We start from the raw sequence: 57,671 nt of genomic DNA, 5'->3' as shown, positions 1-57,671 counted from the left end.
TCCCGTTCCGCCACCTCCCCCCGGGGAGCCTCGTCCTGGGGACCGCTGTCGTCCGCCGGGGCACCGGTCTCGGGGGTCTCCGGGCTCTCGGGCTGCTCCGTCTCCCGTGCAGCGCCCTGGTCGGGGCGTGCGGGAACGAGCCCGGGGATGAACGCCGGGTCGACTCCGGCCGCGTGCGTCGGCGGGGTGCTCTGACCTATGTGCTGCTGCTCCACGGCGAGCAGTATGGCGGACAAAGCTGTGCCCGGCACCCGCCCACGCGGTGGAGTCTTTGCTTCCGCTTGTCGCCCGGAGGGTGCGGGAGGGAGGGGAGGGCACCCGGGTCGGTCAGGGAACCGGACGCTCCGCCGTGCCCTGGGCATTCACCGTTCATCCCCCATTGATTCCGATGACCGCCGCATTCTCGGCATTCCGTTTGAGCGTTCGAATTCACTGCCGGATTCATCCGTGCAGAAAGGTAACTCCGCTGTTCTGAACTCATTAATCCTATGGGAGCATTTGACGTCCACCAGAGCGTGAGGCGACCGGTTGACGGGGGCGCGCATGGATGTGGACATTCACCTTCTGGGACCTGTGCGACTCGGCCGGGGGGCCGGTGCCGTCCCCCTCGGAACGCCCAAGGAACGTCTGTTTCTCGCCGCGCTCGCCTATGACGCCGGGCGCCCGGTCTCCCGGGACGCCCTGGCCCGGCGGCTGTGGGGCGACGTGCTGCCCGACAAGCCGTACGAGAGTCTGTATCCGCACGTCGCCAGGTTGCGCAAGCGCCTGGCGGAGGCCGGGGAGTGCGCCCGGGTCAGCCGGGCGAGCCATACGTACACGCTGGAGATCCCGCCCGAGCGGGTGGACTGCCATCTCTTCCGCACCCTGACGGAACGGGCCCGCGCCCTGATCGACGAGGGGAACGACGCGGAGGCGCTGGAGCTGCTGCGGCGCGGCGAGGAACTGTGGGACGAGCCGCTGGCCGGACTCACGGGCCGCTGGGCGGAGCACATCCGCGCCCTGCTGACCGGGAAGCGGCTCGCCGCCCAGATCACCCGGGTCGACGTCGGCCTCCGGCTCGGGCACTTCACCGAACTCGTCCCCGAGCTGACGGCGCTGCTCGACGATCACCCCATGGACGAGACCCTCGTCGCGCAGTACATGATCGCGGCGTACGGCCGTGGACGGCGCGAGGAGGCGCTGCACCGCTACGACACCGTCCGCCGTCTCCTGCGCCACGAGGCGGGCACCGACCCGGGGGAGCACCTCGCCGGTGTCTACGCCCACATCCTGGGCGGCGGTCCGGTCCATGAGCTGACGCGCTCCCCGGAGCCCGCGCCCGCCGTCCCCCGGACACTGCCCCGCCACGCCGATCTGGTGGGCAGGGAGGAGGAGCTGGCGGCGATCCTCCGGGAGGCCGTTGGTGCCGTTGGTGCCGTTGGTGCCGTTGGTGTCGGCGGTGGCGGTGGCGGTGGTGGTGGCGGTGGTGGTGCCGGGTCCGGGTCCGGGTCCGCCGGGTCCTTCGATCGCGCGGCGGGTGGCGGGATCATTGCGCTCCAGGCGGTCTCCGGCATGCCCGGGGTCGGGAAGACCCTGCTGGCGTGCCATGCCGCGCGACGGCTGGAGCCGTTCTTCCCCGACGGGCAGATCCATCTGCATCTGCGGGCCCATGTCCCCGGACAGCCCCCGCTCACGGCCGAGGAGGCGCTGACCGCGCTGCTGCGCGTCCTCGGGGTCCCGCCCGCGGACATCCCCGACGACCGGGACGCCCTCGTCGGCCTCTGGCGCACGCTCCTCAGCTCCCGGCGGGCCGTGATCGTCCTCGACGACGTGGCGAGCGCCGAACAGCTCGACCCCCTGCTGCCGGGGCCCTCGCCCTCGCTGGTGATCGTGACCAGCAGGCGGCGGATCACCGGCATTCCCGGCATCAGGTCCATCCGGCTCGGGGTGCTGCCCCAGCAGGACGCCATCGCGCTCTTCCGCTCGGTGGCCGGGGAGGACCGCACTCCGCACACCGGCGAAGTCCTGGAGCTGGTACGGCTCGCGGGCTGCTTGCCGCTGGCCCTGGAGATCGCCGCCGGTCGTCTCGCCTCCCGGCCCACCTGGACGACGACCTACTTTCTGCACAAGCTCACGAACAGCGAAAGCAAGCTCAAAGAATTCCGTGACGGAGATCGCGCGGTCGCCCTCACCTTCGACGTGTCCTACCGCGATCTGAGCACCCAAGAAAAAGAATTCTTTCGTTTTCTCGGACTGCGCTTCGGTATCGATGTCGATGTCCACGTGGCCGCCGCTCTCGCCGGCCTCCCCGTCGACCGGGCGGAACGCGTCCTGGAAACGCTCCTCGACGCCCATCTTCTCCAGGAGCCGACACCGGAGCGCTTTGCCCTGCACGATCTGCTCGCGGAGTTCTCGCGTGACCTGGTGGCGGCCGAGGACCCGCCCGCGGCACGCGAGCGGGCCGTCCACCGGCTCGTCGTCTTCTATGTCCGGGCGACCCACGCGGCGGACCTGTTGATCAACCCCCGCCGGCTCCGGCCCGTCCTCTCCCGGCCCGCCTCCGCCGTCGCCCCACCCCCGTGGGACGGCCCGCACGCGGCCCGCCGCTGGATCGCGGCGGAACGCACCGGTCTCATCGCGGCGGAACGCCACTGCCGCGCCACCGGCCACGACCGCGAGGCGGCCCTCCTCGCGGACTCCCTGGCCGGCTTCCTGACGGAGGAGGGCGCCACGGTGGAGGCCCAGCAGATGCACCTGGCCGCCGCCCACCACTGGCAGCGCTCGGGCGACCGGCGGGCGGAGACCCACTCCCTGATGGAGCTGGCCACCGCGCTGTCGTCCCGGGGGGAGTACGAGGAGGCGCTCACCGCGTACGAGCGGGCGATCCAGGGGGGCCGGGAGCTGGGGGACACGGCCTTGTCCACGGAGGCGGTGCATCTCATGGCACTGGTGCTGTGGCACCTCGGGCGGCTGCGGGAGGCACTGGAGCGCCAGCTCGGCACCCTGGCGCTCGTGCTCCGCACGGGGGACACCCTCCAGATCGCCCGCTGCCGGAACAACCTCGGGATCACCCATCTCTACCTCGGTGACTTCGGGGAATCCCAGGAGTATTTCGAGGCCGCGCTCACAGGGTTCCAGACCGTCGGCGACGCCCAGAAGGCGGCCAGTGCGCTCAACAATCTCGCGGATCTCCACACGCGGGCCGGAAATATGCTCGCGGCCCGCGCGATTCTCTATCGGGTCGTGGATATCTTCACCGAACTCGGCAGCCGGTCGGATGTCACCATCGCTCGGACGAATATTGCCGACACCATGGAATCCCCTGCCGAATTGAATTCCATGATGGAGTTGTATCGGGAATCCCTCCGGACTTTCCGGCTGCTCGGGGATCGGCGCAATGCCTCCAAGACCCTCCATGGAATGGGGCGCGCTCTGCACGCGGCGGGTCGGCACCGGGCGGCCGCCGACCACCATCGGCGCGCCCTCGACGTGGCGCGCGGCATCCGGGCGGCCCACGAGGAGATGCAGGCGCTCCACGGACTGGGCCTGGCCGAGGAGGAGTTGGGCGACCTCGGCTCCGCCGTCGGACACATCGCCGCCGCCGTCGAGGTGGCCGTCCGCACCGGGGTGGGCCACGAGGCCGACCGGGCCCGGGCGAGCCTGGCCCGACTGACCGGACGGATGTCCGAGGGCTACTCGTCCGGGGAATTCTGCGCCACCGGGGAATGATGCCCGGCCGTAAGGTGCCGAAATCCGGCCGCGGCGATTTGCCACCTTGATCAGCCTGCTGTAAGCATGGACGAGGGCGGCCCATCAGGAGGCCGCATGTGCAAGTGAAACGAGTACAAGAGAAGAATGAATGCACGCTCTGGGGTGCGGCTCGAAGAGAAAGACTCGGGATCGCGGGGGCCCTATGCCCTGCTTGTGTTCGCCTTGGCGGTTGCCATATGCATTCCCACGTCCGGCGGCAGTGCTGCGGGGATGAAAACGAAGGGGAACGTTCCGGTGGCGGCTCCGCTGACGGACGCCCAGCGGAACGACCCTGTCTGACCCGGTGAACGCCCACCCCGGGCCCGGCCGGGCCCGGGGTGGACTCCGCCGCTCAGGCTTCCGCTTCCGCCGGCGGACCGTCCGCCCCCGCCAGCACGAGCTGCGACAGCGGAGCCCCGTCCCCCGAGTCGAGGCTCACGCGGTACAGCCCCTCCGACGGCACCGCGACCCGCGCCGCGAGCGCGTCACCGCTGCCGCCGCCGCTGCGGTCGTCCTCGTCGTCCCCGTACAGCGCCGCGCGGACCCGGAAGGCACCCCCCGGCGCGCTCTCCTCCGCCACCTTCTCGACCACGCAGTCGAGGCCCGCGGGCCCGTCCGCGCCGTGCACCCGGAGCGTCCAGCGCTTCCCGGGAGCGACGAAGTCCGGCACCTGGAGCCCCAGGCGGGCGGCGGCCTGCGGCGGGCCCAGATGCTCGTCCTCCTCCAGGAACGAGGTCACCGCCTCCAGCGCCGCCTCGCCCTTGGCCAGCGAACCGTGCTGGAGGGCGAACGGCACGGACGAACGCGTCAAAGCGGCGGACTCCTTGTGCACGGTCCCGTCGCCGCCGACATCGAAGCGGCGCGGCGCCCCGTTCTCGTGCCGCATCAGCCCGCCGTCGCCGTGGTGCCGGTACGACAGCTCGTGCGGGACCACCACGCCCTGGCGCAGCTCCAGCGACTGCGCGGTGGGCTGGCTGACGCCGATGACGGCGCGGTGCCCGGGCAGCGGGTGCGCGGCCAGCCGCTCGTGCAGCTCCCGGGAGCGGCGGGCCAGCTCCTCGTCCCCGCCGAGCGCGACGATGTCCGACGGGGTCGGCTTCCGGGCGTCCGCGCCCTCCCCCAGGCAGGTGAACGACGGCAGCAGGTCGTGCAGCCCCGGCATGGTCGCGGCGAGTCGGCGCAGCCTGCCGTGCGGCAGCGGAACGGGGGCGCCGCGCCCCGAGTTGAGGATGACGGCCGCCGCGACCGCGCCCCGGAAGGGCGTCCCGAGGGTGAGGACCCCCCGGGTGTCGCGGGCCAGGTCGGCGTCCGGTCCGTCGCGGAGGGCCGCGAGCGTGAGCAGCCCGCCCATCGAGTGCGCGACGAAGACGAGCCTGCCCTCCCGTTCGTCGACCCGGTGCCTGCGGGCGGCCGTGTGCGCGGGGTGCCGCCGCCACCGCTCCAGGTGCGCGCGGGCCGCCCCGGCGAGCAGGCGCGCGTTGACGGCGACGGGCAGCCGCCAGTCGTACGGGAACTCCAGGACGGCGTCGGGCGAGGCCGCACTCCTGGTGACCGTGCGGACGAGCGCGCCGTACGGCTCGACCCCGCGCAGCACGGGACTCCACGCGGGCACCCGCAGCAGCCGCCGGGCCCGGATGCGGCCGAGGCGCCCCTCCCGTTCCTCGGGGGTGACGTGGAGCCGGTCCAGGCCGCCCGGCAGCGTCCACGCCCGCAGCAGCCAGCGGCTGTCCGACAGGCCCCAGACCACGCGGTCCTGTTCTGTGTCGTACAGCTCGCTGCCCATGATCCCGGGCACCACGACCACGGCGTCCTGGGTCGCGTTGGGGGACACGGGGGGAGGGTCGGGGGAGGGGGGACGGGGACGCTGATTCGCCGTATCCGGCTGCGGGCGTTCGGGCATGGCGAGAACAATAGGAAGCATGGGACGGGGGACGGGCGGACTTGCCGGAATCGAGGAGGACGTCTTACCCGGTGGTGACGGGCGGAGCCCGGGTCGGCGGGACGGGGGCCGTGGTCCGGGCGAGGGGGGCGGCGGCCCCGGCGAGCGGGAGAGCCCGCCGCGCACGCTGCTGACCGTGGCCGTCCGTGACTACCCGGACGAGGACCCGGAGTTCGCGGAGGGCATCGACGAACAGCTCGCCCTGGTCGCGGAGTGGTGGGGCCCGCCCGGGGCGGCGGTGCGGCCGTTCCACCGCGTTCCCCCGCCGGAACTCAGAGAACGCCATGACGTGGAGCGGTTTCTGCACGAGGAAGCCGTACGGGAGATCGCCGGTGAGGCCCTGGTCCTCTTCATCACCGGCCACGGCAGACGTGGCGCCGCGGGATCGCACTTCCTGCAACTGCCCCTGACAGAATCCCCACGGCAGCTCGCGACCGCCTTCCGTACGAGCGACATCGTCGCCGCCGCGCTCGACAGCCGTGCCGAGCACGTCCTCGTCATCGTCAACACCTGCTACGCACGGGGCATCGCCGGGGAACTGAACCGGCTCCACGAGGAGATCCACGCCAACCGCAGACGCGGCGGCAGACTGGACGTCGTCGCGACCTGCGACCACGACCAGCTCGTCCAGGTCCGCCAGTTCCCCTCGGTGATGCGGCGGGTCCTGGAACGGCTGCGCACCAGCGCGCAGATCACCACCGAGTGGCTGAGCGTGGGCCAGTTGCTGACGGAGTTCGAGAACGAGCTGGGGACGGACGCGAAACGGCGCAAGCACCGGCTGCACCACGTGCTCGACGGCGGTGGCTTCACCACACCGACCCCCTGTCTGCCGAACCCGGGATTCCGGCCCGTGCGCTCCCCGGTGGGGCCCGCCCGCCGACAGGTCGCCACCCCGGTGGAGGACATCGACATCTGGCTCGCACGGGCCAGCGGACGGACCCGGGACACCGACCCCGGCTGGTACTTCAGCGGGCGCGGACGCCTCAACCGGGAGCTGACGGCGTTCCTCACCGGCCCCCGGGGAGTGCTGCTGCTGACCGGGAGCGCGGGCAGCGGCAAGTCGGCCGTCCTGGGGCGGGCCGTGACCCTCAGCGACCCGTCCTTCCGCGACCACCCCCGCTACCGCGCCGCCCTCGCGTCGGCGCCGCCGGGCACCGTCCCGCCCGAGGGCTCCGTGTCCGTGGCCGTGCCCGCCCGTCGGCGCTCGGCCGCCGAGCTGTTGCGGGAGGTGCTGCTCGGGCTGGAGATCGAGCCACGGGCCGCCGGTCCCGCGGACGACCCGGCGGAGCTGTGGGCGGCGCAGCTCGACGGCTTTCTGCGGAAGCCGGGCGACACGCTCACGGTGGTGATCGACGGACTGGACGAGGCGCTCGAACCGTTCCAGACGGTGCAGAGCGTCCTCGTCCCGCTGACGGAGCACTGCGGTGCGGGTGCGGGTGCGGGTGCGGCTGCGGGTGTGGGCTCCGGTTCCGGTTCCGTTTGCGGAGCCGGTGCGGCGCCCGGGGGCGGGAGGCCGGTGCGGCTGCTGATCGGGGTGCGCAGCAGCCGCCCGGACGAGGAACGGCCGGGCGTGCTGAGCGAACCGGGGCTGCTCGCCGCGGTACTGGAGGTCTTCCCGGGGGCGTCGGTGCTGCGGACGGACGACACCGGCAGCCGTGAGGACATCGCCGACTATGTGCGGGCGCTCATGGAGTCACCACCTGTTGACGTGGCCGCGGCCGCGGGTACAGGTACGGACGGGCCCGGCGCGGACGGGGCGGCCCCGGTCCCCCCGGGCGGCGGGCGCGATGCCCGCCGTGCGGCGCTGACCGTGGCCGCCGCGGTCTGGCCGTCGTTCCTGGACGCCCGGCTGGCGGGCGAGCAGCTACGGGCGGCGGCGGACCCGGACGCGCTGATCGCCGGTCCGGGCTGGCTGGATCTGCTGCACGAAGGCACGAAGGGGCTGCTTCGGCGGGATCTCGCGCTGGTGGCGGAGGAGGGCCTGCCGGCGGATGTGGCGCTGGCCCTGCTGCGGGCGGGGGCCTTCGCCCTGGGTGCGGGCATCCCCTGGTCGAACGTCTGGCCCGCGATGGCCGGAGCACTGCTGGGACGGCCGGTCGAGCAGCCGGACGAGGCGATCGCCACCCTGCTGAGGAGCCGTCTCGCCGGGTATCTGGCGCACGACCACGAGGACGACCGGCTGGTGTACCGGCCCGCGCACCAGAGACTGGCGGAGGTGCTCCAGGACCCCCGCCAGGATCTGCTCATGGCGGCAGCGGAGGCAGCGGAGGCAGCGGAGGCAGCGGAGGCATCGGCGGCGGGCGCGGCGGGCGCGGCGCCGGGCGCGTCGCGGACGGAGGACCCGGACGGACGGAACGCGGCCGGGCCGCGGGAACCGGAGGCGGCGGAATGAGCGGACCAGGATCGGGACCGGGCCCAGGGCCGGCACCGGGACCCGGGCCCGGCGGCCGGCCGGAAGGCGGGGCAGGCGCCTGGGACGCGCCGGACGAGGCCCACCGGCTCATCGCGAAGGCGCTGGCCGACCTCGTGGCCGAGGACCCGGCCGTCCCGCCGCACCCCTACCTCAGCCGGCACCTCGCCGCCCACGCCGCCCGGGGCGAAGTGCTCGACGACGACCACGTCCCCCCGGCCCTGCTCCCCTGGGAGACGAGCCGGAACGTACGCGCCCTGCTGCGCCGGACGGGCCCCGGGAACCAGCGGGAGTGGCTGAAGGCATGGGCCCGGATCGAGCCGTTCGTCCGGGACGCCGACCCGGAGTCCCGGCTCACGAGTCTGCATCTGGCCCACCACACCGCCACCCGGCCCCGCACCCCGTTCACCGCTCCGGCAGCGGCTCCGACGGCGGCGGCGGGCGGGGCCCCGGCGGCGGGTTCGCGCGTCACCCCGCTGTGGAGCGACTGGACCGCCCCGGACAATGTCCTGGCCGTCTGCGGAGCCCCCGTCGAGTCGCTGACCCACCTCACGTCCTCCCCCGGCCGGACCCTGCTCGTCAGCGGGGACCGCGAGGGGACCATCCGCAGATGGGAGACGCACGGCGGCACCTTCGGCGCCCCGCTGCGCGCGCACGGAGGGGCCGTTCAGCATCTGCTGCCCCTCGGTGGCGAACTGCTGGTGTCCGGCGGGGCCGACGGGGCGGTACGCGTCTGGAACGCCGTCCGCGGACAGTTGCTCACCGAGGCCGCGCACCGCCCCCGTACCTGGGTCAGCGGCCTCACCCTGTTCGCGCCGCCGCCTCCGCATCCACCGCTGTGCCTCCTCGTCGCCCACAGCGACGGGCGGCTCATGGCGCTGGACACCGTCGCTTTCCGGCCTGTCGACCTGTCCCTCCCGGAACTCGACGAGGCTCCGGCGATCGTCGTCGGCGTGGGCGGAGCCACCGGTGCCGACAGTGCCGACAGCGCCGACAGTGCCATGCGCGGGGACATGTGCCTGGTCGTCGCACAGGGACAGGGGGTCGGTCGCTGGCGGCCGGGCGAGGACGCCGTCACCCGGATCGCGGAGCACCGGGACGAGGTGCGGGCGGCGGTGGCGCTGTCCCCTGACGCCGGGGGAGATGGCCGGTTCGCGACGTGCGACGAATCCGGGGCCATCCGGTTCTGGGACGCGGCGAGCGGCCGGGAGACGGCGGCGGCCGACCCGTCCCCGGGCGTCCCGGTCACCGCCCTCGCCGCGCTGCGCGTGGACGGACGCCCCGCCGTGGTCTCCGCGGGCGTCGACCACACCCTCCGGCTGTGGGACGCCGGTACCGGCCGCCCGATCGGCGCCCCGTTCGAAGGGCACACCGCCTCCCCCGTGGCGCTGACGGCGCTGCCGGACGAGGCCCGGCACCTCGTCTCCGCCGGGATGGACGGCACACTGCGCCGCTGGCGGGCGGCGGGCCACGGCAGCCGCCCCGCGCGGCCCGCCCGCCGCCCGGTCACCGCCGCGGCCCTGCCCGGCCCGGAGGTCCCCGCGGGCCCGGGGCTGCCCGTCGCCGTGGCCGACGCCGACACGGCCGGGGTGTGGAACGCGGAGACGGGCCGGAGCCTCGCCCTGCCCGCCGACGGGACGACGGTGACCGCCTTCGCCTGGACGACGGTCGGGGGCGAACCCCTGCTGCTGAGCGCGCACAGCGACGCCGGGCTGCGGCTGTGGTCCATCGGCGGGGACGGCGCCGTGGCCCACCGGGGCGAGCTGGTGCGCCACAGCCTGCCGGTGCGGGCCATGGTCGCCTTCCGGGAACGGGGACCGACCGGGCGGGAACTGCTCGCCACCGGCGGGGCGGACGGCTCCGTATGCCTGTGGGACCTGGTGGAACGCCGTCTGCTGAGCGCGTCGGACCGGCACATGCTCAGCGTCCGGGGACTCACCGTGCTCGACACCGGCGCCCGCGAGGGCGACGGCGGCGGAGGCGGGCCGTTCGTCGTGTCGGCGGGGGCCGACGGGACCCTGCGGCTCTGGGACACGGCGGGCGATTCGGCCGATCTGCTCGCGCGACCGCCGGTCCACTGCGGCCAGCGCGGTGTCCATGCTGTGGCGGCCGTGGCGACCGGCGACGGCGGTGCCCCCCTCGTCGCCTCCGGCGGCGAGGACGGCACCGTACGCCTGTGGGACTCCGCGACCCTGTCGCCCGTGGGCGCGCCCCTGGACGCCGCCGACGGCCCCGTGACGGCGCTCGCGTCCTTCCGCACCCCCTCCGGCCACCCCTGTCTCGCGGCGGCGGGCCCCGGCGGCACCGTGCATCTGTGGGACGTCCCCGGCCGGACCCGGCTGCTGCGGCTGGTGACCGGCGCCCCGCTGAACACGCTCGCGGTACGGGAGCCGAACGCGCCGGGGCCGGGGGCGGGCGGCGGCAGCCCCGTCCTCCTCGTGGCGGGGAAGGCGGGCGTCTGTGTCTTCGGCCTGGACCTGGAGCGCCGGTGAGACGGGCATGCGCCGCCGCGGTGCCTCCGCGCCCCCCTGGTGCGCCTCCCCGGTCCCGGCGAACCGGCCACCCCTCGGAACACCCTGCGCGAGAATGATCGCCCGCCTGTTCCGGCGTGCCAGCGACCACCGGCCCAGCAGCGAGGACGCATGAACCCCGGCTCCGCGGCGACGAAAGCCGCTTCCTTACCGTTCCTCCCATTGCTCCCATTACTCCCGGTCCTCTGGGCACAGCGGATACGCCCGGTGCGCCTGATGCGGCCCGTGCCGCGCGTGCGACAGGGAGGGCAGGTGCGGCAGGCGGAGCGGGTGCGGCACGCGGGGGCCGCACCGGCGGGACCGGCCGCACAAGCCGCGGGGGATACGCGGGGCACGTGGGGCAGCCAGGGCAGACGGGACACACGGAAGCCGGGGGTGCGGATCTGATGCCGTCGTCCGACAACGGTTCGGTCACCCTCCTCCCGGCGCCGGAACGCGGTGTGTGGCGCCTGGGCAAGCGCAGGAACCCGGTGGAGTACAACACGCTGGAACCGGAGACCAGCCAGGGCTCCAGCGCCGGACGCTTCAGCCTCGCCACCTACGGAATGCTCTACTGCGCGGCCGACCCGGCCGGCTGCTACGCCGAGGCCCTGGCCCACTTCCGGGTGCACCCGGAGATGCGGGCCCTCATCGGCGGCGACTGGGACGGCCGCCCGAGCACCATGAAGCTCGGCCAGCTCACCTCGGGCTGGCGCCAGGACCACATCCTGGTCCGGATCGTGGCCACGGAGGAGACGTGGTTCCTCGACGTCGACTCACCGGCGACCCGCGCGGTGCTGACGGAGGAACTCCACGGCGAGCTGGGGGCGTGGGGGGTCGAGGGCCCGCTCTCCGACGAGCACATCCACGGCCGTGACCGCAGGATCGCCCGCCAGATAGCCGCCTGGACCGTCGCCCAGCGCAACCCGGACGGCCATCGGCTGGCCCATGGCATCGCCTACCGCTCCGGCTACGGGGGCCGCCAGTGCTGGGCGGTCCTGAGCGATGTCGACCTGGAACCGGCCGAGCAGCGTGCCATCCGGCTGGAGGACCCCGACCTCCAGGACGTCGCGAGGGAGTACGGCCTCCGGCTCTTCTGAGCCCCGGCCGGGCCCGGACCGAGCCCTTCGGGCCGTCCGGGATCCCCGGGATCGCCCGATCGGGCGGTGATCGGAGACGGCCGGAGGAGCCGCCGGAAGCGACTTCGGTCACAGATCATCCGTCCCCTCGCCGCGGACCCCGAGGTCGGAAGGGTGTGACCGGCTTTTGGGGAGGGATTTCCGGTGGGATTAAAGGGGGGAAGGGGGTGGAGTGATCAGGGTGTTGATGGGTAGACTCCCCCAAGACAGACCTGAGGAGACGTCATGTTGACGCATCGCCAGTTGCTCATGTCCACACCGCCGTCCACCCCGGGCGACTCGTGTGCGGCGTCACCGGCTCCGTGTCTCCATGCCTTCCTCGGCAGTATCGGCACGCCCGTCCGCAGCACGGTGGCCGGGCGCCACGGACTACCCACCGTCACTGCTCTCGGGAATCCGTGACCATCCGTCACCCACGGCCTGCCGACAGGGCTCTCGCTCGCCCCGACCAGGGCTTGAGCGAGCCGACGGCGCGGAATCCCACGGACCGCCCTCGTCCCTGAACCGGCCCCGGGCGGCAGGCCGCTGATCACCCTTCGCCGAGGTGCCCAGTGCTGCCCCGGCGAGGAGGAACGAGGAGATCATGGAAACCACCCTGCGAGACCCCGGAACCGAGGCCGCCGCCCACGCGGACACCGTTCAGACGACGATCGCCGACATCGCGCGCTTCCTCCAGGAGAACTTCGGCCAACGCCTGGCGGCCTTCATCGCGGGCATCGAGGACCCCAAGCAGGTCGGCAAGTGGTGCAGTTCCCAGAACGCCCCACGGGTCGACTCCGAGCTGCGTCTGCGCGCCGCCTACCAGGTCTTCCAGATGATCACCCTCGCCGAGAACTGTCACACGGCCCGCGCCTGGATGATCGGCATGAACCCCCAGCTGGAAGACGACTCCCCCATCCAGGCCGTCGCCGCCGACCGCCACAAGGACGTCATGGCCGCCGCCCGCTCCTACATCAAGGGCGACCTCTGACCACCCGAAGGGCCGCACCACGAACGGTGGGGCCTCTCGGCGGCGTGCCCGGCGACCCGGAGCCGCCACCACCTCGCCTCCACGCCCATCGGCTGCGGCCGGCCGGCCGGTCCGCGCCGGGCGATCATCATGCGATCCCCAGGCGCCGCCGAGTCCACGAGCCGGTCGCGGTCACTGCACGTGCTTGCCGCCTCACCGCAGAGGCCCGCCACAGGCTGACTGGGACGGAAACTGGGACGGAGGACGTCGAAGGGCCCCGCTGCAAGCTTGAGTTCTAGTGGTCGTCGCAACACCCCAGCTCAGGGGATGCGATGGACTTCGAGGTTCGGGCGGATCGACGGCCACAGGGGCCCAAGAAGTTGAGCCGCGAGCGGGAGACTTACCTTCTGCTCGTGGATCAAGGAACTACTCACCTGGACGCCTGCCGGATCGTTGGCATCAACGACCGGACAGGCAGGCGATGGCGTAATGGCCGGCAGGCGTCCGGGAAGAACAAAGCGGCGCCGCCCCTCGTGGCAACGGGGCCGTGGCGGTACACCGAGGACCCAGAACCGGCGACTGCCCCCGAGGACGACGCTCCTTCGCGCTACCTGTGCGAGGCGGACCGGATTCACATAGCCGACCGCCTCCGGGAAAAGGCATCAGTCCGCACGATCGCCGCCGAGCTGGGACGCAGCCCGTCCACGATCAGCCGGGAGATCCGCCGCAACCGCACGGTCCTGCCCAGCGGCCAGTGGTACTACCGACCGCACGCGGCCCACCGGCGGGCAATCCGGCGTCGGCCTCGGCCGAAAGTCGGCAAGATCGGCCAGAACCCGGAGCTCCGTGACTTCGTCCAGCATCACCTGGCCTTGCGCTGGAGCCCGGAGCAGATCTGCCACGTTCTGCGCAGACGCTTTCCCGACCGGCCGGAGATGCACGTGGTCCACGAGACGATCTACCAGGCGCTCTACGTCCAGGGCCGCGGCGAGCTGAAGCGGGAACTGACCCGCGCTCTGCGGACCGGACGCGCAGTACGCCAGCCCCACCGCCACTCAGCACGCCGCAGGAAGCGGTTCCCCCACCCAATGGTCATGATCAGCGAACGGCCCGCAGAAGCCGCTGACCGAGCCGTCCCGGGACATTGGGAGGGCGACCTGATCGTCGGCAGCAGCTCCCGCTCCGCCATCGCCACCCTGGTCGAACGCAGCACCCGCTACCTGATGCTGGTCCACCTTCCCAACGGCCACGGAGCCGCCGCCGTCCGCAAGGCACTGGTCGACACGGTCCAAACCCTGCCGCCCCACCTGAAGCGGTCCTTGACCTGGGACCAGGGCCCCGAGATGGCTGCCCACCACGCCTTCAGCGTCGCCACGGACGTGCCGGTCTACTTCTGCGACCCCGCCAGCCCCTGGCAGCGAGGCTCGAACGAGAACACCAATGGCCTCCTGCGGCAGTACTTTCCCAAGGGCAGCAGCCTGTCCGGCCACACCCGCGACCACCTCGACGCAGTCGCAGCCGAACTCAACAGCCGCCCACGCAAGACGCTCGGCTGGGAAACCCCAGCCGAGCGTCTGTCTAAACTGCTCGCCACCACACGTCAGTGATCACGTGTTGCAACGATCCCTGGAATTCGCCAAGCAGCGGGGCCCTTCGACGTTAGCGCCCGGTGAGGCACTGGCGGAGGATACGAGATTCGAACTCGTGAGGGGTTGCCCCCAACACGCTTTCCAAATGTTCGTACGGGGTCCGGGGAAGATCAGGAACGTTCTGACCTGCAGGAGAGGCGCTGGTCGACGGCCCCCTAAACGGCCCCGTACGTAGGGGAATGAGACCAGAACTGAGACCACAAAGCCGGGTCAATCTGCCGGGTCGGCAGCCCGGCTCCTTAGCCGGTCACGACGTGTGGCGGCCAGATCGATGGTGTTCAGCTCGAACAGGGCTGCGTACCGACAGTGTGGCATTGGTGAACTTCCTCAGGGCATAGGAACCCGCGATGTGGCCGTGTCCCTCGACGTTCCGGAGGAGTAGAACGTGTCGAAAACCGATCTTGGGGCGCTCGTCGTCGCTGCTTGGGCAGTGTCGATATGGGCCCTGACCACGACGGCAACGTCGCAGCGCCGACAGAACAGAACGCTCTTGGAACGGATCTGCTGGGATCACGCGCGGGCACGCGCAAGACGGCGCCGCGCGTACCTGGTGCGCCAGGTACGCGACAGCCCTTTGGCGACGCGTCCAGACCATCCGACGCTGGACTACTTGCAGCGCGAAGACGTCCTGTATCAGGTGTCCCGGAGAGCACTCGCTCTCAAGATGATCGTCCCTGTCTCGACGTCCGTCTCAGCGGGTGTTGCACTTGCGGCAGCCGCTCTTCAACGCACAAGCTGGCACGTTTGGCGCGACGCGATCGCCTCACTTGTCGCAAACCAGGGCATGCGACGGTGGACAACCGAGGCTGTGACGGTCACGGTGCGTAGGGCCTATGAGGCACTTCTCCAGCCGTTGGAGGTAACGGGGAAGGAGCCTCCGATGGTGTCGCCCTTCAACTCTCCGCACGTTGTGGCAGTGCGAGCGTTGGAAGACTTCGCCATCGCGCTGGAGAGGTATGCCGTGCAACGTGCTCTTCCTGACGGCCGTAACCCCATGCCCCAGGTCGTGGCCCGGTTCGCAGCTGCCGCCGCCCTCGTGCGTGAGCTTGGGGAAGGGGTTGAGCTCGATCGGATCGACGGTGCGAAGCGTGCTCTGCTCGAAGTGGAGCGAATGCTGAAAGTGCTCGCCAGCGGCCGACTGCAAGATCTCGCCCCCGGAGCCGTATCCGCCGATGGACTGTTGCACAGTCACCGCGAGCGCAGAGCGTGGCGGCAGCAGGCGCTGCGGGGATCTGCGTTCACCCTGTGTCTCGCTGGCATCGTCTTTGCCCTGGCCTCGTCAGCTGTGGGCGTTGCCTTGGCCACGGCCGCCGCTGCGGTAGTAGTGACTATCTGGGGCAATATCCTTCGTCTCGCCACCAACTCGGAAGCGGCTAGGCCAGCGAGCCCCTGACCGATGATGAACGACTCGGATCGGGGCCTCAACGGCTTGTCTCCTGAATGGCGCTGGACAGTATGTAGTTCGCCGTGACTACTGATCGGCTCGGTTACAGCTCGCGTAGGTTCGTCAGGGCCCGACCGATGAGCATGGGAGCTGCCTGACGACCGCCGAAGCATGGCTCACCCAGGGCGCCGTCGGGACAAGCAGGAACCTCTGCCCAGACGATCTTCCCGGGGTGTGGCTGTGTGGGAGAGCAGCCCCAGCGGCTGGCCATGGTCTGGACGAGCGCAAGTCCCCGGCCCCCGGTGGCGCTGGTGTCATGGGCCCGAGGCGTTGGCGGTCGCGGGTCGGGGTCACTGACCGCGAGGACGATACCGCCGTCTGTGGGCCAGAGCATGAGCACGATCGTGCCGATGCCGACGGAATGAGAGGCCGCTCCAGACGTCTTCGCGGGGCGTGCGTGCTGGATCGCGTTGGTGGCCAGCTCCGAGACGAGGAGTCGGGCCACTTCGATGCCCTCGTCGGGGAAGCGCCAGCGCTGTAGGACGTCGACGGCGTGGCGGCGGGCCCAGGAGGCGCGTTGGGGGTGGCGGCGAGGGTCAGCTCGCTGATGGTCAGTGGGACTTGGTTCATGCGGGTAGCTCCCCCGACGGTGTTGTCGTACGGAAGTGGGGCGCTGTGGCGGAGGCCCGCGGGGCCGGGACGGCTGAGGACGGGGCGTCCCGGCCCCGCAGGCTGCTTGAGGCGCTACTTCGTGGCGACGACGTACACGCTGCCCCAGCGGCGCTTCGGGTTGGCCATGGCGGGATCGAACGTCCAGGGCTCGACGGCGGTGAAGCCAGCCTCGGTGAAGAGCTGGACGAGCTTCTCGTGGTCGTAGGCCCACAGGTGCGGGGTGTACATGGGGTCGTCGTCCTGGTCGCGGAAGACGAGGTTCACGAGGTCGAGCCGGGTGTTGATGTCACCGTGGCAGTCACGCTTGGCGTACCAGCGCTCGGTCGTCTCGTCGGTGGGGTCCAAGGGGCCGGGGTACTGGTTCAGGGCGAAGGTGGCGTCAGGGACGCCGGTGACGATCCGGCCGCCGGGCACGAGGACGCGGTGGGCCTCGCGGACGTAGTGCTTGGCCGAGCGCGGGTAGTCGATGTGCTCCAGGAAGTGCTCGGAGAAGATCTCCTTGGTGCTGTCGTCCTGGAGGGGGACGCCCTCGCGGATGTCCCAGAGGAGGTCGGCCGGCGGGACGAGGTCGATGTTGAAGAAGCCACCGATGCGGTGGGCTCCGCCGCCGATCTGGACCTTGGCGGGCTGGTCGTCGATCCGGCCGTTGGGCCAGGCGCGTCGGCTGGAGTGGTGGTAGCGGTGGAGTTCGATCTCCTTGGCGGCGGCCCGGAGGGTGCGGGCGAGGCCGTGGGTGGTGGCGGGGTCGGCGAGTACGGAGGCGATCTGCTCGCCGAGGAGGTCGACGGAGGGCATGCCGGAGGGACTCATCACGGATCTCCTGCGTGTGAGGTTGCTCGGGATGGGGCGGGCCGCGGATGGCGGCGGCGGTGATCAGGCGGCGCTGGGCGCGGGGGCGGACCACTGGTTGTTGCGCATGAGGGTGTACTTGATGTCCACCAGCCGCGGGGCGATGGTCAGGGCGAGCTCTTCGGCCGGGTGGAGGTGGCCGGCGTCGTCCTGCTCGGCGCGCCAGACGCGGTAGTCGAGGTTGGGGTAGGCCGGGTTGATGCCGACCTCGCCCTTGGGCATCGTGCCGTTGAACGGAGCGACGATGTCCATGTGGTTCCAGTAGTTCCAGGCTTGCAGCGCCTTGTGCTGGTCGAAGTAGAAGTAGAAGTCGGGGTAGCGGCCGAAGGTGCGCAGTTCCCGGTGGATGAGGTGCCCGAGGAGCGGGCCGAGCTGGGTGGCGAGGGAGTCGAACTCCCAGCGTGCGTGGTGCCAGGCTTCGGGGGCGTCACCGGGCGCGAAGAGGCGGGCCGCGGCGAGGTAGCTGATCCGCTCGACCAGGTACGCGCTCGCATGGCTGGTGTCGATGGTCGGGTCGACGCGGTGGATGAGCGCGGCCAGCTGCTTCGGACGGGGACGGAACCTCGCCAGGTCGAACTTGCCGGCCATGGCGGGGAACGAGGCAAAGAGCATCTCCTTGTACAGCCAGTTGTTCAGCTCTCCGAGCTCGGCCAGGCGCCAGGTGTGGCGGGAGGCCGAGTGGAGCATCAGGTATTCGGCGACCGCTTCGAAGTACAGATAACCGAGGATCGGCAGGCGGGGGATCGTCTCGTCGAGCAGCTTGAGGAATGGCTCGGCATCGACCTGGGTGCCCTGGTAGGCGACGGCGGCAGCGGTAGCGAGGAACGCGGCCGAGTTCTTGACCCGGCTCACGACGGTCTCACGCAGCTGGTGCCGTTCGTTCTTGCTCAGCAGGTATTCGAGGTGGCTGTAGACCTGAAGGTGAATGAGGCCGAGCCGCAGGTAGTCCACGCCGGCGAGACCGCGGTACGCCTGCGGCGGGGTGTCGATCTCGAAGATCAGCGGGATGGGGACTCGGCCGGTGACGCCGAGCTTGGCCAGGAAGGTCGGCGCTTCCTTGGTCAGGACGTACTCGCCGAGGTTGTGCATGCGGAAGCTTTGGTCGGTCGCGGTGAGCGGAGCACAGTAGATGCTTCCGACGAGGCAGCCCCCCGACGGGTAGAGCATTCCCTGCCGGCTGATCTCCTCCAGAGCGTGGGTGACGTGCAGCAGGTGCAGCTTGCCGTTTCCGCTCAGCGCCTTGAAGAGGGCGTTCTGCCGCAGCAGGTGGCCGTTCGGGGTCTCCTCGGCGAGACGTCGGTCCCAGCCCGCGGTCTGGGCGGCGAGCGGGTCGGTGTGGTCGGACGGGCTGGGGATGAGGGTGGAGTCGAAGAAGGCGTGGGCGTCGGCCCACAGGTGGTAGGCGTCGAGGAAGTCCATGGTCAGACCAGGCCCTTCTCGGCGAGCGCGTAGCGGACGGCCGCGGTGCCGCTGGCCCCGGCGAGGTAGGCCCGCTCCGAGATGAGGACCAGGTCGAAGGCGAGGCCGCGCAGCTCATCGAAGGCGGACTCGCGGACGTACCGGGCGTCCGGCCACCACTTCAGCTTCGGCAGGCGGTAGCGGTCCAGGGCATCGGCGGCCTTGACCACGTCGGTGATGCGCTCGGCCCGGGCGTGGTCGGACTGGTCGCCCGCGGTGAACGCCTCGTACGGGACGTCGTGCAGTCGGACGGCGGTGGCCGCCTGCACGATCCGTCGAGGTGTGGTGGCGAGGCCGAAGTGGCCCCAGACGGTGTCGGCGTTCGCGGCGAGCCAGATGGCCGCGCGGGCGCCATGTCCGCGGTCGTCCTGGTCGTGGTGCCGTTGGCAGTCGTGTACGGCGGCGGCGAGGATCGCCGTGGCGGCGTCGGCGTCGTCGAGGCCGTTCGTCTCGGCGAGGACGGCGGCGAGCGCCGCCGTCCTCATGGCGTGCCGGACGCCATGGACCGACGTGTACAGCCGGGGGTTCGCCCACCATCGGGACGGCAGTTCGCCGTGGGTGAGCAGCTCCTTCGACCGCGTTCGCAAGATCGGAGCCGAGGCCAGCGGAAGGTCGGGCCTGTTGTCGCTGATCCACGCGACAGTGGCGTGGTCCATGTGCTGGTGGAGCGGGAGCTGCCCTCGGGCAGCCAGGTCGATCAGACTTGCGGTCAACGGGGTCGTGCTCACTCGTGCCCACCCCCTTGGTGGTCTCCGTTCCCTACCGGATCGGCGCGGCCTGCTGCTCGCGCTCCTTGCGCTCCTGCTCGGCGGCCTCGAAGGCTGCGGTGAAGTCGGCCAGCTCCTGCTCCGTCATCAGGGTCACGCCGAGCGTCGTGGCGACGTCGGTGATCTTGGTCTCGGCCTTGGCGCGGGCGGCGCCCGAGGCGCCGTCCTCCAGCAGGACCTCGAACTCGGCGTGGTAACCCCACGCCTCGCTCCACTTGACCGCGATCTCGACGTCGTCGAAGCGGAAGTTGTGACGGAAGTTGAACGCCTCGTGCATCGCCGTCTCGAACCCGAGGGCGTTGAACACCTTCACCGCGGCGGGAACGTCGGCGGGGGCGATGGTGAACTCGGTCTCCGCGAAGGCCGCTCCCTGCCCGAGCTTGCTCCCCTTGAGGGTGATCTTGGCAGTCCCGGCGGCGGTGTTGTCGGTGACCTTCAGGAGCTGGTCGGGCAGCACGTAGAAGTAGATGTGCTTGTCGTCGGGGCCCAGGTCCTCTCCGTCCGCTTTCAGGCGGGTGACGAGCTGGTCGTGGACCTCCTTGGTGAAGCGGGCGCGCATCTCGATCTCGACGGCCACGGGGCTGCTGCCTCCTCGTTTCAGGCATGGCGAAGCCAGCCGGACCCTGCCGTGCGGGGCCTGTCCGGTCGGGCGATCGCTATGGGGTTGGTGGTCGAGCGTGGGGGGATGCGGCCGATGCGGGTGCCGGCCGCATCACCCCGGTGGATCGGTGGGTGTCAGCCGAGGGTGCCGAAGCGCTCCTCGACGACTCCCGAGTGCAGGTAGGTCGGCAGCTGGACGCCTCCCACCGACGTACGGCCGGTGGCGACCTGCTCCTCCGTCTCGCTGGGAAAGCCCTCCAGCAGACGCAGGCACTGCTGGGCCCATTCCTGCGACGCGGGCCAGTCACCCAGGTCGCGGTGGCGCACGGCCAGGGCGTACGCGGTCTCGGTGGCGGCCCACCGGTCGGTCGCCAGCTCACGCTGGAAGATCGACTCCAGCTCGTCGGTGGAGGCCAGGCGGGTCTGGTTGGTCATGGTGCCCTCTCGGTTCAAACGGTAGTGCCCCAGTGGTGATCAACGCCCTGGTGCCCCCGCGGTGACGCCTTGACCCGCTGCTAGTACGTGTAGATCTCGGCCAGCGTCTTGTAGTCCTGCAACTCGTCCTTGTCGAACCACAGCTCCACTTCCTGCTTGGCCTCCTCAGCGTTGCCGGAGGCGTGCACGAGGTTCGCGACCGCCTTGCCGGAAGCGATGCTGGCCGCCGCGCTGTAGTGCGAGAAGTCGCCCCGCACCGTGCCGGCCGGAGCCTGGTTCGGGTACGTGCTGCCGACGATCTTGCGGACGGTGGCGATGGCGTCGAAGCCTTCCAGTACCAGGGCGATGACCGGGCCCTGCTGCATGAACGACGCCGTGAGGTTGTAGACCTCCGAACCAAGCCGCTCTTCAAGATCGAAATAGTGCTTGCGGGTGAACTCCTCGTCCATCCACTTCATCTTCGTGCCGACGATCTTCAGCGCGGCATCCTCGAATCGAGTGATGATCCTTCCTGCCAGGCCACGCGCCAGCGCATCGGGCTTGAGCAGGACGAGCGTGCGCTCGACAGTGTGTGCCTGAACCTCGGCCATTGACTCCCTTTCGCCTTGCTAGCAACCGAACATGACGGACGATCAGCCGTCATCTGCTGAGGTTACCGGCGCCGGCAGGGCGGTTCGGGCGTGCGGGCAATGCCCCGGACGGGCGAATGCCGGCCAAGGTACGGCCGATCAGCCCAACGAGAGGCCCGATTCGGCCAACTTCTCTGTCTCCACTATCCGCTGGGGGTACGCACCTAAAATCTTCCTGTGGTCGTCTGGCGCTCTCGCGCCTCTCATACGCCTCCCAGGGACTGAGCCTTCGACGGGTGATTCCTTGGCCCCTGGTGACTCCGATTCTTCCGGGGCCCTTCCCGCGTGACCATGAAGTGCCAGTGCAGTGGGAGTGCACTTTCGGCGCGCGGATTCCTGCCCCGGGGCGGCGACGAGGGGACAGCCTTGTGGACGTGATCGAGCGCTGGAGCGGCCGGTACGCCTGCCTGCTGCAGTCCGCCCTACGGCTCGGCAACGAACAGTTTGCCGCCCACCTCGGCATCGCCGTGAGGACGGTGGCCACCTGGCACGCCGACGCGGCCCTCGTGCCTCGCAGGGAGATGCAGCAGCTCCTCGACACAGCCCATGAGCAGGCTCCTGCGGCTGGGCGACAGCGCTTCGCGCTCCTGCTGGCGAAGGAACAGGCCCCAGCGGACTCGACGCCGCCCGGCGCACAGGCGCTGCGGGTGGCCATCGCGGTGGTCGTCCGCGACAGCGATGTCCTCCTGGTGTGCCGACGGGACGACGACGCCGCTGGAATCACGTGGCAGTTCCCGGCCGGCGTCATCAAGCCGGGAGGCAAGGCGGAGACCACCACCGTGCGGGAGACCTTGGACGAGACTGGTGTCCACTGCGCGATCCGGCAGCACCTTGGGAACCGCCTTCACCCCGTGACCGGCGTGCTGTGCGAGTACTTCCTCTGCGAGTACCTGGCCGGCGCGGCCACGAACAGCGACGCGGCCGAGAACATCGACGTCATGTGGGTCCCCAGAAACTCGGTGCCTCGCTTCATCCCCGTCGATACGATCTTCCCACCCATCCTGGCCGTCCTGGAGGAGCAGACGTGACGAACCAGAACACGGACGAGCGCCCGGGCATCGCCGCCGCCATCGTGGTGAACGAGGGACGCGTGCTGATGGTGCGCCGCCGGGTCAGCGAGGGACAGCTCTCCTGGCAGTTCCCGGCCGGCGAGGTCGAGCCCGGCGAGGCGCGCGAAGACGCCGCTGTGCGGGAGACCCAGGAGGAAACCGGGCTGACCGTGGCGGCCGTGAAGCTGCTCGGCGAGCGCGTCCATCCGAAGACCGGCCGGCTGATGTCGTACACCGCGTGCGAGGTGTTGAACGGTACGGCCCATGTCGCGGACACTGAGGAGCTGGCCGAACTGGCTTGGGTCGCTCATAGGGAGATCCCGCAGTACGTGCCGTACGGTCTATTCGGGCCCGTCCAGGATTACCTCGACGGCGCCTTGGACGCCTGAGCGCAGACCACTGGCGGGAACTGTCCGAGCGCGACGAGGCCGACTATTAGTCCGTGACTCTGCAGCCCGGAGGTCAGCTGCAGAGTCACACGTTGACACCCACTGGGTCACCACCGAATCGGCGCTCGCCATGAGCGTCACCCTCTCTCACGGCGGTCTGTGCCATCAGGGCCGTTTCTCCGAACGGGAGCTGGCGCTGCGGTCCTACTGGGACAAGAACCCCGGCGAGGCGTGGACCCATGACCTGCGTCATGTCCGCTACTGATGCCGCGTCCCCCGGCACGGGGCACTCGCCCGTGCCGTGGGACGTGGCTCCCGCCCGATTACGGGGTGAGCCGGTTCGGCCCCCGGAAGAGGAAGCTGGCTTCCCTGATGGAGTCCAGCCCGAGCATCACCATCAGCACCCGCCCGAGCCCCATGCCGAGGCCGCCGTGCGGCGGGCACCCGTACCGGAACGCGTTCAGGTAGTCCCGCAGCGGCTCGGGGCTCATGCCCTTCTCTGCGGCCTGCTTCAGCAGGACGTCGTACCGGTGCTCACGCTGGGCACCGGTGGTGACCTCCAGCCCTTTCCACAGCAGGTCGAAGCTCAGGGTCACGCCTGGGTCGTCGGCCGGCCGCATGTGGTAGAAGGGCCGGATGCCCACCGGGTAGTGCGTGATGAACACGAACTCGTGCCCGGTGGCCTCCTTGATATGCGCGGAGATGCTCCGCTCGCCCTCCGGGTCCAGGTCCTCCTTGATCCCCTCCGGGTCCCAGCCGCCCTCGCGCAGGATCTTCTGTGCCTCCGCCATGGTGATCCGGGGGAACGGCGTCGTGGGGACGGTGACCTCGACGCCGAAACGCTCGGCGATCGCCTCACCGTGGGCGTCGGCGACCTTGGCGATCGCGTGGGCGAGCATCCGTTCCTCGAACGCCATCACGTCCTCGACACCGTCGATCCACGCCAGCTCGACATCGACACCGGTGAACTCGGTGGCGTGCCGGGAGGTGAACGACGGCTCCGCGCGGAAGACCGGCCCGATCTCGAAGACCTTGTCGATCCCGGCCGAGATCGCCATCTGCTTGTAGAACTGCGGCGACTGCGCCAGATAGGCGCTGCGGTCGAAGTAGCCCAGCTTGAAGACCTCCGCGCCGGACTCGGAGGCGGTGCCCATGAGCTTGGGGGTGTGCATCTCCGTGGCGCCCTGGGCGTAGGCATACTCGCGCATGCCCTGCTCCAGGGTGGTCTGCACGGCGAACATCAGCTGCGTGGCGGGGCGGCGGCGTACATCCAGGAACCGCCAGTCCAGCCGCTGCTCCAGGCCGGTGTGCTCGTCGATCGGCAGCGGGGTGGCGGCCGGGTTCAGGATCTCGACCGCTTCGGGGACGATCTCCAGGCCGCCGAGCTTGACCTGGGCGGCGTCGACGACGCGGCCGGTGACGCGGACGGCGGATTCGGGGGTGAGGGATTCGAGCCGGGCCTCCAGCGGTCCGTTGTCGCGCCTGTGGGTCACCTGCACCATGCCGGTGCCGTCCCGTACGACGACGAACTGCATCGTGCTCTGGAGGCGGAGGGTGTTCACCCACCCGCAGACGGAGACGGTACGGCCAATGTGTTCTCGCAGGTCGGAGACGTGTACGCGGCTGTGGATCATTTCGGTCCTCCGAAGGACTTCGTCATGATCCCTTGGGAGTGCGGGCGAGAAGGGCAACTCGCGGTACCACCGCACTTTCGCCGCCACCAGGTGGCGGCCTCGTTCGGACCCGGTCACGGGGGTCGGCCGGCGGGGCATGGGGCCACTGGGCGCGGCCGTTCCTCCCCGCGCTCAGGAGGGTCTTCACCTCGGGGCGCGAGACCGCCTTCCCAGCTACCGGCGGCTCTCTCTGCTCGCGTGAACCCTGGCTACTCGTCTCCGTCAACGCGTTGCCCAGCAGGATACGGACCGCGCGACCGCGCTCGCAATCACATACGGCCCGGGGCGACGACGCACTGCGGCGGGCGCTCGAAGACGCCTCCATGGGCCGCTGGGAAGGCCCGCGCGACCTGCTGATCTTCACCGGTCCGGACTGGGACCGACGGATCTTCCGCCTCCAGGTCCTCGCGGAAGCCGGGGCACGGCTGAGATTCGCCGGTACCTGGGCGAAGGCCGAGCCCCGCTCACCGCATGCCTTCACCCTCCTCGGGAACGTACTGGCTCTCCGCGCCATGATCGCTGGCCGGGATGCCGGGTGGACCCTATGGACCCTGATGAAGGACGCCGGGGCCACCTGTCGCAAGGCGCTGTGGATGTGGCCGCAGGACGTGGCCCCGCTCGCCTTGCTGTGCACCCGCGCTCCCGACCGGAACACCTCGGCAGCGTCTGGGGGGCGTCCTATTTTGACCGCCTGGCAATGAAGTGGCGGTCGACCTCCCCGCTGGTCGGTTCAAGCAGTCGGCTCGGGCTGGTGAGGCCCGTGTGTTGCCGGGATGCCTCATGGTGGTCATCCAGGAGGATCTTGGTCTCGATGCAGTCGTCGATCGCGACCCCGGTGCCCTGATCGTCGACGGGGAATATTCGAACCTGTCCGTGGAGAACCATGGCTGTGCCCGCGCAACGGAGGTCCAGACACGTCGAAGGGCCCCGCTGCAAGCAGCGGGGCCCTTCGACGTTAGTGCCCGGTGAGGCACTGGCGGAGGATACGAGATTCGAACTCGTGAGGGGTTGCCCCCAACACGCTTTCCAAGCGTGCGCCCTAGGCCACTAGGCGAATCCTCCGCGGCAAACAATACAAGACGTTGAGGAGTGCTCGCGAACTCGTTCCCACCCCCGCCGATCGGGTACCCTGTGCGGAGCCCCTCACGTGGCGCTATCTGACTGAACTCCCCCAGGGCCGGAAGGCAGCAAGGGTAGGTCGGCTCTGGCGGGTGCGTGGGGGGCGCTTGCGTTGGGGGGCGGGGTCCGGGGCCGGGAGGCCCGGTGGGGGAGTGATCGCGGGGCGAGCGGGCCGGGGACGGTTGTCGGTGGGGGCCGATAACCTCGTAGATGTGTCGTCTCTTGCGCTGTACCGCCGCTATCGTCCCGAGTCCTTCGCCGAGGTCATCGGGCAGGAGCATGTCACCGACCCGTTGCAGCAGGCCCTGCGGAACAACCGGGTCAATCACGCGTACCTGTTCAGCGGGCCGCGCGGGTGCGGCAAGACGACCAGTGCGCGCATCCTCGCCCGCTGTCTGAACTGCGAGCAGGGGCCGACGCCCACGCCGTGCGGGGAGTGTCTGTCCTGCCGTGATCTCGCGCGCAACGGGCCGGGGTCGATCGATGTGATCGAGATCGACGCCGCTTCTCACGGTGGTGTGGACGACGCCCGTGAGCTGCGGGAGAAGGCGTTCTTCGGGCCGGCGAGCAGCCGGTACAAGATCTACATCATCGACGAGGCCCACATGGTCACCCCGCAGGGCTTCAACGCCCTGCTGAAGGTGGTCGAGGAGCCGCCGGAGCATCTGAAGTTCATCTTCGCCACCACCGAGCCCGAGAAGGTCATCGGGACCATCCGTTCGCGGACCCACCACTACCCGTTCCGGCTGGTGCCGCCCAGCACCCTGCGGGAGTACCTGGGCGAGGTGTGCGGGCACGAGAAGATCCCGGTCGCGGACGGAGTGCTTCCGCTGGTGGTGCGGGCCGGTGCGGGGTCGGTGCGGGACTCGATGTCGGTCATGGACCAGCTGCTGGCGGGCGCCACCGACGAGGGTGTGACCTATGCCATGGCCACCGCCCTGCTCGGGTACACCGACGGCTCGCTGCTGGACTCCGTCGTGGACGCGTTCGCCACCGGGGACGGGGCCGCCGCCTTCGAGGTCGTCGACCGGGTCATCGAGGGCGGCAACGACCCCCGGCGCTTCGTCACGGACCTCCTGGAGCGGCTGCGGGATCTCGTCATCCTCGCCGCCGTGCCGGACGCGGCCGAGAAGGGGCTGATCGACGCCCCCGTCGATGTGGTCGAACGGATGCAGGCGCAGGCGTCCGCCTTCGGCGCGGCCGAGCTGAGCCGGGCCGCGGACCTGGTCAACGCGGGGCTGACGGAGATGCGCGGGGCGACGTCCCCCCGGCTCCAGCTGGAGCTGATCTGTGCGCGGGTGCTGCTGCCCGCGGCGTTCGGGGACGAGCGTTCGCTCCAGGCCAGGATCGACCGGCTGGAGCGTGGAGCGGCCCTCACGGCCGCCGCCCCGGCGGCACCGGCCGTGACCTTCCCCGGGTCCGGCGCCCCCGCGATGGGGTACATCCCCGGTCCGGGCGCCGCCCCCCACATGCCGGGACCGGACGGCCCCGTCGCCGCCCCGGCGCAGCCGCCCGCGCCCCCGGCGGCCACCGCCCCGGTCGCGCCCGCCGCCCCGCAGCCGACCGAGGGCACCGCTCCGCAGCAGGCCCCGGGTGCCCGCCCCGGAAGCTGGCCCACCGCCGCCCCCGCGGGCGCTTCCCCGGCGGCTCCGGAGCCGCCGGCCGCCACGGCCGCCGAGCGGCGGCCCGGTGGCTGGCCCACCGCCTCCACGCCCGGCCAGGCCCCCCGGCCCGCCGCACCCGCTCCGGCGGCCCCCGCCGCTCCGCAGCCGCAGGCGGCCCCCGCCGCCGCCCCGGCCCCGGGAGCGGCCCAGGGCGCCGCCCAGGTGCGCGGCATGTGGCCGGACGTCCTGGAGGCCGTGAAGAACCGCCGTCGCTTCACCTGGATTCTGCTGAGCCAGAACTCCCAGGTCGCCGGGTTCGACGGCACCACCCTCCAGATCGGCTTCCTCAACGCGGGGGCCCGCGACACCTTCAGCAGCAGCGGCAGCGAGGAAGTGCTGAGGCAGGCGCTCTCCGAGCAGTTCCATGTGCAGTGGAAGATCGAGGCGATCATCGACCCCTCGGGCGGGGTCGGCGCCCCGGCGCCCCCCGCCGCCGGTCGCCCCTATCAGGCCGCAGCACCCCAGACACCGGCCCCGCCGCCCGCCGCGGCCCGGCCCGCCGCCCCGGCGGCCCCCGCCGCGGCTCCGCCCCAGGCACCGTCCGCCGCCCCGGCCCCGCGGCCGGTCCACACCCCGCCGCCGGTCTCCCCCGAGGACGACATGCCGGAGGACGACGACCCGGACCTCGTCGACTCCGCGCTCTCCGGGCACGACCTCATCGTGCGTGAGCTGGGAGCCACGGTTGTGGAGGAATATACGAACGAGTAGCCGGTGGTCCTTAGGAGGGGAGTACAGGACCGCGGACGGCGCCGGTTAGGCTGACGCCGTGAAGGTCCTCGTCATCGGCGGCGGCGCCCGCGAACACGCCCTGTGCCGCTCCCTGTCCCTCGACCCCGATGTCACCGCCGTGCACTGCGCGCCGGGGAACGCCGGCATCGGCGAGATCGCCGAGCTGCACCCGGTCGACGCGCTCGACGGTGCGGCGGTCACCCGGCTCGCCACCCGGCTCGGCGCCGGCCTGGTCGTCGTCGGCCCCGAGGCGCCGCTGGTCGCGGGTGTCGCCGACGCCGTGCGTGCGGCCGGTATCCCCTGCTTCGGCCCCTCCGGCGAGGCCGCCCGCCTGGAGGGCTCCAAGGCGTTCGCCAAGGACGTGATGGCCGCCGCCGGTGTGCCCACCGCCCGGAGCTATGTCTGTGTGAACCCCCAGGAGATCGACGAGGCCCTGGACGCCTTCGGCGCCCCCTACGTCGTCAAGGACGACGGCCTCGCCGCGGGCAAGGGGGTCGTCGTCACCCACGACCTCGCGCTCGCCCGTGAGCACGCCATCGCCTGCGGACGGGTGGTCATCGAGGAGTACCTGGACGGCCCCGAGGTCTCCCTCTTCGCCATCACCGACGGCGAGACCGTCGTCCCGCTGACACCCGCCCAGGACTTCAAGCGCGCCCTCGACGGCGACGAGGGCCCCAACACGGGCGGCATGGGGGCCTACTCCCCGCTGCCCTGGGCCGATCCCGAGCTGGTCGACGACGTGCTGACGACCGTGCTCCAGCCGACCGTCGACGAGCTGCGCCGCCGTGGCACCCCGTTCAGCGGACTGCTGTACGCGGGGCTCGCCATCACCTCGCGCGGGGTACGGGTGATCGAGTTCAACGCCCGCTTCGGCGACCCGGAGACCCAGGTGGTGCTGGCCCGGCTGCTGACCCCGCTCGGGGGCCTGCTGCTGCACGCCGCCCGGGGCACCCTGGCCGACGAGCCCCCGCTGCGCTGGCGCGACGACGCCGCCGTCACCGTGGTGGTCGCGTCGCACAACTACCCCGGAACCCCGCGTACCGGTGACCCGATCGAGGGTCTGGACGAGGTCGCCGTGCAGGACGCCCCGCACGCGTACGTCCTGCACGCCGGGACGCGGCAGGACGGCGGCTCCGTGGTCAGCGCCGGGGGCCGGGTCCTGTCGGTCACCGCGACCGGCGCCGATCTGCGGCAGGCGCGGCAGCGCGCCTATGACGCGGTGGGCCGCATCCGTCTCGACGGCTCGCAGCACCGCACGGACATCGCCCGCCGGGCGGCGGAGGGCTGAGCGGGGCACCGCGACACGGCACAGCGGCACAGCGGCAGACGCGGACGGCAACGGCGCCGCGACATGACACAGGAACCGGGCCTGGCCGGACACCGGCCGGGCCCGGCCGGTGGATCAGGGGTGTACTCGTACGGGGTACACCCCTGAACGCTGTCCCGGGCCGCCCCGGCGGAGATCCCCTCCGGGCTTCCCGGCGTCCGCGGCGGCCGTACGCGGGTGCGCCGCCCGGAACCCCCTCCGCGGGCCTGTTGACGGCCCCCGGTGACCCCGGTGGGACGTTCGTGACGCCCGGGGTCGACATGCTCTCGACAGCTCCAGGAGCCCCGAGAAAAGCAAGTGGCCCATGGGGTTCATGCGGCACAAAGCAACCCGTGAGGCTTCATCCTCCCCACTACCGTGACGCTCCCGTGGCGCTTCAGTGTGGCTCCAGTACACCTGTGGCGCATACGTGAACCAGCGACGCCCGCCATCCGTCATCACCATTGGCCAATGCCATTCCATCGGGTGACGACTGAGCCATCCGGATGACGGCTGCCACAGCCCCAACTAGGGTGCGGCGCAGGCGTTCCGGCACTTGGCCCACCGGCATTGCGATGTCAGTGACGGGTGCCACAGTGGGGGAGTGACCAACACCGACGCAGGGCAGAGGAGGTGAGGACCGGCCGTGTCCGTCAACGGGATCGGTGATTCCATCGGCGCCCAGGCCGCACGCTCGCGGGCGCTCGCCGTGCTGCGTGTCCGCAGCAGAGCACTCGCGGTCGCCCTGCTGCCCGCGGCGGTCACCATCGTGCTGCTCACGGGAGACTCCACCGGCCATATGCGCGGGGCCGGCTGGGACGTGCTGCGCTGGATCGCCGGGAGCGCGGCCGTGGCGGTACTGCTGGTCGCGGCCGTCGTCGCCGCTGTCATCGTCCGGGCGTCGCCCGCCCTGAGCCCCACCGTCGAACTGCCGGAGCGTGCGGCCCCGGATCTGTATCGCCTGGTCAGGGATTTGGCCGAGCGTCTCGACGTACCGGCGCCCTCCGCGCTCGCGCTCACCCCCGACTGCGACAGCTGGCTTGAGGACCGCACCCATCCGGCCCATGCGATACCCCAGGCGATACGGGGCCGCCGCCGCAGACGGAGCACCGAGGCCCCCGTCCTGGTGATCGGCTCACCCTTCCTGTGGTGGATGCGGGTGGCCGAGCTGAGGGCCCTGCTCGCGCCCGTCGTCGCGGGAACGGCGCCCTCCGCCCACCCCGACATAGCCGCCGCCCGCCGTTTCGTCCGCGGGCTCGACGCCGCCGTCGCCGTGGCCGCCTCCCCGGGCCCGCGCGGCCCCCTGCGGTATCTGCGCGGACCGGTGCTCGGCCTGGTGGGCAGGATCGCCCGGCTGCTGCTCCACAGTTGCCAGAGCTACGCGGGGGAGATGGAGCGCGGAGTCGCCGCCGCTGCCTCCGAGCGGGCCCAGGCGGTGGACTACGGACTGCGGATCGTCGCCCAGGAGCAGGTCGGCCTCGCCTACGCGGGCTGGGACCGGCTGCTGACCCGGGTGGCGCTGCCCGCCTGGCGGATGGGCCGCTGGCCCTCCCGGCTGGACGCGGGCGTCGTCTCCGCCCTCACCGAGCTGTCCCGCAGGGACCGGCTCGCCGAGGGCTTCGCCTCCCGGCTCGGGGAGCGGCCCGCCTGCGATCTCCTCGAAGAGCCCGGACTGATCGACGAGGCCGCGTCCCTGCTGGCCGCGCGGCTGTTCCACGGAGGGCCCGCCGAGACCGGGGCGAGTTGGTCCCCGGTGGACTGGCAGCAGTACCCGGAGGAAGTCGTCGACCGGAAGTGGCGCACGGAGGCCGCCCGCCTCCACCGGGTCCTGGACGAGCTCGGCACGGCCCCCTCGGACGGGCCCGGCGGCCCCACCCTCGCCCGGGTGATGAACGTCCTCGCCGAGACCGGCGAGGACGCCGGGGAGAATCTGGCGGCCGGGATCAGCGCGGCACTCGCCCGCGAGGAGGCGTCCCGCCAGCGCGTCGGGGCCGGGGTGGGCGCGGGTGCCGCGGCGGCACCCGTCGCCAAGAGCCAGGACGACGCGCTCATCGGCTGGGGCGCGGACCCGCTGCCCCTCTTCCCGCTCCAGCCGCCGCGGACCGGGCGGGAACTGCTCGCGGACCACGTCACCGCGATGGTGTGCTGCGCGGCGGTCGACACCGCCGGTGCCGTGCCGGGGCTCGACTGGCTGGACGGGCCCACACTGCTGATCCGCGGCGAGCGCTGCCCCGACCTGATCCCGCCGGTGCTGAGCCTCACCGAGGACGGCGACCCGAGGCCGCTGCGCGCCTGGCTCGCCGGGGTGGGCGTCCGCGCGGAGAAACCCGTCCGGCTGGTCTGACCCGCCCCCACGCGCCCGCCCCCACGCGCCCGCCCCCACGCACCCGCCTCCCCCACGCACCCGCACCCGCCCCCCGGGGGACCACTCGCACCCGCGCCCCGGGCCCGCCCGTCCCTGGGCCGTCTCGCTCCGCACCACCGCCACGCCCGCCCGGCCGCCTCGCTCCGCGGACTGCACGTCCGCCCGAGCCGCCCCAGGACGCGGCCCCACCCGCGCCCGGCCCCTCCCCGGCGGCGGTCCGCGCCCTCACCCGAAGCCGCCCCGGCCCAGCCCCCCGCCCCGCTTGTCTCGCCGCGTCGGTGCTCCGCGCCTGCGCGCCGCTGAGCCCCCGGAGCCCCGCGTCCGTGCCTCCGCGCACCCCCACGCCCCGGCGCCCCGGCGCGCACCGTTCCGCCACGGTCCGTGCGTTTGCGCACTTCCACGGCTTCGCGCCCCGTGAAACCGACCCCCGTGAATCGGTCACGCCCGTACCAATTCGCGACGAAGGGTGACCGCTCGCATGCGTTATGTGATGTGCTGGAGCCTCGGCGTCGGTTGAACGGCGCATCACATGTGTCCGGGGGCACCGGGGAGGGCGTATGGGGGCGGAGCACATCAGCCGATGGGAGTCGGGCGCCCTCGCCCATGCCGTGTCGGACCCCTTCGGGCAGGGCCCCCTGCCCTGGCTGCGGGGGAACGAGCACTACTTCTCCGACACCGGCCGCCTCATCCCCTGGTACGCCGAGCCGGAGCGGCCCGGTTGCCGGGGCCCCCGCAGCGCCAACGATGTGAACCGCCAGATCAAGGGCTTCGCCTCGGCCGGAGCCGTCGCCCCCGGCGAGTCGATCGACTTCCATGTGACCGTGGACCCGCCGCAGCAGTTCTCGATCGACGTCTACCGCATCGGCCACTACGCGGGCCACGGCGCGACGAAGGTCACCACGAGTCCCCGCCTCTCCGGCATCGTCCAGCCGCCGCCGCTCACCGCCAACCGCACCGTCTCCTGCCACCACTGGTGGCTCTCCTGGCGGCTCCAGATCCCGTCGTACTGGTCGATCGGCGCCTATGTCGCCGTCCTCACCACGGCCAACGGCTACCGCTCCCACATCCCCTTCACGGTCCGCGACAACGGCCCCGCCGATCTGCTGCTCCTGCTCCCGGACATCACCTGGCAGTCGTACAACCTCTACCCGGAGGACGGCCGTACCGGCGCCAGCTTCTACCACGCCTGGGACGGCCGGGGCCGTCTCCTCGGGGAGCGGGAGGCCGCCGTCACCGTCTCGTTCGACCGCCCCTACGCGGGCGCCGGGCTGCCGCTCCACATCGGCCACGCCTACGACTTCGTCCGCTGGGCCGAGCGGTACGGCTACGACCTCGCCTACGCCGACGCCCGCGATCTGCACGCCGGACGGGTCGACCCCAGCCGCTACCGGGGACTGGTCTTCCCCGGTCACGACGAGTACTGGTCCATCCCCATGCGCCGGACCGTCGAGGCCGCCCGCGACCAGGGCACCTCCCTGGTCTTCCTCTCCGCGAACACCATGTACTGGCAGGTGGAACTCTCCCCGTCCCCGTCCGGGGTGCCCGACCGGCTGCTCACCTGCCGCAAACGGCGCGGCCCCGGGAAGTCCGCGCTCTGGCGGGAGGCGGACCGCGCCGAACAGCATCTGCTCGGCATCCAGTACGCGGGCCGGGTCCCCGAGCCGCACCCCATGGTCGTACGCAACGCCGACCACTGGCTCTGGGAATCCACCGGCGCGGGGGAGGGCGACGAACTGCCCGGCCTGGTCGCGGGCGAGGCCGACCGCTACTTCCCCCGCACCTCGCTTCCCCCGCATCTGCGCCGCATCCTGCTCGCCCACTCCCCGTACCGGGACGCCAGGGGGACGACCCGGCACCAGGAGACCTCCCTCTACCGCGCGCCGTCCGGGGCCCTGGTCTTCGCCTCCGGCACCTTCGCCTGGTCGCCCGCGCTCGACCGGCCCGGCCATGTCGACCCCCGTGTCCAGCGGGCCACCGCCAACCTCCTCGACCGCATCTGCAAACGGGACTGAGCCCCCGCCGCTGCGGCCCGGCGGGCCGCCGGGCCGACCGCCCCGGTGGCCTCCGAGGGCCCCGCCCGAGCGGTCGTCCCCGGGTACGAGAGAATCGGCACCAGTCGTTCAGAACCACGGGGAGGCGCCGTGTCCGGATTCGTAGAAAAGCCCGAACCGCAGCAGGTTCCCGGCCTGCTGCATCTGCACACCGGCAAGGTGCGTGATCTCTACCGGAACGAGGCGGGCGATCTGATCATGGTCGCCAGCGACCGTATCTCCGCCTATGACTGGGTGCTGCCCAGCGAGATCCCCGACAAGGGCCGGGTCCTCACCCGGCTCTCCCTCTGGTGGTTCGACCGGCTCGCGGACCTCGTTCCGCACCATGTCGTCTCGACCGACCTTCCCGATGGCGCGCCCGCCGACTGGGAGGGCCGCACCCTCGTCTGCCGTTCGCTGCGGATGGTCCCCGTCGAGTGCGTGGCCCGCGGCTATCTGACCGGCTCCGGCCTCGTCGAGTACGACGAGTCCCGCACGGTCTGCGGGATCACGCTCCCCGAGGGGCTGTCGGACGGCTCCGAACTCCCCGCGCCGATCTTCACCCCCGCCACCAAGGCGGCCGTCGGAGACCACGACGAGAACGTCACCTACGAGGAGGTGGCCCGGCAGGTCGGCGCCGAGACGGCGGCCGTGCTGCGGCAGACGACCCTCGCCGTCTACGGCCGGGCCCGGGACATCGCCCGGGACCGGGGGATCATCCTCGCGGACACCAAGTTCGAGTTCGGGCACACCGAGGACGGCACCCTCGTCATCGCCGACGAGGTGCTGACGCCGGACTCGTCCCGCTTCTGGCCCGCGGCCTCCTGGCAGCCGGGCCGCCCCCAGCCCTCGTACGACAAGCAGTATGTGCGCGACTGGCTGACCTCCCCGGCCTCCGGCTGGGACCGCCGCGGTGAGCAGCCGCCGCCCGCGCTCCCGGACGAGGTGGTCGCGGCGACCCGGGCGAAGTACCTGGAGGCGTACGAGATGCTCACCGGCACCCCCTGGGCCTGACCCGGCCGGCCGGGACGGCCCCGGCGCGCCTCGGCCCGAGGCGCGCCGGAAGAACCCCCGGGAGGAACCGGGGTGGTGGAGAGGGCACGGGAAAACGCCGAAGGCCCGATTCCGAAAATCGGAACCGGGCCTTCAATCTGAGCGGACGACCAGGTTCGAACTGGCGACCTCAACCTTGGCAAGGTTGCGCTCTACCAACTGAGCTACGTCCGCAGTGCGCCGTGGCGCGATGACCACTATACCCAACCGCGATGACGGGCGAGACGCACCGCCGTATGACGGTTCTCGGCCCCCAGCTTCGACACGGCCGACGAGAGGTAGTTCCGTACGGTCCCCTGCGACAGCGAGGCCCGCTCGGCGATCTCCGCGATGGGGGCCCCGTCCGCCGCCAGCGCCAGCACCTCGGCCTCCCGGGCGGTCAGCGGCGAGTCCCCGGCGGAGATCGCGTCGGCGGCCAACTCCGGGTCCACATAGCGGCTTCCCGCATGGACGGCACGGATGATCTCCGCGAGCCGCTGGGCGCTGAGGGTCTTCGGGACAAACCCCCGCACACCTGCCTCCAGGGCCCGTTTCAGATGGCCCGGCAGCCCATGGCTGGTGACGATCATCGTTCGGCAGTGGGGCAGTTCCCCCCGGAGCGATGTGGCGACACTCACACCGTCGGCGCCCGGCATCTGGAGATCGAGGACGGCCACATCGGGGCGGTGCGCCCGTGCCATGGCCAGCGCCTCCGTGCCCGACGCCGCCTCGGCGACGACGTCGAGGTCGTCCTCCAGCGAGAGCAGCGCCGCCAGCGCCCCCCGGATCAGATGCTCGTCGTCGGCGAGCAGTACGCGTACCACCGTCACCCGGTGCCTCCCCCGATGGTCGTGTTTCCGCCGCCGTCGGCCGCCCGTTCGCGGCCGATGCCGCCACCCGTACCCGTACCGGTGGGGTCGAGGGGTATCCGGGCCAGCAGCCGGAAGCGCCCCGTCCGGCCGGAGTCGGTCTCCAGCTCCCCGCCCACGGCGGAGAGCCGCTCCCGCAGCCCCGCGAGGCCGGTGCCCGGACGTTCCGGTGCCGAAGCAGCCGAAGCGGCCGGGGTGGCCGAAGCGGCCGGGGCCGGGTGCGGCCCCGCTCCGTCGTTCTCGACGACCAGCAGCGCCGTGCCGTCGACCTCGCCCACCGAGATGGTGCACCGCCGGGGGTCACCGTGCCGCAGGACGTTGGTCGCGGCCTCGCGGACCACCCACCCCAGCGTCGACTCGACCTCCCCCGGCAGCTCCAGCCGGCCCAGGACGACGGTGCAGGTGATCCCGGCCGCCTCCAGCACGCTCCGGGCGCCCTCCAGCTCGGCCCGCAGATCGGCCTCGCGATAGCCGCGCACGACCTCCCGCACCTCACGCTGGGAGTCCTGCGCGATCTGCTGGACCTCCAGCATCTGGTCCACGGCCTCGGGACGGCCCCGCCGGGCGAGCTGCACCGCGAGTTCGCTCTTCAGCGCGACGACGGCGAGATTCCGCCCGAGGACGTCATGGAGATCGCGGCCGAAGCGCAGCCGCTCCTCGGCGACCGCGAGCCGCGCCTGCACATCGCGGGCCTCCCGCAGTTCCCACATCACCGCCAGGACCCACAGGGAGGCCCGGCCGGTCCAGGCCAGCCACGCGCTCGCGAAGGTGACGAACACGGCGGTGAAGATCCGTTGCCCCAGCCCCATCCCGGTCAGGGAGGTCAGGGCGAAGACCGCCGCCAGCACCCCCAGATGGGCCAGCGCGGTGACCCGGTTCCGCACCAGCAGGGCGTATCCGGCGCTGAGGGGCAGGACCACACAGGAGAGCAGACCCGGCAGGGCCTCCAGTGCCTCGGGCGTGCCCGACCGCACCAGGAGCAGGGCCACGAAGCTCTCGGCGCAGGTCAGGGCCGTCGCCCAGCCGAGCAGCCCACGGGGCACCTCGTCCTGTCCGAGATAGGTGTCCATCGCCCGGCGGGCCAGCCGGGCGCAGACGAGACCGTGGGCGAGGGTGAGGGCCACCGCCGCCAGGGCCGGGAGCGGGGAGAGCGTGCCGGTGGCGCTCTGGAGGACGAGCAGCGCCGCCACCACGGAGACCGCGGACCAGATGACGAGATAGATCGTGCCCCGGGTGTAGAGGTCGACCTTGACCAGTCTGCTGCGTTCGCTCCAGCGACCGCTCAAACCCTTCACCCGCACTGCGCTGCCCCACTGCTCCATGACGTCGGTCCCTGCCGGAGCGCGCGGGCCGCCGCGCCCACGCCCACGTCCGTGTGCGTCCGCACGGCTGTGCCCGTGGCCGCGTATCGCTGCCGCACGCGCGCCGGTTCCGCCGAGCCGCCCCGGGACGGTCATCAGCGTCGGGGCTCCCAGCGGAACCACCGCTGCACAGCAAACACCGAGACCGCCGTCCAGACCAAGGCGCCCACCGCCGCGACCGTGAGGTCCCGGCTGTCCACGCCCCCGAGCCAGCCCGCCCGGACAAGGGTCATCACCCCGGTGAGCGGGAGGATTTCGCAGATCCGCTCCATCGTCGGCGGCATCACCGAGAGCGGGACGAGCAGGCCGGAGCCGCCGAGGGAGATCAGGAACATCGGCATCGTGGTGATCTGGGCACTCTCCACGGTCCGGGTGAAGGCGGAGGTCACCGCGGCCAGCGCGACGCACACGACGACGCCCAGGGCGATCCCGGCGAGCAGCAGATCGGCCCGTGCGGGCGCGCCGAGGTCCATGGCGGCGACTCCGGCCACGACCAGCAGCGCGCACTGCGCCAGCGCGATGCCGACGGCGGGCAGCGCGGTCCCGGCCAGGATCTCGCGGTCCGTCACCTCACCGGTGCGCAGCCGCTTGAGGACCAGTTCCTCCCGGCGGGCGGTGTAGGCGGAGACCAGGTTCACATGGACCACCAGGATCAGGACCATGCCGATCCCGGCGGTCATCGACGCCTCGGCGATGCTCATGCCGGACTTCTCCGGGTCGATCCGCTCCAGGGAGCCCTGGGCGGCGAACACCATCACCAGCGGCATCAGCAGCGCCATCAGAAGCGCGGTGCGGTTGCGGACGAGGAGGGTCAACTCGGCCCGTCCGAGGGCGGCGAGCCGGCCCGCTGCGGTGGTCCCGGCGGCCCCGCCGCGCTTCCCGCGGGCTCCCGCCGTGCTGTTCGCTGTCGTCATCGTCCTGCCCCCGCCATCCCCGTCGCCGTGCCCGTGCTCATGTCCAGTTCCGTCTGCGCGATCTCCAGGAACGCCTCTTCCAGCGAGGCGGACCGGGCGTCCAGCGCCGCCAGCGCCACGCCCTCCCGCTCCGCCCACCGCAGCAGCTCGGTCAGCGCCTCCTGGAGCTGATGGGTCCGGATCTCGATCCGCCGACCGTCGGCCGCGGCGCGCAGGGCGAGCGGCAGCCGGCCGGGCTGCACCCCGTGGGGCAGCTCGAACCGGATCCGGGCCGGCCGGGACGCGGTGACCTCCGCCGGGGTGCCCGAGGCCACGATCCGGCCCCGGTGCATGATCGCCAGCCGGTCGGCCAGCGCCTCGGCCTCCTCCAGGTAGTGCGTGGTCAGCAGCACGGTGGTGCCGGTGTCGCGCAGCGCCCGCACCAAGTCCCAGGTGTCGCGGCGCCCTTCGGCGTCGAGTCCGGTGGTGGGTTCGTCCAGGAAGAGCACCTCGGGCCGCCCGAGCAGGGCCAGCGCCAGATCGAGCCGCCGCCGCTCACCGCCGGAGAGCTGTTTGACGCGGACGTCGGCGCGATGGCCGAGCCCCACCAGCTCCAGCGCCTCACCGACCGGGCGCGCCCCGCTGGTGCACCCCGACCACATGCGCGCGGTCTCGGCCGCGGTCAGATCGGAGGGGAAGCCGCCCTCCTGGAGCATCACCCCGATCCGGGGCCGTACGGCGCTCCGCTCGCGGTACGGGTCGTGTCCGAGCACCCGTACGGTGCCGGACGCGGGCTCCGCGAGACCTTCCAGCAGTTCGACGGTGGAGGTCTTGCCCGCGCCGTTGGTCCCGAGGAGGGCGAAGATCTCGCCGCGCGCCACGGAGAAAGTGATCCCGCTCACGGCCTCGAAGCCGCCCGCGTACCTCCGCCGCAGCTCGTCCACCGTGATCACGTACTGGTCTGTGGTCATGTACGGAAGCATTCCGCCGCCCCGGGGGAGTGGGCAGTGCGCACTGTCACTGGTGCTCATGACACATGTCATGGGTCGTGCGCGCCCCGGGTGCCCGGTGCCGCCGCGAAAAGCGGGAGCCGTCCCGAAACAGCCGGGTGGGCGGGGCAACGAGACAGAAAAGGCCCGGTTCCGAAAATCGGAACCGGGCCTTCAATCTGAGCGGACGACCAGGTTCGAACTGGCGACCTCAACCTTGGCAAGGTTGCGCTCTACCAACTGAGCTACGTCCGCAGTGCTGCCGCTTCAGCTCTCACTGAGCGGTGCGTCCACCACTCTACCTGATCCACATCGGTGGTCGGTAAGGCGATGAGAGCGGGTGACAGGAATTGCACACTGCGCCTTCCCCCTGGAAGGGGGATGTTCTGCTACTGAACTACACCCGCACGATCCTCGGGTTCTTCCCTTTCGGGTTGGCCCCTCGGCGTGTTCCGTACTTTAGCCCACGGTGGGGGGTGCGGCGCAACTCAAGATCGGGACCGGGGCCCGTCCGGGCCCCGGGCGATCTCAACTCGCCTTGCGGAACGCCTCGTAGACCGCCTTGGGGATACGCCCCCGGGCCGGCACGTCCATCTTGTTGGACTGCGCCCAGGCGCGGACCGCCGCCGGGGCGGGCTCCAGCGCGGTGTGCGTGTAGGCGGCGGCACGCGGGCGCCGCCCCTGTGCCCCGGCCTGCTTCCGGCCCGCCGCCATGTACGGCGCCAGGGCCTTGCGCAGTTTCTTGGCATTGGCGGGATTGAGGTCGATCTCGTACGTCTTCCCGTCCAGGCCGAACCTGACCGTTTCCGCTGCTTCTCCGCCGTCGATGTCGTCGGAGAGTGTGACCACTACTCGCTGCGCCACGGATATCGGTCCTTTCCCGCGGTCTCCCGCGCATCCACCGGGCGACAAGGTCACCCGGAGGGTCTCCGTCGGGTGCTCGCCCACGCTGACATGCTGGGATACCGGCATTCCGGCTGTCGAGGGGTTAAAGGTGCTGTCCTCTGCTTTCCTTTGTACAGCGCGGGGCGGTGCATTGTGAAGCCCACCCAATTATGTGCGCGTGTCCGATCAATGAAGACCGGAATTTTCTACCGGATTTTTGCACTCCGCCGCCCGGCCGCGTTCCTTCTTGCCCAGTTCCTATATCCACCCATATCTACGCGAGTAGATTTCTGGGCCGGGTACGCTGAGCGAACCGCCCTAGCGCAACACATCACCGGGAGTGCCCGTGGCACGCGTCGTAGTCGACGTCATGCTCAAGCCCGAGATCCTCGACCCGCAGGGACAGGCTGTGCAGCGCGCACTGCCCCGCCTGGGATTCGACGGCATCGCGGACGTCCGTCAGGGAAAGCGTTTCGAGCTGGAGGTGGAGGGGCCGGTCGACGAGGCCGCCCTCGCCCGCATCCACGAGATGGCTGAAACGTTCCTCGCCAACACCGTCATCGAGGACTTCATCGTGAAGGTGGAGTCGTGACGGTCACCACCACCCCCGGGGGAGCCCCCTCCGGGAACACCCGGATCGGAGTCGTCACCTTCCCGGGGACGCTCGACGACCGGGACACCCTGCGGGCCGTACGGCTCGCGGGGGCCGAGCCGGTCCCCCTCTGGCACCGGGACAAGGACCTGAAGCAGGTCGACGCCGTGGTCCTCCCCGGCGGCTTCTCCTACGGCGACTATCTGCGGGCCGGGGCCATTTCCCGGTTCTCCCCCGTCATGGAGACGGTCATCGACCAGGCCAGGGCCGGTATGCCGGTCCTGGGCATCTGCAATGGCTTCCAGGTCCTCACCGAGACGCATCTGCTGCCCGGTGCCATGCTCCGGAACAACCATCTCCACTTCGTCTGCCGTAACCAGCGGCTGCGGGTGGAGAACGCGGACACCGCCTGGACCTCCGATTACGAGCAGGGCCAGGAGATCTCCGTCCCCCTGAAGAACATCGACGGCCGCTATGTCGCCGATGAGCGGGTGCTGGACGAGCTGGAGGCGGAGGGCCGTGTCGTCTTCCGCTATCGGGACCTCAACCCGAACGGCTCCCTCCGGGACATCGCCGGCATCACCAACGCCGAGGGCAACGTCGTCGGCCTCATGCCCCACCCCGAGCACGCCGTGGAGCCGCTGATCGGCACCGGCGGCACCGATGGGCTCGCCTTCTTCACCTCCGTCATCAAGAAGTTGGCCGCTCTGTGAGCGGCGCACGCGCGGCTGCCGGGCCGCGGACCGAGAACGACGCCGGGCCTCCGGGCCGCGCGGGCGGAGCAGCGAACGAAAGGTGCTCGGCATGAGCCTCGACACCGTCAAGCACGCCACCGACACCCCCGAGGCCGAACAGCCCTGGGCCGAACTGGGGCTGAAGCAGGACGAGTACGAGCGGATCCGGGAGATCCTGGGCCGCCGCCCCACCGGGGCCGAGCTGGCGATGTACTCCGTCATGTGGTCCGAGCACTGCTCGTACAAGTCCAGCAAGGTCCATCTGCGGCAGTTCGGTGAGAAGGCGCCCGAGAACGACGCCCTGCTCGTCGGCATCGGGGAGAACGCCGGAGTCGTCGACGTCGGCCAGGGGTACGCGGTGACCTTCAAGGTCGAGTCGCACAACCACCCCTCCTACATCGAGCCCTACCAGGGCGCCGCGACCGGGATCGGGGGCATCGTCCGCGACATCCTGGCCATGGGCGCCCGTCCCGTCGCCGTGGTCGACCCGCTGCGCTTCGGCGCCGCGGACCACCCCGACACCAAGCGGGTGCTGCCCGGCGTGGTCGCGGGCATCGGCGGCTACGGCAACTGCCTGGGCCTGCCCAATATCGGCGGCGAGGTCGTCTTCGACCCCTGCTACCAGGGCAACCCGCTGGTCAACGCGGGCTGCATCGGGGTCATGAAGCACGAGGACATCCACCTCGCGCAGGCTTCGGGCCCCGGCAACAAGGTCATCCTGTACGGGGCCCGCACCGGCGGCGACGGCATCGGCGGCGTCTCCGTGCTCGCCTCCGAGACCTTCGAGTCCACCGGCCCCGCCAAGCGGCCCGCCGTCCAGGTGGGTGACCCGTTCCAGGAGAAGCTGCTCATCGAGTGCACCCTGGAGATCTTCGCGGAGAAGCTGGTCGCGGGCATCCAGGACCTCGGCGGCGCCGGACTCTCCTGCGCCACCTCCGAGCTGGCCAGCGCCGGTGACGGCGGTATGCGGGTCGACCTGGACACCGTGCCGCTGCGCGACGCCTCCCTCTCGCCCGAGGAAATCCTCATGAGCGAGTCGCAGGAGCGCATGTGCGCGATCGTCGAGCCCGGCAAGGTCGCGCGCTTCCTGGAGATCTGCGAGAAGTGGGACGTCATCGCCACCGTCATCGGTGAGGTGACCGACGGCGACCGGCTGGAGATCTTCTGGCACGGCGAGCAGATCGTGGACGTACCGCCGCGGACCGTCGCCCACGAGGGCCCGGTGTACGAGCGCCCCTACGCCCGCCCCGCGTGGCAGGACGCCCTCCAGGCCGACGACGCGGGGAAGCTGCCCCGGCCGGAGACGGCCGAGGAGCTGCGCGCGCAGGTGCTGAAGGTCGTGGCCTCGCCGAACCAGGCGTCCAAGGCGTGGATCACGGATCAGTACGACCGTTTCGTCCAGGGCAACACCGTGCTGGCGCAGCCCGAGGACGCGGGCATGATCCGGATCGACGAGGAGACCGACCTCGGCGTCGCCATGGCCACCGACGGCAACGGCCGCTACGCGAAGCTGGACCCCTACGCCGGGGCGCAGCTCGCGCTGGCGGAGGCGTACCGCAATGTCGCCGCGTCCGGTGCCCGGCCGCTCGCGGTCTCGGACTGCCTGAACTTCGGCTCCCCGGAGGACCCGGGGGTCATGTGGCAGTTCGCCGAGGCCACCCGGGGGCTCGCCGACGCCTGTCAGCAGCTCGGCACCCCGGTCACCGGCGGCAATGTCTCGCTCTACAACCAGACCGGCGAGACGGCGATCCACCCGACGCCCGTGGTCGCGGTCCTCGGCGTGATCGACGACGTCACCCGGCGCACCCCGATCGGCTTCGGGGAGGAGGGCCAGCTCCTCTATCTCCTCGGGGACACCCGGGAGGAGTTCGGCGGCTCGGCCTGGTCGCAGGTGGTCCACGACCACCTCGGCGGACTGCCGCCCGCGGTCGACCTGGAGCGGGAGCGGCTGCTTGGCGAGATCCTGATCTCAGCCTCCCGGGACGGGATGATCGACGCTGCCCACGACCTCTCGGACGGCGGTCTGATCCAGGCCGTGACCGAGTCCGCCCTGCGCGGCGGCACGGGCGCCCGGCTGGTCGTCCCCGACGGTCTGTCCGCGTTCACCTTCCTCTTCTCCGAGTCGGCGGGACGGGCGGTGGTCTCGGTGCCGCGCAGCGAGGAGCTGCGCTTCACGGACATGTGCGGCGCCCGGGGGCTGCCCGCGACCCGGATCGGGGTCGTGGACGGCGACGGGATCGAGATCCAGGGCGAGTTCACGCTCTCCCTGGACGAGCTGCGGACCGCGCACGAGGAGACCGTTCCGGCGCTGTTCGCGTAGGCGCACCCGCGCGGGCCCACCTGTCCCGCGCGTCGATCGACGGCCGAGCCCCCGCTCCCTGTCCCGGATCTCCGGGCGGGAGCGGGGGCTCGGCCGTTTCCGGTGGCGCTCATGGGGTTGCGCGGGATTACGTAATTACGTATCTTCAAAATCATGGAGTGGGAGGAACGGTTCGCCGCGCTGGAGCGCCGGGTGGCCGCACTGGAGGAACAGCCCCGGCGGACGCCGCCGCCACCCGCGTCGACGGCCGAGGTCTTCTGGGCGCTGGAAGGGCTCAAGGAGCGGCTGACCGGCGCCGGAGCGGCGGCCGATGGCGGCGGGGTGCTCTTCACCGGCTCCGTGCGGCTGCGGGACGACGAGCGCTACGAGTGGCAGTACGGCGCCCTCACCGGCGAACTGCTCGAAGCGGACTGGACGGAGACGGCCGACGCCTTCGCCGCCCTCGGCAACGCCGTCCGGCTGCGGCTGCTCCACGAGGTCGTCGGCGGCCGGGACACCGCCGCCGCGCTGGCGGAGCTGGAGGACCTCGGGACCACCGGCCAGATCTACCACCATCTGCGCCAGCTCACCGGCGCGGGCTGGCTGCGGACCGCGGGGCGCGGCCGCTATCAGGTGCCGCCCCGGCGGATGGTCCCCCTGCTGGTCATGCTCACGGCGGCCCGCCCGGAGTAGGGCCGCCGCGCGCAACGCGCACGGATACGGGCACACAGGCACACACCACACGGGGGGAACACATGGAGGAGCGCGCGGCAGCGACACCGAGGACGGGCCGCAAGGCGCTGATGGTCCTGTACCGGACCACCGGCAGGCTCTTCGCCGTGCTGATCGTCTGCGACCTGCTCACCGGTCTGCCCGTCCCCTGGTGGACGGTGGTGGCCGCGGGGACGGCGATGTTCGGCTCCGGCCTGGTCGCGACCCGGCGGGCCGCCCGGGAGCACGCCGCGGCGGAGCGCCCCGCCGCCGTGGAGACCGGACCGCCGGTCCTGGGCCGCTGGTCCGCGACGAACAGTCCGGCCGACACCGTCCCGAGCCATGGCACCCATGTCTACGGGCAGACCTACGCCATCGATCTGACGGCCGAACCGGAGCCGGAGCGCGGCCCCGCGGAGGGAGCGGAGGGCGGGAGCACCCGGCCCGGGTTCTCCCCGCTGTGGCCCCTGGTCCGGCGCAACTCCGCCTTCCCCGCCTTCGGCGAGCCGCTGTACGCGGTGGCCGACGCCACCGTCGTCCACGCGTCCGACCGGCAGCGCGACCATCTCAGCCGCACCTCGCTGCCGATGCTGGCCTATCTGATGCTGCTGGAGGCACCGGCCCGTGACATCGGCGGTCCGGGCCTGATCGTCGGCAACCATGTGGTCCTGGACCTGGGGGACGGGACCTACGCCCTGTACGCCCATCTCCGGCGCGGCTCCCTGCTGGTCAAGGAGGGGGACCGGGTCCGCGCGGGCCAGCCGCTCGCCCGCGTCGGGAACTCGGGCAACTCCACCGAGCCGCATGTCCACTTCCATCTGATGGACGGCACGGACCTGGACACCGCCCGGGGCGTCCCCTTCCGCTGGCGCGGGGTGGGCGTCCCCGCCGCGAAGGAGTTCTTCACCGTCGACGAGTCGCTGCTGACCCGGGACGGCGGGTGAGCACGCCGATCGCCGGGGACGGCCGGTGACCCACCCCGGTGGCCCTGCCGTCCGGACCCGTCCGGTGCGTACCCCGGCCGGGCCGGGACCGCAGGGCCTAGTCTCGGGGCATGCCCCCGGCCAAACGCGCCCGCGTCCACGACTTCGCCCGGACCCGTACCGCCGTGCTCGCGCAGAGCGCGGCGCTGCGGGAGGGCATCGGCACCCTCACCCCCGGACAACTCGCCCTGCCCACCCGGCTGGGCGAGTGGACCGTCCGGGAGCTGGTCGCCCATCTCGCCCTGGTGCTCGGGTCCGTGGCCCGGGGCCTCGCGCTGCCCGCGCCGCCGAAGGCGGAGCTGAGCCTGCCGGAGTGGGCCCTTCGCACCGGCTCGGTGGCGGACGCGGTGGACGAGCGCGTACGGACGTTCGTGAACGAGTTGAACGAGTTGAATGAATTGAACGAGGTGAACGGGGCAGGCACGGCGGATGGGACGGGTGAGGCGGGCGGCGGCGTCGTCCAGGAGTACCGCCGGGCGGCCGACCGGCTGGAACAGGCCCTGGCCGGGGTGGTGGACGGCGAGCGGCCGACACAGATCCGCCCGGCGTCCATGCGTCTCGTGGACGTCCTCGTCACCCGCTGTGTGGAGCTGATCGTCCACACCGACGACCTCAACGCCGCGACCGGTCTTGAGCTTCCGTACGACCGCCAGGCGCTCGCCGCCACCACCCGGGCGCTCGCCGACGCCCTGGCGGTGAAGGCCCCCGGCGGGGCGGTGGAGGTGCGGATTCCGCCGTTCGCGGTGGTGCAGTGCGTCGAAGGGCCCCGGCATACGCGGGGCACCCCGCCGAACGTCGTGGAGACCGATCCGCTGACCTGGGCACGGCTCGCCACCGGGCGGCTCGCCTGGGCCCCGGCCGTCGACGCCGCGCGGGTCGCCGCGAGCGGTGAGCGGGCCGATCTGACGGAGCTGCTGCCGGTCCTGAGCTGACGCGCCCGTTCCGGCCCGGGGAACCGGAACGGCACCCGTTCCGTCCCAGGGGCATGCGTCGTCACTTGAGCGCCACCCTCACCGCCATCGCCCTGCTCGCCCTCGCCGCCTGCGGCACCGAGTCCGGCTCCGGGTCCGGGGGTGGTGGTGCGGATGGCCGGAACGACTCCGCGCGGACCGCCGAAGGGGCCGGGCTGCCGCTGACCGGGGTGCGCTGGACCGTCGACAGCGTCACCGCCGACGGCCGCCGCTCCACCGCGCCCCCCGGGGCGTACATCGAGCTGACGGAGAAGGGCCGGGCGCAGGGCAGCTACGGCTGCAACCGCTTCGGCGCGGAGGCCGTGCTCCGGGGCGCCACCCTCACCGTCGCACCCGCCGAGCTGACCACGGTCGCCTGCTCCGACGAGATCCATGGCTTCGAGAAGACCCTGTCGGGCGTCTTCACCGGCCGGCTGACCGCCCGGCTCGACGGCAAGCGGCTCACGCTCACCTCGCCCGCCGGGGACACCGTCGCCCTCGTCGACGAGGGCCCCGCCCCGCTGACGGGCACCACCTGGACGGTCACCTCCCTGACCACGCGGGATGTCTCCGAGTCGCTGCCCGCCGGGACGGAGGGCTCCGCGCATCTGACCTTCGCGAAGAACGGTCGGATCGGCGGGCGGCTCGGCTGCAACACCTTCCGGGGCACCGGGAAGATATCCGGCCAGGAGATCACCGTTCAGGACCTCGTCAGCACCAAGAGGCTCTGCATGGGTACGGGCGGACAGGTCGAGGCCCATCTGCTGAAGGTGCTCGACGGCACGGTGACCTATCGGCTGGAGGGTCGGGAACTCGCCCTCACCGGAGCGACCGGGGCGGGCGTCCACGCGGTGGCCGCACGGTAGCGGGGGACGGTCCCCGAACGGTCCCCGAGCGGTCCTGGGCACCGGGCCGGGTGGTCCCGGGCGGACCGGTCCCGGGGCCGCGCCCCGGCCGTACGGGGGCCGCGTACCCGGCCCGACCGGCGCCGACCCGGTCCGCGTGGCCAAAAGGTGATCCGAAAAGACCCCCTCCCCAATTCGGACCAGTGGTCGACCTCGCCTACACTCGGTGCCGTGCCACGTGGTGACGGTCGACTCAATCACGATCTGCTCCCCGGAGAGAAGGGCCCTCAAGACGCCTGCGGCGTCTTCGGTGTCTGGGCTCCGGGTGAAGAGGTCGCAAAGCTCACGTACTTCGGGCTCTACGCCCTCCAGCATCGGGGCCAGGAATCCGCGGGTATCGCGGTCAGCAATGGTTCCCAGATCCTCGTCTTCAAGGACATGGGCCTCGTCTCGCAGGTCTTCGACGAGACATCCCTCGGCTCCCTCCGCGGTCATATCGCGGTCGGACACGCGCGTTACTCCACGACCGGAGCCTCGGTCTGGGAGAACGCGCAGCCGACCTTCCGGGCCACGGCCCATGGCTCCATCGCCCTCGGTCACAACGGCAACCTGGTGAACACCGCCCGGCTCGCGGAGATGGTGGCGGACCTGCCCCGTCAGGACGGCCGGGCGACCCAGGTGGCCGCGACCAACGACACCGACCTGGTCACCGCGCTGCTCGCGGGCCAGGTCGACGAGGACGGCAAGCCGCTGTCCACGGAGGCGGCGGCGGCCCGGGTGCTCCCCGCGGTCAGGGGCGCCTTCTCGCTGGTCTTCATGGACGAGTCCACGCTGTACGCGGCGCGGGACCCGCAGGGCATCCGCCCGCTCGTCCTCGGCAGGCTCGACCGCGGCTGGGTGGTCGCGAGCGAGTCCGCCGCCCTCGACATCTGCGGTGCCACCTATGTCCGGGAGATCGAGCCGGGCGAGCTGATCGCGATAGACGAGAACGGGATCAGGACCTCCCGCTTCGCAGAAGCAAAGCCCAAGGGCTGTGTCTTCGAGTATGTCTATCTGGCGCGCCCCGACACCGACATCGCCGGGCGGAACGTCTATCTCTCCCGGGTGGAGATGGGCCGGAAACTGGCCGCGGAAGCTCCGGCCGAAGCGGATCTGGTGATAGCCACTCCGGAGTCGGGGACCCCCGCGGCGATCGGCTACGCCGAGGCGAGCGGCATCCCCTACGGCTCCGGTCTGGTCAAGAACGCCTATGTCGGGCGGACCTTCATCCAGCCCTCGCAGACCATCCGCCAGCTCGGCATCCGACTCAAGCTGAACCCCCTCAAGGAAGTCATCAAGGGCAAGCGGCTGGTCGTCGTCGACGACTCCATCGTCCGCGGGAACACCCAGCGCGCGCTGGTCAAGATGCTCCGTGAGGCCGGTGCGGCCGAGGTCCACATCCGGATCTCCTCCCCGCCCGTGAAGTGGCCCTGCTTCTTCGGCATCGACTTCGCGACCCGCGCGGAACTGATCGCCAACGGTATGGGCATCGCGGAGATCGGCGCCTCGCTGGGCGCGGACTCGCTCGCGTACATCTCCCTCGACGGGATGACCGAGGCGACCACCATCGACCGGAAGAACCTCTGCCGTGCCTGCTTCGACGGCGAGTACCCGATGGAGCTGCCCGACCCCGAGCTGCTGGGCAAGCAGCTCCTCGAAACGGAGCTGGCGGGCGGCACCGACGCCGCCGACGCGCTCCGCCGTCCCTGATCCCTGCCCGTTCCCCCCCTTTTCCCCTCCCCTCCCGGTGCCCCGCTCCGCAGTAACGACACGAAAGTTCTCATCGCCATGACAGCCGAGTCCTTCGACCGTGCTCCGCAGTCCGACGCCGCTGCCACCGGCGCCAGCTACGCCGGTGCCGGGGTCGACATCGAGGCGGGCGACCGCGCCGTCGAGCTGATGAAGCAGTGGGTCAAGCGGACCAACCGGCCCGAGGTCCTCGGCGGCCTGGGCGGCTTCGCCGGGCTCTTCGACGTCTCCGCCCTCAAGCGGTACGAGCGTCCTCTGCTCGCCTCCGCCACCGACGGCGTCGGCACCAAGGTCGATCTGGCCCGGCGGCTGGGGGTGTACGACACCATCGGTCACGACCTGGTCGGCATGGTCGTCGACGACATCGTGGTCTGCGGCGCCGAGCCCCTGTTCATGACCGATTACATCTGTGTCGGCAAGGTGCACCCCGAGCGGGTCGCGGCGATCGTCAAGGGCATCGCCGAGGGCTGTGTCCTCGCGGGCTGCGCCCTGGTCGGCGGCGAGACCGCCGAGCACCCCGGGCTCCTCGGCGAGGACGAGTTCGACGTCGCCGGCGCGGGCACCGGTGTGGTGGAGGCGGAGCGGCTCCTCGGCCCGGATCGCATCCGTACGGGGGACGCGGTCATCGCGATGGCCTCCTCCGGCCTTCACTCCAACGGGTATTCGCTGGTCCGCCATGTCCTGCTGGACCGGGCCGGGATGGCACTGGAGGCCGAGGTGGCCGAGTTCGGCCGGAGTCTCGGCGCGGAGCTGCTCGAACCGACGCGGATCTACTCGCTGGACTGTCTGGCGCTGACCCGGACCACCGAGGTCCACGCCTTCAGCCATGTCACCGGCGGTGGTCTCGCGAACAACCTCGCCCGGGTGATCCCCGACGGGCTGCACGCCGTCGTCGACCGCTCCACCTGGACCCCCGGGCCGATCTTCGACCTGGTGGGCAAGGCCGGTCAGGTCGAGCGTCTGGAGCTGGAGAAGACCCTCAACATGGGCGTGGGCATGATCGCCGTGGTCCCGGGGGAGACCGCCGATGTGGCGCTGACCCTGCTGGCCGACCGGGGAGTGGACGCCTGGATCGCGGGTGAGATCACCGAGCGCGGCGCGCACACCACGGGCGCGGAGCTGGTCGGGGAGTACGCGGGCTGAGCGAACGGGCCGGGCGGGACACGTACCCGGACCGGCCCCGGTCCTGGGTCACCTCGGGGTGGAGCACACCGACTTCGGGGTGATCACTCCGGTGATGGGCGGACGATCCACAGCCGAACAGCACAGAACCCGGTCCGGAGTCTCCCGGACCGGGTCAGTGATCGGAACGACGTCAAGCGCCCCGGCGCTGCGGCGACGCGTCCGACCCATCGTCGTCGTCATCGTCGTTGTACATGTCCGCGTACCGTGCGTACGGGTCGTCTTCCTCGTCGTCGTCCTCGAACGGCTCCGGGTTCGGAGGCTGGCTCGAAGTCGAAGCGCCCAGCTCGTTGGCCAGACGCGACAGGTCAGTCCCGCCGCTGTTGTACTTCAGCTGGCGGGCGACCTTTGTCTGCTTGGCCTTGGCCCGGCCGCGCCCCATGGCTCGACCCCCTCGGTGACGGGGCTCGACGGCCCCAGAGTCTTGACACGCGTTCATGAGTCGGAACGGACTCTCCGTGGAGAGACCGGCCCGTAGGGCTTCAACGGTACCTGCTTCCGCAGCCATACGGTACGCCGCCCGCATGACGTGCCACTCCGCAGAACCCGCGAGGAGCCCTGTCCTCGCTGGTCAACTGCGATATTAACCTCTTCTTGGCACTCGACCCGCCGACCGGGGTGAGTCTTCGTCCCCCGGGCGGCGGGCGAGCCTCCGGCGAGGATCAGCGTGTGCGGGCCTCCGCCATGCGCTGCTCCGCGATCCTGTCGGCCGCCACGGCCGGCGGAACGCCATCACTCTTTGCTCGTGCGAATATTTCCAGCGTGGTGTCGTGGATCAGCGCGGCCTTCGCCTTGCAACGGTCGAAGTCGAAGCCGTGCAGTTCGTCGGCGACCTGGATCACCCCGCCCGCGTTCACCACGTAATCAGGTGCGTAGAGGATCGAGCGGTCGGCGAGGTCCTTCTCCACCCCGGGGTGGGCGAGCTGGTTGTTCGCCGCTCCGCAGACCACCCGGGCGGTGAGCACCGGGACGGTGGCGTCGTTCAGCGCCCCGCCGAGCGCGCAGGGCGCGTAGATGTCGAGACCGTCGATCCGGATCAGGGTCTCCGTGTCGGGCACCGCGGTCACCCGGGGGTGCCGGTCCAGAACGCGCCGTACGGCGTCCTCGCGCACATCGGTGATCACGACCTCGGCGCCCTCGTCGAGCAGATGCTCCACCAGGTGGTGGCCGACCTTGCCGACCCCCGCGACACCGACCTTCCGCCCCGCGAGCGAGGGCGAGCCCCACAGATGCGCGGCGGACGCGCGCATGCCCTGGAACACCCCGAAGGCGGTCAGGACCGAGGAGTCGCCCGCGCCGCCGTGCTCGGGGGAGCGGCCGGTGGCCCAGCGGGTCTCCCGGGCGACGACATCCATGTCGGCGACGTAGGTGCCCACGTCGCAGGCGGTCACATAGCGCCCGCCGAGCGAGTCCACGAACCGGCCGTAGGCGAGCAGCAGCTCCTCGGACTTCAGTGTCCCGGGATCGCCGATGATCACGGCCTTGCCGCCGCCGTGGCCGAGACCGGCCAGGGCGTTCTTGTACGACATGCCACGGGCGAGGTTGAGCGCGTCGGCGACCGCCGCGGCCTCGGAGGGGTAGGGGTGGAAGCGGGTCCCGCCGAGGGCGGGTCCGAGGGCGGTGGAGTGGATGGCGATCACGGCCTTCAGGCCGGACGCGCGGTCCTGGCAGAGCACGACCTGCTCATGCCCGCCCTGTTCCGAGTGGAACAGGGTGTGCAGAACATCGGCGGGGGCTCCGGGCACATCGGTCACGGTGGTGACTCCCAAGTACGAAGCGGCGGGTGGTGCGGACCGTCCTGGGGGTGGGGAGGTCCGACAGTGCACGAGGGTATGTCCTTTGGCCACGCCGGGCGGGCGCAGTGCGCGAGATCACCCCCGGGTGCGCGGGATCACCCCCGGGCGGGGGGCGCGCGTGGAAGGATTCACGCATGCCAGCGGTGTCGTCGGTCCTTGTTCCCTACGCGGCCTATCTGCGGGTGTACGAGCCCCTGGCGGCGTTCGCCCCGCCCGAGCGGGAGCGCTGGGCCCGTTACGCGCGCGAGGGCCGCAGCCCCACCGCCCAGGACGAACTGCGCCGCTCACTGGCTGATTTGCTGCCCACCCCGCCGGTTCCGGTGCCCGTCCACGAGAGCGGGGACGCCTTTGTGGCGGAGCTGGACGGGGCCGTGTGCGTCTGCCCCTGGCAGACCCGGCTGCGGGGCTGGCTGGCCCTCCAGGAGCTGACCGAGCGGCTGCCCCCGGCCCTGCTCGACGCGGTCCTGCCGCCGGTGGTGCGCGGTCAGGCGGCGGCGGACTGGGAGCGGTGGCGCGCCCGCAACCCGGACGCCCGGCCGTGGATCAGGACCTCGTTGTGGCAGATCCCGGTCGGCTGGTTCGCGCTCTTCGCGGACACGGAACGGGAGTACGAGCCGCCGGGGCCCGGGGCGGCCGTGCTGCGCTACCGCACCCCGATGGTCGAGGCCCGCCGCCGGGTGGCCAGAACCCTGCGCACACTGCGGGAGGCGGAGCACACCGGCCCGCTCGGCGAGGGCCTGCTCGTGGTCGGGAAGTGGCTGGAGGAGTTCCATCCGCGTTCGCTGATCGAGCTGGACTACGGCGGTCTGGTGCATGTGCTGCCCCCGGCGAGGCTCGCCGACGACCACTCGGCCGCGGAGGTGGCCGCGGGGGTCGCAGCGCTACGGGAGGGCGACCGGGCGGCGGCGGGTGAGCTATATGCCCGGCTTGTGGGGCGTTGGCGGGTCGTGAAGGACCTGCAATTCGCAAACTGAGCGAATCTGTGGATGATTGAGCCTTCCGTGCGGGCCCTAGGTCCCGATCCGGGCCTTTGTCTCAAGCGTGACGGACTGCACTAACTGGGCTCTTGCGCCTATCGCCTACCCTCGTGTCAAAATAGGACAAGGAGTCCGGGGAGGGTTCCTTCCGCCCAACTAAGGGCGGATTGCTTTGCATTGCGCTCAATGGGGGGTCTGGTGGCTCCTGCTCGCTCTGTGACTGATCGTCACTGTGAGGTGACTGTCCGCTATGACATGGTCCATCGACGTTCAGCCACTGATGGACACCTCGGAGGGCAATTCCGTCGGTTTGGCCGACGAGGCTGGACAGATGGTGTAGTTGTAGTGCCGAGGACAAGCCGTTCGTCCTATAACCGACTCGGCCTGCGTCTGCCATTTCGGGCAACGTGGGTCAAGGTGCAGAATTTAGAGGAAAGAACCGAGAAGGTTCGGTTCTCCCGAGGAGGCCGCTCATGACCGCTCGCACCCCTGATGCCGAGCCGCTGCTGACCCCGGCTGAGGTTGCCACGATGTTCCGCGTGGACCCGAAGACGGTCACTCGCTGGGCCAAGGCAGGCAAGCTCACGTCGATCCGTACGCTCGGCGGACACCGCCGCTACCGCGAAGCGGAGGTACGGGCGCTGCTCGCCGGTATCCCGCAGCAGCGCAGCGAGGCCTGAGACCTCGCTGACCGGGTGATTCCGGGACCCCCATCCCGGTAACTCCCGACCCAAGCAGCACAAGGCGGGCGTCTGCCCCAACAGGCTCTGTCTTCGATCGCGCTGGACTCCGCCGGGTCCAGCGCGATTTTTTTGTGCCCGGACGGCGCCGGCGGTGCCGCCCGGGGGGCGGGCGCGGGCCCTCGGGGCTGCTTCCGCCGGGGAGGGGTTCCGTCACCGAACCGGGGGGAGGGGTGTGCGGAGGGCGAGGAGGGGATGCTCAGAAGACGGTGCAATTGCACATATTAAATTGATTGCCCGTAGCTGGGTGGTAAGTGCCGGGGTTTTGAAAACCTATATGGTGACACCCGTCACACCGTGAACCTCTTGCCAATGTCGAGTGTGTCGCCTTGAAGCGCCGGTGCAACCGGGCCGAAGTCACTCTCTGTCGGGACCTTCGTCCTCGGTTCCGGGGGTGTGGGCGGCGAGCGCGGCGAGAGCGTCCGTGGGGCCGCCCCGGGGGGCCTCACCAGGGTCGTTGGCTGTCGGGCCGTCAGATGCGCCCCGAGGGCCCGTCACGGCCCCGTCGACGGTTCGCGCGTGCTTCCGGTGGGCGGGCCCCTGTTCGGCCTCTGAGGGCTCCATCGCGAGCCGCAGCAGGCGATGGCAGATGGGGCAGTGCCGGGTGAGATGGCGATATCCGGACGCGGCCGAGAGATGGGCCCGCAGCAGGGCCCTCGTCGCGTGCCGCTGAGCTGTGGCCGCTGCCATGCACGTCACCTCCACCTGTGGTGGGTGCGGGCCCGTGTCGGGCCGTGAGGAGTCGAGCCTTAAGGAGTGGGTACCGGCGTGGCGGTGCTCCGTCAAGACGCCCGGCGCCCCGAAGGGCGCATCTTTGCCTGGCACATGCCCGGGTTTGCCTGGCACATGCTCGGGCGATACCTGCCGGAGGCGCCGGGGCCGGGCGCGCGGAAGGCCCGCGCCGGGGGTGGTGGACCGCCCGCTTCCGGTGGGGCGGTCCCGACGGGATGTGCTGTGTCCTTCTGCGGCTCCGCCGCGTGGCGCGGCCTCCGGCGGGCCGGGCCGGGGCCGGATACGCCGAAGGCCCGCACCGGGGGTGCCGGTGCGGGCCTTCGTTGCTGCGGTCCTGACGGGATTTGAACCCGCGGCCTCCACCTTGACAGGGTGGCGAGCACTCCAAACTGCTCCACAGGACCAGGTTTCGCAGTCCGATTGTTGCGCTGGGCTGCGAGAAGAGACTCTACAGCAGGGGTGGCCCACAGGTCGAACTCGCTCTGTGTGATCGAGCGACTACGGGGCGAGCGCGTCGATCGTCTTCACGATGCGCTTGTCGGAGACGGGGTACGCCGTGCCCAGGGCATGGGCGAAGTAGCTCACCCGCAGCTCCTCGATCATCCAGCGGACGTCCCGGACCTCCTGCGGCACCGGCCGCCCCTTCGGGAGCTGTTCCAGCAGCCAGGCGTACTCGTCCTGCATCTCGTGGACCTTCTCCATCCGGGTCGTGTCCCGCTGGACGGAGGTCGGCATCTGCTGGAGCCTGCGGTCCGCCGCCACCAGATAGCGCATCAGGTCGGGCAGCCGCCGCAGCCCGGTCAGGGTGACGAACCCCGCGGGCATCAGCGCCGCGAGCTGCTGCCGTACGTCCTGGACGTTGTTGATCAGCGCCAGGCTGTTCGTGGACTTCAGCCGGCGCTCGCACGCCTGCCAGGCGGCCAGCACCTGCTGCACCTGGCCCACCGTGCGCACCGTGGTGTCGACGAGGTCGGCGCGGACCAGGTCGTACAGCTTGCGGAAGGACTCCTCGTCCCACGCGGGCCCGCCGTGGTCCGCGATCAGCCGGTCCGCCGCCGCGGTGGCGCAGTCCTCGAACAGCGCTTGGACCGAGCCGTGCGGAGTGGCCGACAGCGCCAGCTTCTGCTGGTTGCTCAGCTTGTCGAGGGCGTACTTCGCCGGGTTGACCGGGATGTTGAGCAGAATCAGCCTCCGGGTGCCCCGCCACATCGCCTGGCGCTGCTCCGCCTCCGTGTCGAAGAGCCGTACCGAGACGGTGTCGCCCGCGTCCACCAGCGCCGGGTACGCCTTCACCGGCTGGCCCGCGCGCCGGGTCTCGAAGACCTTCGTGAGGGTGCCGATCGTCCAGTCCGTGAGCCCCGTGCGCTCGATCGACCCGCCCTGCGGCCCGGCGGTGGCCGCGGCGGCCCGGGAGAGGGCCTGGCGGGCTTTCGGGCGCAGGGCCAGCTTCAGCGCCTCCAGATCCTTGTCCTCGGCGATCCTGCGGCGCCGTTCGTCCACGATCCGGAAGGTGATCTTGAGGTGGTCGGGGACCCGCGACAGGTCGAAGTCGTCCGCCGAGACGGGGACGCCGACCATCCGGTGCAGCTCCCGGGCGAGCGTCACCGGCAGCGGCTCCTGGAGCGGCACCGCGCGCTCCAGGAAGGCCCCGGCGTAGTTGGGCGCCGGGACATAGTGGCGGCGGATCGCCTTCGGCAGGGAGCGGATCAGCTCCATGACGACGTCCTCGCGCAGCCCGGGGATCTGCCAGTCGAAGCCCTCGTCGGTGACCTGGTTGAGCACCTGGAGCGGGATGTGGACGGTGACGCCGTCCGCGTCCGCGCCCGGCTCGAACTGGTAGGTCACCCGGAACTTCAGCCGCCCCTGCCGCCAGGAGTCCGGGTAGTCCTCCTTGGTGACCGCGCCCGCCCTCTCGTTGATGAGCATCTCGCGCTCGAAGTCGAGATGGTCCGGCGCCTCCTGCCGCTTCTGCTTCCACCAGGAGTCGAAGTGCGCGCCGGAGACGACGTGCTCGGGCACCCGCTGCTCGTAGAAGTCGAAGAGCGTCTCGTCGTCGACGAGGATGTCGCGCCGCCGGGCGCGGTTCTCCAGCTCCTCCACCTCGGTGAGCAGCTTGCGGTTGTCGGCGAAGAACTTGTGGTGCGTCCGCCAGTCGCCCTCGACCAGGGCGTTGCGGATGAAAAGTTCCCGGGAGGTCTCGGGGTCGATCCGCCCGTAGTTGACCTTGCGCTGGGCGACGATCGGCACACCGTAGAGGGTGACCTTCTCGTACGCCATCACCGCCGCCTGGTCCTTCTCCCAGTGCGGCTCGCTGTAGTTCCGCTTGACGAGGTGCTGGGCGAGCGGCTCGACCCACTCGGGCTCGATCCTCGCGTTGACCCGGGCCCACAGCCGGGAGGTCTCCACCAGCTCGGCGGACATCACCAGCCGGGGCGGCTTCTTGAACAGCGCGGAGCCGGGGAAGACGGCGAACTTCGCGCCCCGGGCGCCCAGGTACTCGTTCTTGGCGTCCGTGTCCCTGAGGCCGATGTGCGAGAGGAGTCCGGCGAGGAGGGAGACATGGATTCCGGCCTCGGGGCCGTCCGCCTCGGTGACCTGGATGCCGAGGCTCTTGGCGACCTGCCTCAGCTGCGCGTAGATGTCCTGCCACTCACGGATGCGCAGATAGTTCAGATACTCCTGCTTGCACATCCGGCGGAAGCTGGCGGAGCCGCGTTCCCGCTGCTGTTCGCGGATGTAACGCCAGAGATTGAGGAAGGCGAGGAAGTCGGAGGTCTCGTCCTTGAACCGGGCGTGCTGCTGGTCGGCCTGGGTCTGCTTGTCGGCGGGGCGTTCGCGCGGGTCCTGGATGGAGAGCGCGGCGGCGATCACCATGACCTCGCGGACACAGCCGTTCTTCTCCGCCTCGATGACCATCCGGGCGAGCCGGGGGTCGACGGGAAGCTGGGCCAGCTTCCGCCCGAGCGGGGTGAGCTTCTTGCGCGGGTCCTTCTGGACGGGGTCGAACGCGCCCAGCTCCTGGAGGAGCTGTACGCCGTCGCGGATGTTGCGGTGGTCCGGCGGGTCGATGAAGGGGAACTTCTCGATGTCGCCGAGCCCGGCCGCGGTCATCTGGAGGATGACGGACGCGAGGTTGGTGCGCAGGATCTCGGCGTCGGTGAACTCGGGCCGCGCCTCGAAGTCGTCCTCCGAGTAGAGCCGGATACAGATGCCGTCGGAGGTCCGGCCGCAGCGGCCCTTGCGCTGGTTGGCGCTGGCCTGGCTGATCCGCTCGATCGGCAGCCGCTGCACCTTGGTGCGGTGGCTGTAGCGGGAGATACGGGCGGTCCCGGGGTCGATGACGTACCGGATGCCGGGGACCGTCAGCGAGGTCTCGGCGACATTGGTGGCCAGAACGATCCTGCGGCCCGTGTGCGGCTGGAAGACCCGGTGCTGCTCGGCGTGCGAGAGCCGCGCGTACAGCGGCAGGACCTCGGTGAAGCGATAGGCCCTCTTGTTGAGCGCGTCCGCGGTGTCGCGGATCTCGCGCTCGCCGGAGAGGAAGACGAGGATGTCGCCCTTCCCCTCCGCCTGAAGCTCCTCGACGGCCTCGCAGATCGCGGTGATCTGGTCGCGGTCGCTGTCCGGGCCGTCCGGGTCGTCCTCCTCCAGGAGCGGCCGGTAGCGCACTTCCACCGGGTAGGTCCGCCCGCTGACCTCGACGATCGGCGCGTCCCCGAAGTGGCGGGAGAAGCGCTCGGGGTCGATGGTCGCGGAGGTGATGACGACCTTCAGATCCGGCCGCTTGGGCAGCAGTCGCGCCAGATAGCCGAGGAGGAAGTCGATGTTGAGCGAGCGCTCGTGGGCCTCGTCGATGATGATCGTGTCGTA

At 71.3% G+C, this 57,671-nt stretch carries 46 protein-coding genes, 5 tRNA genes and 1 other RNA gene (2 of these 52 running past the window's edge); 28 read left to right on the top strand and 24 right to left on the bottom strand.

Annotation, left to right across the window (positions count from 1 at the left end; genetic code table 11):
* Positions 1–215, bottom strand: the beginning of a protein-coding gene (locus tag CRV15_RS13190) for a hypothetical protein (RefSeq protein ID WP_003955031.1). It extends 499 nt beyond the left edge of the window; only the first 215 of its 714 coding nucleotides appear in the window; its start codon is at positions 213–215; its stop codon lies beyond the left edge, outside the window.
* Between the two features lie 358 nt (positions 216–573).
* On the opposite strand from CRV15_RS13190, the gene CRV15_RS13185 reads away from it, so the two are divergent.
* Positions 574–3,708: an AfsR/SARP family transcriptional regulator gene (locus CRV15_RS13185; RefSeq protein ID WP_230864149.1), complete on the top strand. Its 3,135-nt coding sequence runs from the start codon at positions 574–576 to the stop codon at positions 3,706–3,708.
* Between the two features lie 373 nt (positions 3,709–4,081).
* Here CRV15_RS13185 and CRV15_RS13175 read toward each other — a convergent pair whose 3' ends face one another.
* Positions 4,082–5,560, bottom strand: a complete 1,479-nt coding sequence (locus CRV15_RS13175; protein ID WP_009996954.1) for a lipase/acyltransferase domain-containing protein — start codon at positions 5,558–5,560, stop codon at positions 4,082–4,084.
* A gap of 88 nt (positions 5,561–5,648) precedes the next feature.
* On the opposite strand from CRV15_RS13175, the gene CRV15_RS13170 reads away from it, so the two are divergent.
* The 6 genes from CRV15_RS13170 (at position 5,649) to CRV15_RS13145 (ending at position 15,718) form a co-directional block, all read left to right on the top strand.
* Complete coding sequence (locus CRV15_RS13170; protein ID WP_003955027.1) at positions 5,649–8,060, top strand: hypothetical protein; 2,412 nt, start codon at positions 5,649–5,651, stop codon at positions 8,058–8,060.
* Positions 8,057–10,570 (top strand): WD40 repeat domain-containing protein, encoded by a 2,514-nt coding sequence (locus tag CRV15_RS13165; RefSeq protein ID WP_003961195.1) that lies wholly within the window; start codon positions 8,057–8,059, stop codon positions 10,568–10,570. Before CRV15_RS13170 ends, CRV15_RS13165 begins: the two co-directional genes overlap by 4 nt.
* A 425-nt stretch (positions 10,571–10,995) precedes the next feature.
* Positions 10,996–11,688, top strand: coding sequence for an RES domain-containing protein (locus CRV15_RS13160; RefSeq protein WP_003955024.1), 693 nt, complete (start codon positions 10,996–10,998; stop codon positions 11,686–11,688).
* 622 nt (positions 11,689–12,310) lie between these two features.
* Positions 12,311–12,697 carry a hypothetical protein gene (locus tag CRV15_RS13155; protein ID WP_003955022.1) on the top strand — a complete coding sequence of 129 codons (387 nt, stop codon included), beginning with the start codon at positions 12,311–12,313 and terminating at the stop codon, positions 12,695–12,697.
* Between the two features lie 311 nt (positions 12,698–13,008).
* Entirely contained in the window at positions 13,009–14,283 is a 1,275-nt protein-coding gene (locus tag CRV15_RS13150; RefSeq protein ID WP_003955020.1) for an IS30 family transposase, read from the top strand.
* A 652-nt stretch (positions 14,284–14,935) separates the two neighbouring features.
* Positions 14,936–15,718 carry a hypothetical protein gene (locus CRV15_RS13145; protein ID WP_230864150.1) on the top strand — a complete coding sequence of 261 codons (783 nt, stop codon included), beginning with the start codon at positions 14,936–14,938 and terminating at the stop codon, positions 15,716–15,718.
* A 94-nt stretch (positions 15,719–15,812) separates the two neighbouring features.
* Here CRV15_RS13145 and CRV15_RS36700 read toward each other — a convergent pair whose 3' ends face one another.
* The 7 genes from CRV15_RS36700 to CRV15_RS13110 all read right to left on the bottom strand — a co-directional run bounded on the left by CRV15_RS36700 (position 15,813) and on the right by CRV15_RS13110 (position 21,080).
* Positions 15,813–16,487: an ATP-binding protein gene (locus CRV15_RS36700; RefSeq protein ID WP_231406015.1), complete on the bottom strand. Its 675-nt coding sequence runs from the start codon at positions 16,485–16,487 to the stop codon at positions 15,813–15,815.
* Entirely contained in the window at positions 16,454–17,191 is a 738-nt protein-coding gene (locus tag CRV15_RS13135) for a class I SAM-dependent methyltransferase (RefSeq protein ID WP_003961199.1), read from the bottom strand. Before CRV15_RS13135 ends, CRV15_RS36700 begins: the two co-directional genes overlap by 34 nt.
* 63 nt (positions 17,192–17,254) lie before the next feature.
* Positions 17,255–18,649: a hypothetical protein gene (locus CRV15_RS13130; RefSeq protein WP_003955015.1), complete on the bottom strand. Its 1,395-nt coding sequence runs from the start codon at positions 18,647–18,649 to the stop codon at positions 17,255–17,257.
* A 2-nt stretch (positions 18,650–18,651) separates the two neighbouring features.
* Complete coding sequence (locus CRV15_RS13125) at positions 18,652–19,416, bottom strand: hypothetical protein (RefSeq protein WP_003955014.1); 765 nt, start codon at positions 19,414–19,416, stop codon at positions 18,652–18,654.
* A gap of 31 nt (positions 19,417–19,447) precedes the next feature.
* Positions 19,448–20,032 (bottom strand): hypothetical protein, encoded by a 585-nt coding sequence (locus tag CRV15_RS13120; protein ID WP_003955013.1) that lies wholly within the window; start codon positions 20,030–20,032, stop codon positions 19,448–19,450.
* Positions 20,033–20,190: 158 nt separating this feature from the next.
* A complete protein-coding gene (locus CRV15_RS13115; protein WP_003955012.1) occupies positions 20,191–20,490 on the bottom strand; it encodes a hypothetical protein in 300 nt (99 codons plus the stop codon).
* A gap of 80 nt (positions 20,491–20,570) precedes the next feature.
* The gene (locus CRV15_RS13110) at positions 20,571–21,080 is read right to left on the bottom strand and encodes a nucleoside-diphosphate kinase (RefSeq protein WP_003955011.1); all 510 of its coding nucleotides are present in this window, start codon (positions 21,078–21,080) and stop codon (positions 20,571–20,573) included.
* A 407-nt stretch (positions 21,081–21,487) separates the two neighbouring features.
* Here CRV15_RS13110 and CRV15_RS13105 point away from each other — a divergent pair, with 407 nt between their 5' ends.
* From CRV15_RS13105 to CRV15_RS37410, 3 genes are all read left to right on the top strand, one after another.
* Positions 21,488–22,147: an NUDIX hydrolase gene (locus CRV15_RS13105; RefSeq protein ID WP_009996965.1), complete on the top strand. Its 660-nt coding sequence runs from the start codon at positions 21,488–21,490 to the stop codon at positions 22,145–22,147.
* Positions 22,144–22,557 (top strand): NUDIX hydrolase, encoded by a 414-nt coding sequence (locus tag CRV15_RS13100; protein ID WP_003955009.1) that lies wholly within the window; start codon positions 22,144–22,146, stop codon positions 22,555–22,557. The genes CRV15_RS13105 and CRV15_RS13100 overlap by 4 nt, the downstream gene beginning before the upstream one ends.
* A 130-nt stretch (positions 22,558–22,687) precedes the next feature.
* Complete coding sequence (locus CRV15_RS37410) at positions 22,688–22,822, top strand: hypothetical protein (protein ID WP_003955008.1); 135 nt, start codon at positions 22,688–22,690, stop codon at positions 22,820–22,822.
* Between the two features lie 58 nt (positions 22,823–22,880).
* Here the strand turns inward: CRV15_RS37410 and aspS are convergent, their stop codons facing one another.
* The gene (gene aspS, locus CRV15_RS13095; RefSeq protein ID WP_003955007.1) at positions 22,881–24,191 is read right to left on the bottom strand and encodes an aspartate--tRNA(Asn) ligase; all 1,311 of its coding nucleotides are present in this window, start codon (positions 24,189–24,191) and stop codon (positions 22,881–22,883) included.
* 362 nt (positions 24,192–24,553) lie between these two features.
* On the opposite strand from aspS, the gene CRV15_RS13090 reads away from it, so the two are divergent.
* Positions 24,554–24,931, top strand: a complete 378-nt coding sequence (locus tag CRV15_RS13090; RefSeq protein WP_003955005.1) for a hypothetical protein — start codon at positions 24,554–24,556, stop codon at positions 24,929–24,931.
* A gap of 273 nt (positions 24,932–25,204) precedes the next feature.
* Here CRV15_RS13090 and CRV15_RS13080 read toward each other — a convergent pair.
* Positions 25,205–25,292, bottom strand: a tRNA-Ser gene (locus CRV15_RS13080).
* A gap of 72 nt (positions 25,293–25,364) precedes the next feature.
* Between CRV15_RS13080 and ffs the strand changes: the two genes are divergently transcribed.
* The 6 genes from ffs to CRV15_RS13050 all read left to right on the top strand — a co-directional run bounded on the left by ffs (position 25,365) and on the right by CRV15_RS13050 (position 34,457).
* An RNA gene (gene ffs / locus CRV15_RS13075) (signal recognition particle sRNA small type) lies at positions 25,365–25,463 on the top strand.
* Between the two features lie 98 nt (positions 25,464–25,561).
* Positions 25,562–27,721 (top strand): DNA polymerase III subunit gamma and tau, encoded by a 2,160-nt coding sequence (locus CRV15_RS13070; protein ID WP_009996970.1) that lies wholly within the window; start codon positions 25,562–25,564, stop codon positions 27,719–27,721.
* A gap of 58 nt (positions 27,722–27,779) precedes the next feature.
* Positions 27,780–29,030, top strand: a complete 1,251-nt coding sequence (purD, locus tag CRV15_RS13065; protein ID WP_003955001.1) for a phosphoribosylamine--glycine ligase — start codon at positions 27,780–27,782, stop codon at positions 29,028–29,030.
* A 664-nt stretch (positions 29,031–29,694) separates the two neighbouring features.
* Positions 29,695–31,392, top strand: coding sequence for a hypothetical protein (locus CRV15_RS13060; RefSeq protein WP_003954999.1), 1,698 nt, complete (start codon positions 29,695–29,697; stop codon positions 31,390–31,392).
* 578 nt (positions 31,393–31,970) lie between these two features.
* The gene (locus CRV15_RS13055) at positions 31,971–33,425 is read left to right on the top strand and encodes a N,N-dimethylformamidase beta subunit family domain-containing protein (RefSeq protein WP_003954998.1); all 1,455 of its coding nucleotides are present in this window, start codon (positions 31,971–31,973) and stop codon (positions 33,423–33,425) included.
* Between the two features lie 129 nt (positions 33,426–33,554).
* Positions 33,555–34,457 (top strand): phosphoribosylaminoimidazolesuccinocarboxamide synthase, encoded by a 903-nt coding sequence (locus CRV15_RS13050; protein WP_009996972.1) that lies wholly within the window; start codon positions 33,555–33,557, stop codon positions 34,455–34,457.
* Positions 34,458–34,597: 140 nt separating this feature from the next.
* On the opposite strand, the gene CRV15_RS13045 is transcribed toward CRV15_RS13050, so the two are convergent.
* From CRV15_RS13045 to CRV15_RS13010, 8 genes are all read right to left on the bottom strand, one after another.
* Positions 34,598–34,670, bottom strand: a tRNA-Gly gene (locus CRV15_RS13045).
* 23 nt (positions 34,671–34,693) lie between these two features.
* On the bottom strand, positions 34,694–35,305 hold the full coding sequence (locus CRV15_RS13040; RefSeq protein ID WP_009996975.1) for a response regulator transcription factor: 612 nt from the start codon (positions 35,303–35,305) through the stop codon (positions 34,694–34,696).
* The gene (locus CRV15_RS13035) at positions 35,302–36,666 is read right to left on the bottom strand and encodes a sensor histidine kinase (RefSeq protein ID WP_003961204.1); all 1,365 of its coding nucleotides are present in this window, start codon (positions 36,664–36,666) and stop codon (positions 35,302–35,304) included. Before CRV15_RS13035 ends, CRV15_RS13040 begins: the two co-directional genes overlap by 4 nt.
* A gap of 134 nt (positions 36,667–36,800) precedes the next feature.
* Positions 36,801–37,619, bottom strand: a complete 819-nt coding sequence (locus CRV15_RS13030; RefSeq protein ID WP_003954994.1) for an ABC transporter permease — start codon at positions 37,617–37,619, stop codon at positions 36,801–36,803.
* Positions 37,616–38,569, bottom strand: a complete 954-nt coding sequence (locus tag CRV15_RS13025; RefSeq protein ID WP_009996979.1) for an ABC transporter ATP-binding protein — start codon at positions 38,567–38,569, stop codon at positions 37,616–37,618. Before CRV15_RS13025 ends, CRV15_RS13030 begins: the two co-directional genes overlap by 4 nt.
* A gap of 200 nt (positions 38,570–38,769) precedes the next feature.
* A tRNA-Gly gene (locus CRV15_RS13020) sits at positions 38,770–38,842 on the bottom strand.
* An 80-nt stretch (positions 38,843–38,922) separates the two neighbouring features.
* Positions 38,923–38,994 (bottom strand) — tRNA-Gly (locus CRV15_RS13015).
* A gap of 121 nt (positions 38,995–39,115) precedes the next feature.
* On the bottom strand, positions 39,116–39,451 hold the full coding sequence (locus CRV15_RS13010; RefSeq protein ID WP_029182987.1) for a histone-like nucleoid-structuring protein Lsr2: 336 nt from the start codon (positions 39,449–39,451) through the stop codon (positions 39,116–39,118).
* 367 nt (positions 39,452–39,818) lie between these two features.
* Between CRV15_RS13010 and purS the strand changes: the two genes are divergently transcribed.
* The 9 genes from purS to purM all read left to right on the top strand — a co-directional run bounded on the left by purS (position 39,819) and on the right by purM (position 49,517).
* Positions 39,819–40,064 carry a phosphoribosylformylglycinamidine synthase subunit PurS gene (gene purS, locus CRV15_RS13005; RefSeq protein ID WP_009996980.1) on the top strand — a complete coding sequence of 82 codons (246 nt, stop codon included), beginning with the start codon at positions 39,819–39,821 and terminating at the stop codon, positions 40,062–40,064.
* Positions 40,061–40,777 carry a phosphoribosylformylglycinamidine synthase subunit PurQ gene (purQ, locus tag CRV15_RS13000; RefSeq protein ID WP_003954989.1) on the top strand — a complete coding sequence of 239 codons (717 nt, stop codon included), beginning with the start codon at positions 40,061–40,063 and terminating at the stop codon, positions 40,775–40,777. The genes purS and purQ overlap by 4 nt, the downstream gene beginning before the upstream one ends.
* 91 nt (positions 40,778–40,868) lie before the next feature.
* Positions 40,869–43,118: a phosphoribosylformylglycinamidine synthase subunit PurL gene (purL, locus tag CRV15_RS12995; RefSeq protein ID WP_003961208.1), complete on the top strand. Its 2,250-nt coding sequence runs from the start codon at positions 40,869–40,871 to the stop codon at positions 43,116–43,118.
* 153 nt (positions 43,119–43,271) lie between these two features.
* On the top strand, positions 43,272–43,790 hold the full coding sequence (locus tag CRV15_RS12990) for an ArsR/SmtB family transcription factor (RefSeq protein ID WP_003954987.1): 519 nt from the start codon (positions 43,272–43,274) through the stop codon (positions 43,788–43,790).
* Positions 43,791–43,852: 62 nt separating this feature from the next.
* Complete coding sequence (locus CRV15_RS12985) at positions 43,853–44,752, top strand: M23 family metallopeptidase (protein WP_003954986.1); 900 nt, start codon at positions 43,853–43,855, stop codon at positions 44,750–44,752.
* Positions 44,753–44,862: 110 nt separating this feature from the next.
* Positions 44,863–45,723, top strand: a complete 861-nt coding sequence (locus CRV15_RS12980) for a maleylpyruvate isomerase family mycothiol-dependent enzyme (RefSeq protein ID WP_003961209.1) — start codon at positions 44,863–44,865, stop codon at positions 45,721–45,723.
* A gap of 65 nt (positions 45,724–45,788) precedes the next feature.
* On the top strand, positions 45,789–46,607 hold the full coding sequence (locus CRV15_RS12975) for an META domain-containing protein (protein WP_009996982.1): 819 nt from the start codon (positions 45,789–45,791) through the stop codon (positions 46,605–46,607).
* A gap of 210 nt (positions 46,608–46,817) precedes the next feature.
* The gene (gene purF, locus CRV15_RS12970; protein ID WP_003961210.1) at positions 46,818–48,335 is read left to right on the top strand and encodes an amidophosphoribosyltransferase; all 1,518 of its coding nucleotides are present in this window, start codon (positions 46,818–46,820) and stop codon (positions 48,333–48,335) included.
* Between the two features lie 78 nt (positions 48,336–48,413).
* Positions 48,414–49,517 carry a phosphoribosylformylglycinamidine cyclo-ligase gene (gene purM, locus CRV15_RS12965; protein ID WP_003954982.1) on the top strand — a complete coding sequence of 368 codons (1,104 nt, stop codon included), beginning with the start codon at positions 48,414–48,416 and terminating at the stop codon, positions 49,515–49,517.
* A 172-nt stretch (positions 49,518–49,689) separates the two neighbouring features.
* Here the strand turns inward: purM and CRV15_RS12960 are convergent, their stop codons facing one another.
* Together CRV15_RS12960 and CRV15_RS12955 are read right to left on the bottom strand one after the other, a co-directional pair.
* Complete coding sequence (locus CRV15_RS12960) at positions 49,690–49,938, bottom strand: DUF3073 domain-containing protein (RefSeq protein WP_003954981.1); 249 nt, start codon at positions 49,936–49,938, stop codon at positions 49,690–49,692.
* Between the two features lie 280 nt (positions 49,939–50,218).
* The gene (locus CRV15_RS12955; protein WP_003954980.1) at positions 50,219–51,310 is read right to left on the bottom strand and encodes a Leu/Phe/Val dehydrogenase; all 1,092 of its coding nucleotides are present in this window, start codon (positions 51,308–51,310) and stop codon (positions 50,219–50,221) included.
* A gap of 176 nt (positions 51,311–51,486) precedes the next feature.
* Between CRV15_RS12955 and CRV15_RS12950 the strand changes: the two genes are divergently transcribed.
* On the top strand, positions 51,487–52,326 hold the full coding sequence (locus tag CRV15_RS12950) for a DUF8083 family protein (protein WP_003954979.1): 840 nt from the start codon (positions 51,487–51,489) through the stop codon (positions 52,324–52,326).
* 476 nt (positions 52,327–52,802) lie between these two features.
* Entirely contained in the window at positions 52,803–53,009 is a 207-nt protein-coding gene (bldC, locus tag CRV15_RS12945; protein ID WP_003949541.1) for a developmental transcriptional regulator BldC, read from the top strand.
* 417 nt (positions 53,010–53,426) lie between these two features.
* On the opposite strand, the gene CRV15_RS12940 is transcribed toward bldC, so the two are convergent.
* The 3 genes from CRV15_RS12940 to hrpA all read right to left on the bottom strand — a co-directional run.
* A complete protein-coding gene (locus CRV15_RS12940; protein WP_003954978.1) occupies positions 53,427–53,759 on the bottom strand; it encodes a DUF6274 family protein in 333 nt (110 codons plus the stop codon).
* A gap of 371 nt (positions 53,760–54,130) precedes the next feature.
* Positions 54,131–54,205 (bottom strand) — tRNA-Asp (locus CRV15_RS12935).
* A gap of 94 nt (positions 54,206–54,299) precedes the next feature.
* Positions 54,300–57,671, bottom strand: the 3' portion of a protein-coding gene (gene hrpA / locus CRV15_RS12930) for an ATP-dependent RNA helicase HrpA (protein WP_009997006.1). It continues 561 nt past the right edge of the window; only the last 3,372 of its 3,933 coding nucleotides appear in the window; its start codon lies beyond the right edge, outside the window; it ends in the stop codon at positions 54,300–54,302.

The sequence above is a fragment of the Streptomyces clavuligerus genome, from assembly GCF_005519465.1.
Lineage (GTDB): Bacteria > Actinomycetota > Actinomycetes > Streptomycetales > Streptomycetaceae > Streptomyces > Streptomyces clavuligerus.
The sequence above is the reverse complement of the archived record's forward strand: the minus strand, read 5'-3'. Positions and strand labels throughout refer to the sequence as shown.

Excerpts from the sequence above, each read along its gene's own strand:
- CRV15_RS13170 (WP_003955027.1), top strand. The coding sequence starts at position 5,649 with ATGGGACGGGGGACGGGCGGACTTGCCGGAATCGAGGAGGACGTCTTA.
- CRV15_RS13165 (WP_003961195.1), top strand. The coding sequence starts at position 8,057 with ATGAGCGGACCAGGATCGGGACCGGGCCCAGGGCCGGCACCGGGACCC.
- CRV15_RS13160 (WP_003955024.1), top strand. The coding sequence starts at position 10,996 with ATGCCGTCGTCCGACAACGGTTCGGTCACCCTCCTCCCGGCGCCGGAA.
- CRV15_RS13155 (WP_003955022.1), top strand. The coding sequence starts at position 12,311 with ATGGAAACCACCCTGCGAGACCCCGGAACCGAGGCCGCCGCCCACGCG.
- CRV15_RS13150 (WP_003955020.1), top strand. The coding sequence starts at position 13,009 with ATGGACTTCGAGGTTCGGGCGGATCGACGGCCACAGGGGCCCAAGAAG.
- CRV15_RS13135 (WP_003961199.1), bottom strand. The coding sequence starts at position 17,191 with ATGAGTCCCTCCGGCATGCCCTCCGTCGACCTCCTCGGCGAGCAGATC.
- CRV15_RS13130 (WP_003955015.1), bottom strand. The coding sequence starts at position 18,649 with ATGGACTTCCTCGACGCCTACCACCTGTGGGCCGACGCCCACGCCTTC.
- CRV15_RS13115 (WP_003955012.1), bottom strand. The coding sequence starts at position 20,490 with ATGACCAACCAGACCCGCCTGGCCTCCACCGACGAGCTGGAGTCGATC.
- CRV15_RS13110 (WP_003955011.1), bottom strand. The coding sequence starts at position 21,080 with ATGGCCGAGGTTCAGGCACACACTGTCGAGCGCACGCTCGTCCTGCTC.
- CRV15_RS37410 (WP_003955008.1), top strand. The coding sequence starts at position 22,688 with ATGAGCGTCACCCTCTCTCACGGCGGTCTGTGCCATCAGGGCCGTTTC.
- aspS (WP_003955007.1), bottom strand. The coding sequence starts at position 24,191 with ATGATCCACAGCCGCGTACACGTCTCCGACCTGCGAGAACACATTGGC.
- CRV15_RS13090 (WP_003955005.1), top strand. The coding sequence starts at position 24,554 with ATGGGCCGCTGGGAAGGCCCGCGCGACCTGCTGATCTTCACCGGTCCG.
- CRV15_RS13055 (WP_003954998.1), top strand. The coding sequence starts at position 31,971 with ATGGGGGCGGAGCACATCAGCCGATGGGAGTCGGGCGCCCTCGCCCAT.
- CRV15_RS13035 (WP_003961204.1), bottom strand. The coding sequence starts at position 36,666 with ATGGAGCAGTGGGGCAGCGCAGTGCGGGTGAAGGGTTTGAGCGGTCGC.
- CRV15_RS13030 (WP_003954994.1), bottom strand. The coding sequence starts at position 37,619 with ATGACGACAGCGAACAGCACGGCGGGAGCCCGCGGGAAGCGCGGCGGG.
- CRV15_RS13025 (WP_009996979.1), bottom strand. The coding sequence starts at position 38,569 with ATGACCACAGACCAGTACGTGATCACGGTGGACGAGCTGCGGCGGAGG.
- purL (WP_003961208.1), top strand. The coding sequence starts at position 40,869 with ATGAGCCTCGACACCGTCAAGCACGCCACCGACACCCCCGAGGCCGAA.
- CRV15_RS12990 (WP_003954987.1), top strand. The coding sequence starts at position 43,272 with ATGGAGTGGGAGGAACGGTTCGCCGCGCTGGAGCGCCGGGTGGCCGCA.
- CRV15_RS12985 (WP_003954986.1), top strand. The coding sequence starts at position 43,853 with ATGGAGGAGCGCGCGGCAGCGACACCGAGGACGGGCCGCAAGGCGCTG.
- CRV15_RS12980 (WP_003961209.1), top strand. The coding sequence starts at position 44,863 with ATGCCCCCGGCCAAACGCGCCCGCGTCCACGACTTCGCCCGGACCCGT.
- purM (WP_003954982.1), top strand. The coding sequence starts at position 48,414 with ATGACAGCCGAGTCCTTCGACCGTGCTCCGCAGTCCGACGCCGCTGCC.
- CRV15_RS12960 (WP_003954981.1), bottom strand. The coding sequence starts at position 49,938 with ATGGGGCGCGGCCGGGCCAAGGCCAAGCAGACAAAGGTCGCCCGCCAG.
- CRV15_RS12950 (WP_003954979.1), top strand. The coding sequence starts at position 51,487 with ATGCCAGCGGTGTCGTCGGTCCTTGTTCCCTACGCGGCCTATCTGCGG.
- bldC (WP_003949541.1), top strand. The coding sequence starts at position 52,803 with ATGACCGCTCGCACCCCTGATGCCGAGCCGCTGCTGACCCCGGCTGAG.
- CRV15_RS12940 (WP_003954978.1), bottom strand. The coding sequence starts at position 53,759 with ATGGCAGCGGCCACAGCTCAGCGGCACGCGACGAGGGCCCTGCTGCGG.